We start from the raw sequence: 57,671 nt of genomic DNA, 5'->3' as shown, positions 1-57,671 counted from the left end.
AGGGTGAATATTTACCCGTAAATAAAATTCCTTAACCATGAGTAGACCGTAAAAATACGCAGAAGAAAGAACTATCTCAGACCGGCGTGACCTCAGGGTTCGTGAAGAATATTCACCCTGAGAAAGAGCGCGCGAACAATAGTCCAAAAGCCACTAAAAACACGTCATAAGTATGCGTGAGGCATGATAAACGGGTATCTTAGATTATGACTATATCCATCACGGGAGGGGCTTTTTGCGCCCACCCGTGCGGATTGCGGCGCGACTGAGAACACTCGGATGTGTCCAATCTGGTAGGTGAATACCGCCCTCGCAGAAGGGGTGGTGCGCCGTGATAATACAGGAGAAAACATTGACCGCTGACCTCGTAGTAGTCGGTTCGGGCCTCTTTGGTCTGACCATCGCAGAACAGGCTGCCACTGAGCTGGGCCTGAAGGTTGCCCTGCTGGACCGCCGTTCCCACATCGGTGGTAACGCATACAGCGAGAAGGAGAAGCAGACCGGTATTGAGGTGCACCGCTACGGTGCGCACCTGTTCCACACCTCCAACGAGCGTGTCTGGGAGTACGTGAACCGTTTCACCGAGTTCACCAACTACGTACACCGCGTGTACACCCGCCACAACGGCATCGTGTACCCCATGCCGATTAACCTGGGTACCATCAACCAGTTCTTCAACGCAGCTTACTCTCCCGCAGAGGCAAAGGCGCTCATCGCTGAGCAGGCTGGCGAGCTGGCTGGTACCGACCCGCAGAACCTGAATGATAAGGGTATCTCCCTGATTGGTCGCCCCCTGTACGAGGCGTTCATCAAGCACTACACCGCTAAGCAGTGGCAGACCCCGCCGGAAGAGCTGCCCGCATCCATCATTTCCCGCCTGCCGGTTCGCTACAACTACGACAACCGCTACTTCAACGACAAGTACGAGGGTCTGCCTGTTGACGGCTACGCAGCATGGCTGGAGCGTATGGCGGCACACCCGAACATTGAGGTCCACCTGAACACTGACTTCTTCGAGCCCGGTCACCAGTACTCTCGCGAGAACGTCCTGGGTCAGATTCCCGTGGTCTACACCGGCCCGGTTGACCGCTACTTCGACTACGCTGAGGGCGACCTGTCCTGGCGTACCATCGACCTGGAAGAAGAAGTCCTGCCGATTGAGGACTTCCAGGGTTGCTCCGTGATGAACTACCCCGATGCTGATGTTCCCTTCACTCGCATCCACGAGTTCCGTCACTTCCACCCCGAGCGTGACTACACCAAGGACGCAACCGTCATCATGCGCGAGTACTCTCGCTTCGCGAACAAGGGTGACGAGCCGTACTACCCGGTCAACACCTCCGTGGACCGTGAGAAGCTGCTGGCGTACCGCGACCTGGCTAAGGGCGAGAACAACGTGCTGTTCGGTGGCCGCCTGGGTACCTACAAGTACCTGGATATGCACATGGCTATCGGCGCTGCACTGTCCATGTTCGACAACAAGATCCGCCCGCACTTCGCTAACGGTGCGAAGCTCGAGTCCGGTGGTGTTGACGCATAACCATGGCTGATAAGACTTTGAAGAACCTGCAGCGGGTTATTTTCCCGAGCGCGGTTGAGACTGACGTCGTGCCCCTGTACGTGGACGCGAGTGTCGCAACCGGCGTTCAGCTGCCGACCCGTATTGACGGCGATGCTTCCACCTCCATTGCGGAGGCGATGAACACCTCCGGTCAGTCTGTGTCGAACGCTAGCGCGAACCGTGATGCCGCGAACAGCCTGAACAGCCGCCGCTCCATCACCGTGAACGCGGGCCAGAGCCTGTCTTTCGGTACGTACTTCAACGCGTTCCCCGCCTCGTACTGGCGCCGCTGGACTGACCTGCAGAAGGTCGTGCTGAGCGTTCAGACTCGCGGCGAGGGCATGGTCATTGTGTACAAGTCCAACGGCCGTGGCGTGATTCAGCGCGTGGATGCGAAGCTGCTCTCCGGCGAGGAGACCAACACCTTCACCCTGCCCCTGGCACCGTTCGGTGACGGCGGCTGGTACTGGTTCGACCTGGCTGGCACCGGCGACCTTGAGCTGGTTGAGGCGAACTGGCTGGGCGATATTGAGCCCCGCGCAGACGTGAAGGCCGGTCAGGCGACTGTGCAGATTACCACCATGAACAAGGTGGAGTACTGCATTAACAACATTCGTGCTCTGGGTGAGAGCCCCGAGATTTTCGATGCCGTGCACGAGTTCCTGATTGTGGACCAGGGCACCCAGAAGGTGCAGGACCACGAGGACTTCGAAGAGGTCGTTAAGCCCCTCTCCGGTAAGTTCCGTATTATCAACCAGGGCAACCTGGGTGGTTCCGGTGGCTTCTCGCGCGGTATGTTCGAGGCTGTCAACAACGGTTCCGATTACGTGCTGCTGCTCGATGATGACGTTATCGTTGAGCCCGAGTCGATTCTGCGTATGGTGACCTTCGCGAACTACTGCAAGGAACCCACCATCGTGGGTGCGCACATGTTCGACATGTTCGACCGCTCGGTCCTGCACGCGTTCGGTGAGGTTGTTGACCCGTGGCGTAACTTCTACGCTAAGCCGCACGAAGACATGGCTATGGGTCACAACCTGGGCCACCACAATCTGCGTAACACCCCGTGGCTGCACCGCCGCGTGGACGTGGACTACAACGGCTGGTGGATGTGCCTCATCCCGACCGCCGTCATCAAGGAAATCGGTCTGTCCCTGCCTCTGTTCCTGAAGTGGGATGACGCTGAGTACGGTCTGCGCGCTAAGGCCGCGGGCTTCGCTACCGTGTCCTTCCCCGGTGCGGGCGTGTGGCACGTGTCCTGGACCGATAAGGATGACTCGGTCGGCTGGCAGGCGTACTACCACGAGCGCAATCGCCTCATTACGGCGCTGCTGCACTCGCCCTTCGATAAGGGTGGCCGCGTGCTACTGGAGTCCCTGTTCTTGGACGTCAAGCACACCCTGTCCATGCAGTACTACACTGAGGCCGGCCGCCTGATGGCGCTGGAGGATTTACTCTCCGGCCCCGATCATCTGCACCCCTCGCTTTCGCAGCGTCTGCCGGTGATTCGTGCGATGGCTAAGGAGTACCCGGAGTCTCAGGTGAAGCCGAACGTGGATGACTTCCCGGCTATTCAGACGAAGAAGCCTCCGTTCCGTGGCCGCCGTTCCTTCGCGTCCCCCGGTTACAAGAAACTTGCTTCCTGGACCGCGAAGACTGTTGCTCGTCAGCTGTTCAAGCCGGTGAGCGAAGAGGCGAAGGCTCACCCGCAGATTCAGCTGAACTACGGTGAGACCAACTGGTGGACCCTGTCGAAGTTCGATTCGGCTCTGGCGACTAACGCTGAGGGTACCGGCCTGTTCTGGTACCGCCGCGACCCCGAGCAGTTGAAGTCGAAGCTGGCTCAGGCAGCTAAGCTGCACGTCCAGCTGGTGACCGGCTGGGAGCAGCTGCGTGAGCAGTACCGTTCGAAGGCTGCAGAGGTTGCGTCCTACGATGCGTGGGCTAAGACCTTTGCTGAGCATACGGATTCTGAGCTGACCCGATGAGCGATTTGAAGTCTGTTCCCCTGAAGGCGCCCGGTCGCGGCCGCGGCATTCTGGATGCGATGAAGAATCGCTACCTGCTTCGACTTCTGGTCGATAAGGAAATCCAGGTCCGCTACCGCGGCTCGGTGCTGGGTATTCTGTGGTCCTACATTAAGCCGGGTGTGCAGTTCCTGGTGTTCTACATTGCCATGGGTCTTTTCCTTGGCCTGGAACGCGGTATGCACAACTACGCTGTGTATCTTTTCTCGGGCATGATTGCTATTAACTTCTTCTCGGAGGGGTTCGGCAATGGTGCTCGCGCCATGGTGGTTAACAGCGCTCTGATTCGCAAGATTTACCTGCCGCGTGAGTTGTTCTCGCTGTCTACGGTGTGGGTGGCTCTGGTGCATTTTGTGCCGCAGATTGTGGTCATGCTCCTGGCGTGTTTTGCGGTGGGCTGGCATCCGTCCTTGTTGGCTTTTGAGTCGATTCTGGCGGGCATGCTCATCGTGATGCTGCTGTCCTATGGTCTGGGTCTGATTTTCGGTGTGGCTAACGTGTTCTTCCGAGATTCGGAGAACATCGTGGACATGCTACTGATGGTGGCTACCTGGTTCTCGCCGGTGCTGTACTCCTGGACCATGGTGCGTGACACCCTGTACCCGTGGGTGTTCAACGTGTTCATGATTAACCCGCTGACCGTTGCGGTGGAGCTGTTCCACTATGGCTTCTGGCATCCGACGCTCCGTCCTGAGGATTTAGCGCTTCCTGCTTCGCAGGTGGTTCCGCATCTCTTCAGCTTCTGGACTCCGATTGCCATTGGTATTTCTCTGCTGACCGTTTTGATTGGTGATTTGCTCTTCCGTAAGTTTGAGGGCAACTTCGCCCAGGAGCTCTGATTCTGTGGATATTAAGAAGCTTGAGTTCCCGCCGGTGAGCCCGGACGCTCCCGTGGTGATTCACGTGGAGAATTTGGTGAAGCGCTTCGTTCTGCGCCACACCCGTTCGATGAAGGAAGCTTTTGTGTGGCTGATTAAGGGCCGCAAGGGTGATCTTTCGGAGAAGTTCAATGCGCTCAACGGCGTGAGCCTGGATATTCGTCAGGGCGAGCGTGTGGCTCTTCTGGGTCTGAACGGCTCGGGTAAGTCCACGCTGCTGAAGATGATTTCTGGTGTGATGCGCGCCGATGAGGGTGAGGTTCTCACACGCGGCAATATTGCGGGTCTGATTGAGGTGGGCGCTGGTTTCCACCCGGATCTGACCGGCCGCGATAACGTGTACCTCAACGGCGCAATCTTGGGTATGACCAAGGATGAGATTGAGGCTTCCTTTGATTCGATTGTGGATTTCGCTGAGATTCACGACTTTATCGATACAGAGGTGAAGTTCTACTCTTCGGGTATGTATCTGCGTCTGGCCTTCTCGGTTGCGGTGCATACGAACCCGGATATCTTCCTGGTGGATGAGATTCTTGCGGTGGGCGATGAGCCGTTCCAGAAGAAGTGTATTGCGAAGATTCAGGAGCTGTGCTCTGCCGGTAAGACTCTTGCCGTGGTGAGCCATGACCTGGATTTGGTGTCGAAGATTTGTGACCGCGGCGTGGTGCTGGAGCACGGTAACCTGCGTTTTGACGGTCCGATTAAGGAAGCTGTGAAGGTGATTCGTGGCGGCGACTAACCGCTAGATGTATCGCTTGTGATGGGGCGTGTATTCCCGATGGGGGAGTGCACGCCCCTTTGCTGTGCCTGGGAAGGAGCGCCCGAAAGTTGCGCACGGGAAGGCGCTGCTGCTGCTGGGTAGGGTTCTTGCGTTTTAGCAGGGGAGGCTGCGGCTTTTAAGACGAAATGTTACGTGTGCACCGAGTGCAATATGGCAGTGATTAGCGGTGAGCGGTTCGAGGGGCGTACCTGCAACTGTTCTGCGAGTCACAGCTGACTAGGTGTTTTGGATTTTAGTGCACTTTAGGTAACGATATGTGCAATTCTATGCATCAAAAATACTCAAATACTATACTCGTAAATATTAAGGGGTGTTTTATTACATTTTGATAAATTTGATGCACTGAGGGTAGAGTGATGGTGGCATTGATGTATCAATGCTTCACCGTATTCCACACAACCACACCACACAGCATCGGATCACTTCAATGGAGAACACCGTACTGGATACCCGGGCGGAGCATCTAACTCTGCTCGAAGAAAATATCCGTGAGGCAATGCGCCACCGCAGCCTGGACCCGCACGAGGACCAGCATGCGGTGCGTGGGCTCATTGACGAGTACCTGACCGATTACGAACAACGGCGCACCCGCATTTCCCTGCCGGATTTGGGTGACCGTGAATCCGTGATTCAGCGCCTGCACGATGAAATCTGCGGCTTCGGCGTGATTCAGCCGTTCCTCGATGATGAGAGCGTTGAAGAAATCTGGATCAACTCTCCCGATGAAATCTTTATCGCCCGCAATGGCGAGAGCGAGCTGACCGGCCTGCACCTGAGCGCCGAGGCGATCAATAGCCTTCTGGAGCGCATGCTCAAGCCTTCGGGCCGCCGCGTAGACCTTTCCTCCCCGTTCGTTGACGCATCCCTGCCGGACGGCTCCCGACTGCACGCGGTGATTCCGGACATTACCCGCAAGCATACGAGCATCAATATCCGTAAGTTCGTGGTGCGTGCCCGCCGCCTGCCCGACCTGGTGCGCATGAACTCGCTGAGCGCCGGCGCGGCCTCCCTGCTGCACGCGGCGGTGGAGAGCGGCATGAACATCCTCGTTTCGGGTGCGACCCAGGCGGGTAAGACCACGATGCTGAACTGCCTGTCCGCATCCATTCCGCCGCGTGAGCGCGTGATTACTTGCGAAGAAATTTTTGAGCTCGCGGTTCCGCTGCGCGATGTGGTGGGTCTGCAGTGCCGCCAGCCGAACCTTGAGGGCACTGGCGCGATTGAGCTGCGCCGCCTGGTCAAGGAAGCTTTGCGTATGCGCCCGGACCGCATCCTCATTGGTGAGGTGCGTGAGGCGGAATCCCTGGATATGCTGATTGCGCTCAACGCTGGTCTGCCGGGTATGTGCACGATTCACGCGAATTCGGCGCGTGACGCGGTGACCAAGATTTGTACCCTGCCGCTGCTGGCGGGCGAGAATATCTCCTCGGCGTTCGTGGTGCCGACCGTGGCGTCCTGCTTTGACATTGTGGTGCATTGCGGTCGTGATTCGCGCGGTCAGCGTCAGGTCGAAGAGATCAGCATGCTGGGTGGCCGTGTTGAGGACGGCGTGATTGAGATGTCCCCGCTGTTCGTGCGCCGTGATGGCCGGATGGTGTGCGTGGCGTTGGAGCTGCCGAACCCGGATCGTTGGGTTCGTGCCGGTCACCGCCCGGAGCAGGTGCTGGCTGCGGCGAAGGCGGGTCAGTAATGCCTCTGTTTCTGAGCCTGATTTTGGGGTTGGGCGTCTGCCTGATTTACCTCTCCTGCTTTCCTGATAACGGCAAGCCGCCGAAGCCGAGTAATGACCCGGCGCTGGTGATTGCGTTGCGTAAGGCGGGCATGCATTCGTTGACGCCTCGCACGTTCATGTGGGTGAGCGTTGCCAGCGGTGTGACTGCCTCGGTTTTGTTGCTGATGGTCACTCAGCTGATGCCCTTGGGTCTGCTGGGCCTGATTGGTGGTTTTGTGGCGCCTCGCGTGGTTGTGAATCATCGTGCTCGCGCGGCGGATGCCCGCATTTGGCAGCTGTGGCCGGATGCGGTGGACCACCTGCGTTCGGCGATTCGTGCGGGCCTGTCCCTGCCGGAGGCGCTGATTCAGCTCTCCTACCGCGGCCCGGAAGAGCTACGCGACGCCTTCGCTCATTTCTCGCGTGATTACCGCGCGTCGGGTGAGTTTGTGCCCTCGCTGAACCGCCTGAAGGAGTACCTTTCTGACCCGGTGGCGGACACCATCATTGAGGCTTTGAAGATTGCCCGCGAGGTGGGCGGTTCTGACCTGGGTAAGTTGCTGGGCACGCTGAGCGATTTTCTGCGTGAGAATGCGCGTACCCGTTCGGAGCTTCTGGCTCGTCAGTCGTGGACTGTGAATGCGGCTCGCCTCTCCTGCGTGGCGCCGTGGTTTGTGCTGTGTCTGATGGCGACTCAGCCTGCCGCGCGCATGGTGTATAACTCGTTTGCCGGTGCGATGCTGATGATTGCCGGTGCCGCTATTTCTTTGGCGGCGTACCGCCTGATGCTGCGTATTGGTGAGTTGCCGCGTGAACGGAGGGTGTTCGGATGAACCTGCCTCTGATTTTTGGTCTGCTGTTGGCGACCGGCGTGGGTCTGATTCTTTCGTCGGTGCTGAATACTCGCAGTATTTCGTTCTCTGATCGTGTGGCATCGCAGCTGCGCGGTGAGACTTTGCGTGAGTCGCTGTTGAAGGAGCAGGAGCGCCGTGAGCCGAGCCTGTTGGAAGCGATTTCGGCGTTCTGTGCGCCGCTGCTTCGTTCGCTATCTTCGTCGTTGAGCGGTTCGTCGCTGAGTGATAGTTCGGTGCAGGAGCGTCTGCGCCGCGCGGGTTCTTCGCAGAGTGTGAGCGCGTTTCGTGCTGAGCAACTGCTGTGGGCGCTTGCCGGTGTGACCGTTATGAGTGCGCTGACCGTTATCGGTGTGGTGCAGGAGCGTTTCTCCATCCTGGTGGCTCTTGTACTGGTGCTGGTGAGCGGTTTGAGCGGCTTTCTGGCGCGTGACTGGTGGCTGGGCGAGGCAGTGACTAAGCGTGAGAAGCAGCTGGTCGCTGAGTTCCCGGCGCTGGCGGAGATGATGGCTCTGTCGGTGACGGCGGGCGAATCGGCGCTAGCGGCTTTGGAGCGTATCTGTCTGACTTCGCGTGGCGAGTTGGCTCGCGAGTTTTCTGAGATTTTGGCGCAGACCCGCACCGGCGTTTCGCTGCTGAGCGCACTGCAGGAGTTTGCAGAGCGTACTCGCGTTCCGGCGCTGAGCCGCTTCGTTGAGGGTATCGCCGTGGCGATTGAGCGCGGCACCCCTCTAGCCGATGTGTTGCGTGCGCAGGCTCAGGATGTGCGCGATAACGCTAAGCGTGAGCTGATGGAAACAGCCGGTAAGAAAGAGATTGCGATGCTCGCCCCGGTGGTGTTTTTCATTCTGCCGCTGACGGTGATTTTCGCGGTATTCCCGGGCCTGTCGCTCATGCGTTTGAACTTTTAGATTTTGCGGCGGGTACACACCGTACCGGCTGCACCGCGGTGGGCTGGGCTGATTGCCCGGCGCGCCGCACCAACCACACACTACACCCTTTGATAGAAGGAGAAAATCATGTTCCGTCGTTTCCGCACCACCCTCACCGTGCTGATTGCCCTGGCTATCGCATCCGTGCTGGCTCTGCGCCTGAAGAACAAGCAGGATGACCCCGAGCGCGGCGACGTGCCCGGCTGGGTCATGATCACCATGATGAGCGCCGTGCTGGTTGCCGCTATCTTGGCGATTGCTCAGCCCGCTCTGACCAAGATGTTCAACGACGCGATTGCTCTGGTTCACCAGTAATGCGTAAGCCCCGCATCGCTTCTGAGCTGACTGCCGCTGAGCTTTCCTCTGCGGAATATTCTGTGGAGGAGAGCGAGCGCGGTGACGCCAGCACGGAATTCGTCATGGTCGGTGCGCTGTTGGTGTTGCTGACTATGGCGATTCTGCAGGTTTCTTTCGCCCTGTATGCACGAACGATGTTGGTGGATGCTGCGGCGGCTGGGGCACGTTACGGTACGATGCGTGACCGCACTCCGCAGGAGGGCATGGAGCGTACCCGTCAGATGATTGAGGGTGTTCTTCCGTCCTCGTACGCTGAGAATATTTCGTACCGTCAGAGTAGTGATTCTACGGGTGTGCGCACTTTGGAGGTGACGGTGAAGTCTCCGTTGCCGGTGCTGGGTCCGTGGGGTTTTCCGGATTCTATTGAGGTGAAGGGGCATGCGATTTATGCGGAGCATCGTTCCGGTGATTAGTGGCTTTTCGCTTCGGCAGCGGGTGAAGGCTCGCTTGAAGAATCGTTCTGATCGGTCTCTTGCTGACCTACCTCTTTCTGAACAACACGGCTCTGAAGAGGGTAGCGCCATTGTGGAGTTCCTGGGCCTAGGTATTACGTTGCTCATCCCGGTGCTCTACGGCATTCTGACGATTTTTAGCCTGCAGTCTTCGGTGATGGCGGCTCATGCGGCGAGCGCCCAGGTGGTGCTGTATGTGCAGGAGCAGCCGCAGGACTCGTCGGTTGGCCCGGATTTGGCTCAGCGTCTGGCGGTGCATGCTGCCGCGGATTACGGGGTTGAGCCGTCCGATGTGAGCGTGTCGTTGAGCTGTGCGTCGGGTGAGTGCGTCTCGGGTACGAAGGCGTACGCCACGGTGACGGTTCAGGCGCGTCTGCCGCTTCTGCCTTCGTTTATGGGTGGCGGCGTGATTCCGGTGAGTTCTCATGCGACGAGTTGGGGGTCTGGTCATGCTGATTCCTAATGGTTCGCCGGCTCACCTGTTTCCGACTGCTCACCTGTTCTCGGCTGTACGGGAGCGCTACGCCCACGTTCGTGCCCGTGCGCAGAGCCGTGCGCTCGCCTCAGGACCGGTCGCATCAGGCCCGGAAGAAGGCAGTATTGCCCCGCTGATTGTGGGCATGCTGGCGTTGCTTCTGCTCATTGGCTCGGTGACGGTGGCGATTACCGGCGCGTATCTGCAGACTCAGCATCTGCAGGATATGGCTGATGCTCAGGCGAACTCGATTACCCGCACGATCCGCACTCCGGAGGAGGCGAGTGGTTCGGCGGCGTGGGAGTATGCGAGCGCGTACCTGGCTGAGGTTCAGCCGGGGCAGGATTTTCAGGCGTTGCGCCTGGAGAACGTGTCCGTGGATTCTGATCACAGTGTGCACGTGTACCTGTCGGCTCGTATTCGTCCGCCGCTGCTGTCGATTCTGGTGCCTGATGGTATTGAGGTGACCGCTCACGGCTCGTCGCGTTTGAAGACGAGCCAGGGCCCGTCCAACGACTAGAGGCGCTGTGAGCCCCATAGACTGCGAGGGTGCATCCGCAAGGTAGTGTAACGGCTAGCGGATGCGCCCTCGTTTTATGCCCTTTTAATGTCTTCGTTGGGCGTCTTCTGCCCTCTGCCTGCATCATCCTTCTGCGCTGTGGGCTGTTGCGGGCTGTAACGGCGGGACTTTCTGGCATTTTCGCGATAGTGTTAAAGGCTATGGCATCCTTCGACTTTTCTGCTGAGATTAAAGAGCTTCGCGCGATTTTCGCCTCTATTGCTGCTGTGAGCGATATTGAGGGGATTGAGCGCGCCATTGAGGACCTGTCTGCGCAGGCTGCCGCACCCGATTTGTGGGATGACGTGGAGAACGCGCAGAAGGTGACGAGCGCACTGTCGTATAAGCAGTCGGAGCTGAACCGTTTGCGTTCGCTATCTTCTCGCATTGATGATGTTGAGGTGATGGTGGAGCTTGCCGAGGCTGAGGACGAGGAAACCGCCGCCGAGCTGCTCGCTGATGCGGAGCGTGAGTGCGGTGAGATCCGCGCCAAGCTGGAGGAGCTTGAGGTGCTGGTGCTGCTCTCGGGTGAGTACGATCAGCGTGAGGCTGTGGTGACGATCCGTTCGGGTGCCGGCGGCGTGGATGCCGCTGATTTTGCGGAGATGCTGCTGCGCATGTACCTGCGTTGGGCGGAGAAGAATGGCTACCCGACGAAGGTTCTGGATACCTCCTACGCTGAGGAGGCGGGCCTGAAGTCGGTGACCTTTGAGGTGAACGCGCCGTACGCTTTTGGTCGCCTGTCGGTGGAGGCGGGTACTCACCGCCTGGTGCGTATTTCGCCGTTCGATAATCAGGGCCGCCGCCAGACCTCGTTCGCGGCGGTTGAGGTGATTCCTCTGATTGAGCAGACGGATGCTATTGAGATTCCCGAGTCTGAGATTAAGGTGGATGTGTTCCGCTCCTCGGGCCCGGGTGGTCAGTCGGTGAATACGACGGATTCGGCGGTGCGTATGACTCACTTGCCGACCGGTATTGTGGTGTCGATGCAGAATGAGAAGTCGCAGTTGCAGAACCGTGCGGCGGCTTTGCGTGTGCTGCAGTCTCGCCTGTTGCTGTTGCGTAAGGAGCAGGAGGACGCGAAGAAGAAGGAGCTTGCCGGTGACATTAAGGCAAGCTGGGGTGACCAGATGCGCTCCTATGTTCTGCATCCGTACCAGATGGTGAAGGATCTGCGTACCGGCTATGAGGAGGGTAATACCTCTAATGTTTTGGATGGCGGTTTGAACGCCTTTATTGATGCTGGTATTCGCTGGCGTGCTTCGGGGCGCGCGGCTGAAGAGAGCTAAGACGTATAAGGATTGAGTGATGGCTCAGAAAAAGAAGAAAGACGCGAAGAAGGACCCGAATAACGCGATTATTGCCCAGAATAAGAAGGCTCGCCACAACTACAACATTGTGGATACCTATGAGGCGGGCATTGTTCTGCTGGGTACTGAGGTGAAGTCTCTGCGTGATGGTGGGGCGTCCATTGTGGATGGTTTCTGCCAGGTGACCGATAACGAGATGTGGCTCGAGGGTATTCATATTGCGGAGTACGGTTACGGTACGTGGACGAACCATGCGGCTCGTCGTCGCCGTAAGCTGCTGCTACATCGTTCTGAGATTAATAAGTTGGCGCAGAAGCTGAAGGAGACCGGTTACACGGTGGTTCCGTTGAAGCTGTACTTCTCGAATGGTCGTGCGAAGGTTGAGATTGCCTTGGCGACCGGTAAGCGTGAGTACGATAAGCGTCAGGCTTTGCGTGAGCGTCAGGATGACCTGGAGGCGCGCCGCGCGATGCGTTACCGCAACCTCGGCTAAAGCTGAGGCAACGGCCGGGGTGCACGGTTGCTCTAGGAACTTGCCGGTAGGGGCGGGGCGCGGTTCCTCACGTATAATGGTTAAAAATTCGTGGCGTACCGCGAGCACCATTCATTCTTTGAGGAGACATATGTCTGAGAACCCGAACTACCAGCAGAACCCGGGCGAGTTCATTCCCGCACCGCAGCAGGCACCCGCATACAACATGCAGGGCGGCTACCCCGGCTACCAGCCGAAACCGGGCTCGGGGCTGGCTATCGCCTCCTTGGTCTGCGGTATTTTGGGTGTTCTGACCGGTATTTTTATCTTTAGTGGACTTTCTCTTGGCCTGGCGGGTATCGTGCTGGGTATTGTTGCGCTGGTGAAGGTGAAGAACGGTACCGCTTCCGGTAAGGGCATGGCGATTGGTGGTATTGTCACCGGCGCGCTGGGCATGATTGTTGCTGTTGTCGTGCTGATTCTGGGCATGATTGGCCTTGGCATGCTCGGCGACTGCGCTGAGCAGGCCGTGCAGGATTCGAACGGCAACTACGTGTGCACCATTCATGGTGAAACCATGACGATGAGCCCCGATGAGTACAAGCTGTACCGCCGCTAAGCCGCGTTGAGCATATAGAGACGTGAAGGGACCGAATAGTGTCGAACTATTCGGTCCCTTGCTCTTTTTCGGCGCTGATTCTGCCCGATTGGTGGACTCTGGGGGATGATTCTGGAATCTTGGACTTCATAGATGACCCCAATGACGGCTTATTTATATAATGGAACCGAACTCAGCGCGCAATGGTGCGTTGGGCGAGTATAAATTGTTCGCTGCAACTGTGAAGGAAAGAACGACGGATGTCTGAGAATAACTACGGAAACAACCAGGGGAACGCGCAGAACCCCTACGCTGCTCAGCAGCCTAATTCTTCCGCCCAGAGCTCGTACGGTCAGGATTACGGCCAGGCTCCTTCGGCACAGAACACCTACGGCCAGGATTACGGTCAGAGCGCATCCGCTCAGAACACCTACGGTCAGGCACAGCAGCAGAACGCTACTCCGCAGAACTCGACCCAGCAGAACCAGTACGGTCAGTTCGGCGCGCAGTCTTCTTCGCAGAATGCTTACGGCCAGAACGCTGCTCAGGGTACCTCTGCCCAGGGCGCTTCGGCACAGAACGCTTACGGTCAGACTCAGCAGCAGAACCAGTACGGTTACGGTCAGGACGCATCCTACCAGGCTCAGCCCGCTCAGCAGCAGTACGGCTACGGTCAGGACGCCTCGTACCAGGCGCAGCCCGCTGACTACAACTACCAGCAGAACTCTTACCAGCAGCAGCCTCAGCAGGATGCTTACGGTTACGGTCAGCCCGCGGGTTACCCGTATGCGGCTCCCGTGACGAAGAAGGCTCCCGGCATGGCGCTGGCGGCAATGATCCTCGGTATTGCGGCTGTGCTGACCGGTTTCTTCGTGTTTGGCGCTCTGCTGGGTATTGCCGCAATCATTCTGGGTGTGCTGTCCCTGAAGAAGGTCAAGGAAGCTGGTACAGGTAAGGCATTCGCGCTCACCGGTATTATCACCGGTGCGGTGTCTGTCCTGATTTCGATTTGCATGCTTTTCGTATTCATTTCTTTCTATCAGACCACTCAGAAGTGCCTTGAGGTTGGTACCGAGGACGGTCACGGTAACGTGGTCTGCCAGATTGGTGACAACCCGAACAACCGCATGACTGTTCCGGCTCACCGCTAAGTTTTAGCCGCCTAATACGGTACACGACGGGGTGGGGCTCCCAGATTTTCTGGGGTGCTTCACCCCGTTTGCTCTGCCCTGAATTTTTGCGCCCGCCGTTGGTTCGGGCGTGTGCGGGGTGGGGGACTTGCACGCCGTTAAACATCTTGGATATACTGAATCTCTACCGTGTTTGAATGGCACCACGGCGTCAAGGTATGTCGAGGAAAACTTTCAGAAGACGGTGGGCTTTTTGATAAAAGCATAGGGGGATGATCGGTTTCGACGATGTGAGTTGAGATGGGTGAAGCGTGCCGAGGATGCAGGGTTATCTCGTTAACGCCCTCTGCAAAAAATTAAGTGCAGAATCTAAGCGCACTGACTTCGCACTCGCTGCCTAAGCGCGAGTTGCCGTCTGTCGGCCTGAGCATGCCTTTGGCTCAGTTACCGGCATCGACTTAAAAGGCCACTGCTGCTAGCCCTTGTTGCGGGGGCTGGCGGGACTTTTACGTGACTAGGTTCGTCGGTATATGTGTTTATGCAAGTACCGGAGCCGAAAAGTAGCGTTCGCATAAACTGCGCACGGAGAAGCCCCGTTGACGCCACATCGGACCGGGGTTCGATTCCCCGCATCTCCACGATCTCCCAATCGTCCGCTCACCTTCACGGGTGTGCGGCGGTGATTATCGGTTCCAATCCAGAGGAAGAACCGCGGTAGGTTTCTACCACCCGGCAGGACGCTCCACGGCGTCACCTGCCGGGTATTTTTATGCCCATTTTCGGGTCCGTTCGGGGCGTGCCTGCGTGCTCGTGGGTTGGGCGTCAAAAGGTTTGGGCTAACGTCAAAAAGTATGGGCTGGCGTCGAAAGGTTTAGATGGACAACATCTTCATCCGCACCGACTCTGCCGGGAACATCAAACCCGACAAAGAAAAATCCACCGAGAATATCGACGGCGTGGTGGCCACCATCATGGGCCTCGACCGCGCGATTAGATGCGGCAGTGGACCCGCCACTGAGAGCGTGTTTGACAGAAGATGCATGTTTTTCATGTAATGTCGATTTACGCGTTACATCTGACGAGACTCTCTGATAGACTGCTGAGTAGTGATGTAATATACGTCACTATGTGACGTGGGAATGCATTCATCATAAAGCTTATGTGGGGTTAGCTGCTTCCACGATTGCAAGAGCTTTAGGGCCAGCATTCGTTGGTGGTTTTGGAAAAGCCATTGGAGGTCCGGCACTAATTGCCGTTGCGCTAGCTGTTGTAGCAGTGTCCTGCGCTCTTTAATCTGGGAGAGGTCAAATGCGTGCGAAGAATATATTTACACTAGGATTTCTTCTCACTATTGTTCCGATGTTCTGGGTGGTTATCTCAATTGCCAGAGATTGGGAGTTCTTCGAGCCAGTATCAATTCTAGGTGCAATTTTAGGGGGTCTTTTGGTCACTTTTGTAGCCAGAAGGACGCTTGAGAGTGATTCAAAGTTCCCTAAGGGACCTCCTAAGGGACCTAGCGTGTAAAACATCGCTTAGAGGTTTCTAAGAGGAAGAACCGCGGTAGGTTTCTACCACCCGGCAGGACGCCCCACGGCGTCACCTGCCGGGTATTTTTATGCCCAATTGTCGGTCTGTATTGCTGGTTCGTTCTGGGGTGTACCGGTGTGCCCCTCCGCGACAAGCCCGCGCAGCATAGCCCCGTATGTGAGCGAGTCGCGGCTCATGAGCTCGCAGTGCCCTACCCCGCCCAGATGCGCAGCTCTGCCTCAGGGAACGATGGTGGAACCGCTCGTCAGGCGCGCAGAAACGCCCGTGAATTGAGTTAACAATCGGATCCCTTAGCAGCGCGGATAGGGCCGCGAGGAGAGTGACAGATAGCACTTGTGGTACCGTCGTGGCGAGCGAAGGAGCTTGACATGGCCTTTGACTTTAAGAAGGAACACAAGGAACTCTACGCCCCCAAGAAGAGGCCGGGCATTATCGAGGTCCCGCCGGTTACCTACGTGGCGGTGTGTGGAAGTGGTGACCCTAACGAAGAAGGCGGGGCCTACCAGCAGGCAATCGCGGTCCTGTATGCCATCTCCTACACAATCAAAATGAGCAAGAAGGGTACTCGTCAGATCGAGGGCTATACCGACTTTGTCGTCCCGCCTTTGGAAGGCTTCTGGTGGCAGGACGCCGTGGAGGGGGTCGACTACGCCCACAAGGAGGCATTCAACTGGATTGCCGTTATCCGTCTACCCGACTTCGTGACACGGGAGGTCTTCGGCTGGGCGGTCGAGGAGGCGACGGCGAAAAAGAAGATTGACTGCTCGATTGCGGAGTATCTTCGGGTACGCGAGGGGCTCTGCGTCCAGTGTCTGCACGTCGGTAGCTACGACGACGAGCCTGCCACGGTCGAAGCCATGGATGCCTTCGCGCGCGAGCAAGGCTACGAGATCGACCTGTCGGAGGAGCGGCGCCACCACGAGGTTTATCTGTCGGACGCTCGCAAGGTAACACCTGACAAGTTGAAGACCATCGTGCGTCATCCGATTAAACTCGCGGGTGAAAACTGACAGTCCGAATAGCGGCAGCCTGGCGAGTGTGAAGTGTTAGGAGCTTCGTGTTCGTGCAGCCGGTGGTCTACTAGCCGTAGCGCGAGAAGACAGGTAGTGTTGTTACGTTAGCTCTCTATGATTGGAGTGAATAATGCTTGTTGTGACGACCCCGACTGTTGAGGGTGCACCCGTCAAGGAGTACATCGGTATGGTCTCCGGCGAAGCGATCTCCGGTGTCAACATGTTCAAAGACATCGGTGCGAGCCTGGCCAACTTGTTCGGTGGCCGCGCCTCCCAGTACGAGGAAGAGATTGGCGGCGCCTCCGAGACCGCCGTCAATGAAATGTGCGCCCGCGCCGAGGCGATGGGCGCCAATGCGGTCGTCGGCGTGAAGGTCGACTACTTCACCGCCGGCACCGACAACGGCATGCTCGCCGCCATCGCGACGGGCACTGCGGTCATTCTCTGACCCGCGCCTGCAGGGCGCTCGGCTCGCGCAGAACAACCCGCCAGAAGGGGCTCGCATGGGCCTGTGCTGGCGGGTTGTTGTTGCGCTCATCGGTGCTCACCCCCCCCGTTGGAGGCGAAGCGCTCGGTTGACGCGCGCATAAGCATCGAGTGCCTCGGCGCTAACTTTGACTCGATCGCCCGCGTAGACGGCCTGAAGGTGACCGCCGCGGATAGCACGGCGTAGGGTGGCAATGGATTCATAGCCCGCCTCGGAAACCTCGCGGAGCGAGTAGGGGTGCGGCGGTGATAATCGGTTCCAATCCAGAGGAAGAACCGCGGTAGGTTTCTACCACCCGGCAGGACGCCCCACGGCGTCACCTGCCGGGTATTTTTATGCCCATTTTCGGGTTGGCCCGGGGTGCGCCTGCACGCTTGGAGGACGCTCAGGTGACCGCATTGTAATGAGAACGCCATCAGAGAAGACGAAAACGCACCCTATGCCGTAGTATCGAAGGGTAGATATCGTTGTTCGGTGTTGGCTGTTCATTCAACCTCACCGGCAATGTACGAGAGCAACCCAAAAGTCGCTCATAGGTGCACCACCGCTACGATGCGGCAGCCGCTATGACGACCACTCAAGGACACACCATGGAAAACCAGATTCCCACCCCCTCCTTCCCGGAGCAGAACAACGCAAACTCCCCGCAGCCGGTACCTGCAGGCGTAGCACCCGGCGCTCCCATCGGTGCAGCACCCGGCGGCCCCGCCCTGGGCGTGGCACCCGCAAACGTGCGCGACCGCGACGACAGCTACCAGCGCATCCCGGACGTCTACCAGGTGCCGGCTGAATACCGCCGCCCCTACGGTGAGACCACCGGCGACTTCCGCGGCCCCGGCTACTTCTACTCCATTGGCGCTTTCGGCGCCTCCCTGGGCGCCCTGGCGCTGACCCTCTACGCGTGGATTCAGGTCGCGGCACTCCACTCTGAAGCAACGCTCAACTCCCGCGGTTACAGCTCCTCTGAATATAGCTCCAGCCTGAGCCTGAGCCCCAACATCATGGTGATTGCTCTGCTGCTCGTGGGTCTGATCCCGGTCGGCGTTTCCATTTGGCTTGCCATCTACTCGGCGAAGGTGAACGCCGGCCACGTCACCAAGTACACCTCGAAGATGACGACCTTCAACATTCTGGCGTACATCATCTCGGGTCTGAGCCTGCTGGGTCTGCTCGGCACCCTCACCATGCTGTCCTAAAACTGGCAACGCTTGCTCTCATAGCGATACATAGCGAGGCGGCGGCTTTCCACTTACCGGAAAGCCGCCGCCTCGCTATATTGCTACCACCATCGGGGGGAGGGGCTAGGGGTGGAGAGAGTCTAGGAACGGGGTGCGAGCGCCTCCAGCACCTGCTGCTGGACCGCCGCCGTATTACTCGCCACCAGGGACACTGGGTGCACGCCGGAGACCGAAACACCCGCGTTCTCGGGCAGATCGCCCTCCAGCGTGGAGGCGACGCCGCCAGCCTCACGAATCAGCGGCAGCAGCGCCGCCACCTCGTAGAACGACAGAGACGGATCCACGAGGGTATCCACGGCACCTTCAGCGAGCATACACGCCGCCCAGAAAGAACCGTACGCGCGGGAACGACCCACAGAGCCCAGAAGCTGTACAAGCTCGCCAGAGCGGTCTACAGCGCCTTCAGAAGCCGCCTTCCAGGAGGCGAGGTCGGTGTACGCGGCAGACAGCTGATTCAGCTGAGTCAGCGAGGACACCTCAAGACGAGTCGCTTGCGCCAAGGACTTACCCGTGTACGCGCCCGAACCGCGAGCAGCCCACCAGCGACGACCCAGCGCGGGCGCAGACACCACACCCACCACCGGCTCACCCTGATCCAGCAAAGCAATCAGAGTCGCCCACACCGGCACGCCTCGGCGAAAATTATCCAGCTCAGCAATCGGCGCAATCACCCACTGGCGCGACGCCTGACCGTTATAGCCGGCATGCTCACCGGCAATACCGTCACGAGTACGCACACGCGACAGCTGCGCACGCAGAAGCTCCTCAACCTCCTGAGCCACACCCGAAGCGTAATCGGCAGGTTCCTGCTCCTGTACTTCCGGTTCTGCGGGCTGCTGAGTAGCCTGCTGCCACGGAGCCAACGGTGCCGCGGCGGGTGCCGCTTCGGCGGGTTCTAGGACCTCGGATGCGGGGGAGAAGACCGGGCGGTCACGAAAACGCATGGCGCTCACACGATCGACGCTATCGGCAAGAATATGCGCAAGACGCAAATCGTCGGTGTACTGCTGGGGACGGCTCATAGTAATGCTCTTCTTCAGTATCGGTGATGTAGTCAGCAAAAATGTGTGTGCGGGAGGGGCAGAAAACCCTGCATAGAACCCTAAACGAGAGCGCCCAGTTCCTTCTCCGAATCGCCCTCTTCAGGAGTCAGCAACAGCAGCTTACGCAGCGACTCCAGGCGGGCGGGGCCGCTCTCACCGGCGTGACCGGCGGCAACGTACGCCTCTATGCCGCACTCGGGAGCCTGCGCCGCGTGAGTACACGCCTTCGGGCAATCCGCCGCGCCGGGTGCCAGATCCACGAACGCCTCTACCACGGTCTCCGGGGGCACATGCGCCAGACCGAACGAACGAATACCCGGAGTATCAATAATCCAGGTGCCCGGCTCCATCGGCTCCCCATTCGCATTCACCGGACGCAACGCCAACGCCGACGAGGACGTGTGGCGGCCACGGCCCGTCACCGCGTTCACATGACCGGTCGCACGCTCCGAGCCGGTCAGCGCATTCACCAGGGTCGACTTACCCACACCCGAGTGGCCCAGAAGCACCGACACCTGACCCAGCAGCTCCTGTAGAAGCTCCTGAACCGGTGCAGACTCCAGACCCTTCGCGCCCTCCTGGCTCGGCGCAAGACCATCAGAAGACGAAGAGAGCACAATCTTCAAACCGCTTGCCGCATAGTAATCCAGCAGGTTCTGCGGGTAGCGCACATCGGTCTTGGTAATGCACAGAATCGGCTCGATACCGGCATCAAACGCCGCCACCACGGCACGGTCAATGAAGCCGGTACGCGGCTCAGGGTTCGCTGCAGCAACCACAATCACCAGCTGCTGAGCATTTGCCACGACCACGCGCTCCGACGGGTCGGTGTCATCGGCGCTACGGCGCAGAATGGAGGTACGCTCACCCAGACGCACAATGCGCGCCAGGGTATCCTTCGCGCCGGAGGTGTCACCCACCAGGTCCACAAAGTCGCCGGTCACAATCGCGGTGCGGCGCAGCTCCTTAGCGCGCGCCGCAACGAGGGTGCGCTCCTTCTCGGTACCCTCATCAACGACGACCGACCAGCGGCCGCGGTCCACCGTAATGACCCTGCCACGAATCGCTTCTTTGAAGGTCGGGCGGTCCTTCGTGCGGGGGCGGGAACCCTTCTTGTTCGGGCGCACGCGCACATCTGACTCATCCCATTCGGAGAAATCGCGCACGTTCATGCGGGAAGAACCCATTTAGAAGACCTCCTGGTCGGCGGTAGCATCAGCGGTGGAGGCGCCGGTCTGCCACTGCGCCAGCATGTCCTCCCACATTGCGGTAAATTCGGGCATGGTCTTCGCGACGGTGGCTACGTTCTGCACCACCACGTTACCGCGGCGCAGACCAATAATCGCCGCGAAGGTCGCCATGCGGTGATCGTCGTAGGTGCGCGCCAGAACCTGCTCAGCCTCAGCGTCAGCGGGGATGGGCGCCTCAATCACCAGCGAATCGGCGGTGTCGTGGGCGCTGCCTCCCAGACGGTTAATCTCGGCGGCGAGCGCGGCGAGGCGGTCCGTCTCATGACCGCGCAGATGCGCAATACCGGTCAGCTCAACGCGGCCCTTCACGAAGGCGCAGGCAGCTGCCATGGTCGGCGCCAACTCGCCACCGGCAGACAAATCAAAGGAGAAATCGCCCTCGGGAAGCTGGGCGGGGCCGGTCACGGTCAGACGGCCCTCAGCGTAGCTCACCTGGGCGCCCAGCGCGGGCAGAAGCTCACGCCACATATCGCCCACCTGGGTCGTGCCCGCCGAAGAATCAGCCGCGGGGGCGGGCCAATGGGGAATAGACACCGACTCGCCGGTGACCACTGCGGCGGCAAGGAACGGACCGGCATTTGAAAGGTCCGGCTCAATGGTCATCTCAAAGCCGGGGAAGGAACCGGGGTGAACCGTCCAGCGGTACTCGCCACCCCCTGCTTCGTTGCCTTGAGTCGGGTAGTGCTCCTGCACCCGAATACCCATCTGGCGCAGCGCCTCCACGGTCATCTGAATGTGCGGGATGGACGGCACCGAAGAGCCCTCATGCACCAGCACCATGCCCTGCGGCAGGCGAGGCTCCATCAGCAGCAGAGCCGAAACGAACTGGGACGACGTAGACGCATCAATACGCACCACGGGCGCCTCAGAAACGCCCTCCGCGCTCGCCAGACCGGGGGAGCGCAGCACAAACGGCAGAGCGTTCTCGCCCTGCTCACAATCCACCTGCACACCCAGCTGACGCAGACCCTCCAGAACCGGGCCCATCGGACGCTGACGGGCGTGCGGGTCACCATCAAAAGCGAACTCACCCGGCAGAAGCGCCGCCAGGGCGGGGACAAAACGCATCACGGTACCGGCAAGACCGCACTCAATCGACACGGTGCGCGGCTGAGCCCGTGTGGAATGTGCTTCCACAAAGCTCAGGGGAGTGACCTTTACATCCGGGCCGAACGGCGAATCGGTCGGCACCAGCTCAACGCCCGCACCCAGCTGGCGCAGCGCCTCAATCATCAGCGCCGAATCGCGCGAATGCAGGGGCGCACGCAAATACGAGGGGGAATCAGCTAGAGCGGCAAGCAACAGATAGCGGTTCGTGAGCGACTTAGAACCCGGAATATGCACCAGCGCGTTCTTGCCAGCGGCTTCGCTGGAGGCGGGTGCCAGGGGAGCGGGCCAATCACCGGGGGAAAGCTGCACTGCTGCGTCGCTCATACATCCTCTTCTGGTTCAAATCATGGGGAGGGCGCAGACTCAGAGACGCTGCGCCGGTTGACGTCTACCCCTATTCTACCGGTTGAGGGTTTGCGAGCCGCTGAGGGCTCTAGCGGTGAGATAGGCAATGCACACCAGGTAGTGCTAGCCAACGCAACATGCAGAAAGGCGGCGCACCGTCATTGGTGCACCGCCTTCATGCGTACAGGAGCATTATGAGTTCGCGTTACTTAGAGGTTAGCCTCGGCGCAGAACTTCTGCACATCCTGCAGCAGACGCGCCTTTAGCTGCTCGGGCGCCTGCTGAGCGCACGAAGAACGCATCTTCTCACGCACCATCAGTTCAAAGTCCTTCACATCCGCGCATTCGGGGCAGGCATTCAGATGCGCCTGAATCGTGCGCAGCTGCTCGGGGCTCAGCTCCCTATCGAGGAACTCGTAGAGGTGCTTGAGTGTCGACGAGCAGGGCTGACCGCCGCAATCCTCCAACGGCTCGGAAGCCGCAGGAGATTCGGGGATGGAAGAATTCTTGTCTGTGGTTGACATCGGGGTTCCTTTCACACGGAAGGTATAAAGCGTTAGGGGAGTGTAGCCTCAGGCTCTGGGGCTAACTCACGTGTAGAAGAGCGAAGCTAAGAAGCCGCAGGCGCCTCGGAACGAGAGCCCGCCGGAGGGGACTTTACGCCCTTGGCTGTCTTAGCGCCCTTGGTAGCCTTTGCCAGCTGCGCCTTAGCGCTCGCCTTCGCTGCAGCTTTCTCCTCAGCCTTCGCCTCTACCTTCGCGATGGTTGAAGGGCGCAGACCGTTCTCACGCGCATAATCGAGCAGCTTCTCACGCAGAATACGGCGGCCACGATGCAGACGAGACATCACCGTGCCCAGCGGGATATCCAGAATCTCCGCAATATCCTTGTACGCGAAACCCTCCACATCGGAGTAGTACACCACCATGCGGAAATCCTCAGACAGCTCATTCAGAGCCTCACGAACCTCCGTGCTCGGCAGGGCGCTCAGCGCCTCGGCCTCAGCAGAACGCAGACCCACCGCATCATGCTCACCAGCCTGAGCCAGCTGCCAATCCTCCACCGTTTCACCCTGAGACTGCTGCGGCTCACGCTGACGCTTACGGTACAGATTGATGTACGTATTCGTCAGGATGCGGTACAGCCACGCCTTCAGGTTCGTACCCTCGGTGAACTGGTGGTATGAGGCGAAAGCCTTCATATAGGTTTCCTGAACCAGGTCTTCAGCATCGGCAGAGTTGCGGCTCATCCGCAGGGCGGCAGCGTAGAGCTGATCCACGTACTGCATAGCGTCCGCGGTAAAGCGTTCGCGCAGCTCGCGGGTATCCGCCGCGGTGTTGGTTTCAGCCATGTTCTCTCCTCTACAGGAACGCGCCAGGCGTTCACTGTCATAACGTAGAATTCTTCTCTTTATTCCGCAGAATGTGCACAAACATCTGCGGGTAAAGCAAAACCCCGGGTCCGAATAATATCCGAAACGCCGGGGTTTTAAAGTGTATGCAAGATACCTTATGCGTTGGGGCGCTTACCGTGGTTTGCGCCGCCCTTACGACGGTCCTTGCGCTTACGACCGCGCTTGCTCATCAGAGCCTCCTTATAGTGTTCATGGATGCACGCCCCACCTTCGCGGTGCGTGCCCCTATTACCTGCCCTATCAGAGGCGGTCACCGAAAACCGGTGCTCCACGCTATAAGGGCAACGCCGTCTATTTTTTCATAGAAACGGCATGATTGCATCTTGGAACCGGGATATGAGCGAAAAAACACGAACTTTCTTCGCGCCTTTTCGCTCTTCCGACCAGGTCCGACTAGGGGAGCGGGCTCTTAGCCGTGCTCAGGAATGTTCAGCCAGTTGTACCAGCCGCGGTGCAGAACCAGCCACGCCATCAGACCGTAACCGGACTGACCCGGGCGACCGTCATTAGCGGCAAGGTCGTTGCGCCACTGCTCGTGGTGCAGCAGCGGGTTGAAGGTATCCACGTACACGTGGTTGCGGCGGGTCACCACATCCGCATACGCTGCCGACAGGTCAGCGATACGGCGGTTACGCTCAGCGTCCAGGGTCGGCGGGGGGCCAACGACCAGAACCTTAATGTTGTTCTGCGACGCCATGTCCACAATGTTCGCCAGGTTCAAACGCGAACGTGCGCTGGTCAGACCCAGATCAATGTCAAAGGTCGACGGAGCAATAATGAGGCGGTTATCAGCACCGGGAACGAAGCGGCGGCGCGCCTCCTCGAACCAGCGTGCGTTCAGCTGCTCGCTACCTTCATTGGGTGCGGCAAGGTTATATGCCGCGATGGATGCGGTGGTCTGCGGGGTGCGCGCCATAACACGGCCAAACCAGCCGAGAGTACGGGGATCCCCAACACCGGCGAGCAGGTCATCGCCGACTGCCACAATTCGAATATTGCGTTGCTCCACGGAATTCTTTCTTCTGCAGTATGCGCCCGCCGTGAGAGGCGGCAAGGCACGTGAGTAATAGTCTTTATATCTAGGATAAGCGCTCTTGAGCCTCTTTTCGAACTTAATACCCTCTCCGGTAAGCATCCGAGACTAAAAAACTGTCTCCCCGCCAGAAACACCTGACGGGGAGACAGTTTTTGAACAGCTACATCCTTAGCCGGTTAGCTGTAGAAGACCTTAGCCTTCGAAGACCTGCTTGAGCAGAGCCTCAGCCTCAGCTGCGTGCAGCTTACCGGTACCGGCAGCCGGGGAAGCAGCTGCGGGGCGGGAAGCAAGACGCATACGGCGGTCGATCAGCGGCTGCAGGTTCAGAGCCATGAACGGCCACTGACCCTGGTTAGCAGGCTCGTCCTGAGCCCACACAACGTCGGTAGCGTTCGAGTACAGAGCCAGCTGCTCCTTGATCTCGCTCTCGGGCAGCGGGTACAGCTGCTCCACCGAGACAATAGCGGTCTTGGTGTCGCCGCGGCGCTCGCGCTCAGCTTCCAGATCGTAGTAGAGACGACCGGATACGAAGACCACACGCTCAACCTGAGCCGGGTTAATACCCGAACGGTCACCAATCACCGGCTGGAACGAACCCTCGGTGAAGTCCTCGATGGAGGACGCAGCAGCCTTCAGACGCAGCAGCTGCTTGGGGCTGATCACCACGAGCGGCTTGTACGGACGGTGCTGAGAGTGGCGACGCAGCAGGTGGAAGTGCGAAGCCGGGGTCGAGGGGCAAGCCACAGTCATGTTGTTCTCAGCGCAGAGCTGCAGGTAACGCTCAACACGAGCCGAGGAGTGGTCAGGACCCTGACCCTCGTAGCCGTGAGGAAGCAGCATAACCAGCGAGGAGCGCTGGCCCCACTTCTGCTCGGAGGAGGACACGAACTCGTCAATGATGGTCTGAGCGCCGTTCGCGAAGTCACCGAACTGAGCCTCCCACACCACGAGCGAGTCGGGGCGCTCCACCGAGTAGCCGTACTCGAAGCCGAGAACGCCGTACTCAGAGAGGAAGGAGTTGTAGATACGGAACTTGCCCTGATCCTCAGAGAGGTGCTCCAGCGGCGACCACTCTTCATCAGTGATGTGGTCGTGCAGAACAGCGTGACGCTGAACGAAGGTACCGCGCTGAACATCCTGACCGCTCATACGAACGTCGGTGCCCTCCATCAGCAGCGAACCGAAGGCGAGCAGTTCACCCATGCCCCAGTTCACGTTGCCGGTGCGGCCCATCTCAACACGCTGATCCATGAGCTTCTTCAGCTTCTTGTGGATGGTGAAGCCCTCGGGAGCCTTGCCGAACGCGTCAGCGATGTGCTGCAGAGTCTCGCGGGAGATTGCGGTCTTGCCAGCGTGAACGACCTCGGTGTTCTGCTGAGCAGCCGGCAACTCCAGACCGGAAACGTGCGGAGCGGACGGAGCCGGTGCCGAAGACTGAGTCTCGACGAAGATAGCGTCCAGCTTCGAGTGGTAGGAGTCCAGAACCTCGTCTGCCTCTTCCTGAGAGACATCGCCACGACCGACCAGGTCCTGTGCGTACAGGGTGCGGGTCGAAGGCAGAGCGTCGATGTCCTGGTACATCTTCGGCTGGGTCATCGACGGATCGTCAGCCTCGTTGTGACCGCGGCGGCGGTAGCAAATCAGGTCAATGACAACGTCGCGACCGAAGCGCTCACGGTACTCGAATGCCAGGCGTGCTGCGCGAACCACTGCGTCCGGGTCATCAGCGTTGACGTGGAAGACCGGAGCCTTAGTCATACGCGCAATGTCGGTAGCGTGGGTTGCGGTGCGGCCGTCGTTGGGCAGGGTGGTGAAGCCAATCTGGTTGTTCACCACAACGTGCACGGTGCCGCCGGTGGTGTACGCCTTCAGGTCAGCCATCTGCAGGGTCTCCATGACGATACCCTGGCCAGCGAACGCTGCGTCACCGTGAATCAAGATCGGCAGGACCGGGTGGCCCTCAACGCCCTGCTCGCGGTAGACATCCTGCTTAGCGCGGACAATACCCTCGAGCACGGTGTTTGCAGCCTCAAGGTGCGAGGGGTTAGCAGCCACGTACACCTGGGTCTGCTTACCGGAATCGGAGGTGAAGACACCCTCGGTACCGAGGTGGTACTTCACGTCACCGGAGCCACCCTCGTAGGGTGCTGCGGTGCCGGAGAACTCACGGAAAATCTGAGCGTAGGACTTACCAGCAATGTTGGTCAGCACGTTCAGGCGGCCGCGGTGTGCCATACCGATGGCAACGCCCTTCAGGTCGTTGTTAGCGGCCTTGTCCAGAACAGCGTCCAGCAGCGGAATCAGGGACTCGCCGCCCTCCAGGGAGAAGCGCTTCTGACCCAGGTACTTGGTCTGCAGGAAGTTCTCGAATGCCTCAGCCTCAACCAGCTTAGAGAGAACACGCAGCTGCTCCTCGCGGGTCGGCTTAGCAACGCCGCGCTCCAGGCGCTCCTGGAACCATGCGCGAACCTCGGGGTCCTCAGAGTACATGTACTCAACAGACAGAGAGCCGGAGTATGCCTCGTGCAGGCGCTCCAGGATGGTGCGCAGCGGCAGACGCTCGGCACCGCCGAAGCCACCGGTCGGGTAGACGCGGTCCAGATCCCACAGGGTCAGGCCGTAGTTCTCCAGCTTCAGATCCGGGTGCGAACGCATCTTGTAGCCAACGGGGTTGGTTGCTGCGGTCAGGTGGCCGTGCACGCGGTACGCGTGAATCAGCTGCTGAATACGTGCAACCTTGGAAATCTCGTGAGCGTCATCGACGTGGTTGTCGCGTGCCCAGCGGACCGGCTCGAAGGGAACCTTCAGATCGCGGAAGATAGCGTCGTAGAAGTCGTCGCCACCGAGCAGGTAGTGCTCAACCAGCTTCAGGAACTCACCGGAACCTGCACCCTGAATGACGCGGTGGTCGTAGGTGCTGGTCAGGGTGATGATCTTGGACAGGCCCTGCTGGGTGATGAGCTTCTCGGACAGGCCGCGGAACTCAGCCGGGTACTCCAGAGCACCCACACCGATGATGGCTGCCTGGCCCTTAGAAAGGCGGGGCACCGAGTGGACGGTACCGATACCACCGGGGTTGGTCAGCGAAACAGTGGTGCCGCGGAAGTCCTCAATGGTCAGCGCGCCGTTACGGCCACGCTTAACGATGTCGTTGTACGCATCCCAGAACTCGCGGAAGCTCAGCTGCTCAGCACCCTTGAGGTTCGGAACAACCAGGTTGCGGGAACCATCGGGGCGGGGCAGGTCAATAGCCAGACCAAAGTTCACGTGCGCGTTGTGGATTGCAACGGGCTTACCCTTCTCGTCCACGCCGTAGGTCACGTTCATCGAGGGCATCGCTGCCACTGCGCGAATCACAGCGTAACCAATGATGTGGGTGAAGGAAACCTTGCCGCCGCGGGTGCTTGCCAGGTACTTGTTGATAGCTGCGCGGTTCTCAATGAGCAGCTTTGCGGGGACCGCACGAACGGTGGTTGCGGTGGGGACAGTCAGCGACTCTTCCATGGTCGTGACGACTGCCTTAGCAGGGCCGCGGAGGGGGACAATCTTGTCTTCAGCAGGTTCCACAGTTTCAGCCTTCTTGGTAGCAGCGGGAGGGGTGGGGTTAGCAGGCGCAGCCGCAGGCTTCGGTGCCGCGGGAGCGGGAGTTGCAGCAGGTGCGGCAGGTGCAGCCGGTGCGGCGGGTGCCGCAGCAGGAGCTGCACTAGCGGTACCGGCGCCTCCCAGCGCCTTGTCGATGGTCTCAAAAATGGGCCACCATGAAGGGTCCACGAGGTTCTTGTCCTTCTGGTAACGCTCGTACTGTTCTTCAACGAACCATTCGTTACCGGCAAATTCCTCAGGCACCAGATGTTCTGGCAGATTTGGCACGTTAAACGCCTCTTCCAATTAGTGTGAATTTATCCGTCGCGTCCGGGACTCTCCCCGGCATAGACGACCCGCGTCTTCGAGGGGCGAATCATCACGCTGAGCATGTGCGCATCGCCTATGGTGGTGGCCGTATGTGCGGGGTGTGCACCGTACAAACCTGCCTAGCGTGCCGTGAACGTCGGAGTTCATCCGCTTGCATGGCGGCACACTCATGCTCCTATGTATAAGTGTAAAGAGAATCACGGTGAACTTTCCAGCTCATCGCGCCATATCCGCAATGCAATTTTTCACTGTACGCGGTTCAAAGGGTGTTGAGGGTGCGCTCGGCCTACGCGTGTGCCTGTGAGAGGGCACCCTAAGACGGGGGATAAGGGCGAAACCTTCGCTAAAATATTGGGTATGGATGACCCTTTGAGTAAGACCCTGAATACTAGTCAGCGCGGAATACTGCCCGAATACTCGGCACTCCGTACCGTGATGTTCCGTGCAGCTACCCGTGAAAACACCCCGCTTTCGAGTGCCCAGCATCTGGACACCTCCCGCGCGGTGGTGCTTCACCAGAACCGAGTCGCCGCACACCAGTCGATGGAGGCGGTGGCTGAGTGGATCTAATCCTCCTGCTCATCGGCCTACTCCTCATCCTGGGAACGGGCTTCTTCGTTGCCGTAGAGTTCTCCCTCGTGGCGCTCGAAACCGCCACCGTACAGCAGGCAAAGGACTCCGGCGATAAAGCCGCCGATGCTGTCCTGCGCTGCCTCAAGACGCTCTCCACTCAGCTCTCCAGCTGCCAGATTGGCATCACCATCACCACGCTGCTGACCGGTTACACCCTCGATGCCGCCATCAAGGCGCTCACCACCGGTGCTATCAACAGCCTGGGGCTGCCCACCAGTGTGACCGACGTGCTCACCCTGGTGCTCGCGATGCTCATCGCAACCCTGCTCTCCATGGTCGTCGGCGAACTGCTCCCCAAGGGCCTCGCCATTGCCGAACCCTACGACGTGGCACGCCGAGTCGCCCCCGCGCAGCTCGCCTTCACCCGCGTCATGTCCCCGCTTGTGCGCGTCATGAACGGCTCCGCCAACTGGATTCTCGGCAGGTTCGGCATGGAAGCCAAGGAAGAACTCTCCGCAGCACGCACCCCCGAGGAGCTCTCCTCCATGGTGCGCCGCTCCGCAGAAGAAGGCACCCTCGACTCCGATGCGGCACGCTTCGTGGACCGCACCCTGCGATTCTCCGAGCTGACCGCCTCCGAAGTCATGACCCCGCGCGGCCAGGTCGCCATGCTCGAAGACACCGCGCCCGTTGCCGAAGTCATCAAGCTGGCACGCTCCACCGGTCACTCCCGATTCCCGCTCTACAGGGGCGACCATGACAACATCGTGGGCGTCGTGCACGTGAAGAAGGCAGTCGGCGTACCCCCGGAAGTTCGAGAAACCCTCGAAGCCGGAGCCCTCGCAGAAGACGTGCTGCAGGTCCCCGAAACCCTGCACCTGGACGCGCTGCTCACCCAGCTACGCCAGGGTGCTCTGCAGCTTGCCGTGGTCCTCGACGAATACGGCGGAACCGCCGGCATCGCAACCCTCGAAGACCTCGTCGAAGAAATCGTCGGTGAAGTCTCCGACGAACACGACCGCGGCCGCACCGAACGCCCCCTGCGCTACGGCAATGGCGACTGGGTGTTCTCCGGCCTGCGCCGCCCCGACGAAATCAACGCCCTCATCCCCGGACTCGAGGTTGAGGAAAGCCCCGAATACGAAACCGTCGGCGGCTTCATGATGGAACGACTCGGCCGCATCCCCGAAGTTGGCGACAGCGTCCCCGTGCCCGGCGGTACCCTGCGCGTCGACACCCTCGAAGGCCGCCGCGTCGACCGCATTCGATTCACCCCCGCCCCTAGCGCACAGGAACAGACCGAGAAGGGAGGCAACGCATGAACGACTGGGTAGCCATCGCACTGCTCGTCATCCTGCTCGCCGGTAACGCCTTCTTCGTCGCCGGTGAATTCGCCATCATGTCCACCCGACGAGCACAAATCGAACCGCTCGCCGAAGACGGCAACAAGCGAGCGCAGACCGTCATCTACGCCCTAGAGAACGTCTCGCTCATGCTCGCCACCTGCCAGCTGGGCATCACCATCTGCTCCCTGCTGATTCTGAACGTCTCAGAGCCGGCGCTGCACCACCTGCTGGAAGTGCCCCTGCACCTGGTTGGCCTGCCCCACGCCATCGTGGACGTCATCGCCTTCGGTGTCACTCTGATTCTGGTCACCTACCTGCACGTAATCTTTGGCGAGATGGTTCCCAAGAACGCCGCAGTGACCCTCGCAGCTCGCGGTGTGGCTCTCTGGATTGTGCCGACTCTGGTGACCTTCTCCAAGATCTTCGCCCCCGTGGTCGCCCTGCTGAACAACCTGTCCAATAAGCTGCTGGCACTCATGAAGGTCGAAGCCAAGGACGAAGTCGCCTCCACCTTCACCCTGGGGGAGCTGCAGACCATCGTGGCAACCTCAACCGCGGAAGGCACCGTGGAAGACGACGCCGGCGTGATTGAAAGCGCCCTCGAATTCACCGAGAAAGACGTCTACGAAATCATGGTGCCCGGCGATAAGCTCGTCACCCTGCCCTTCGGTTGCACCCCCGCCGAACTGGAACGTGCCGTGGCACGTAGCGGCTACTCCCGCTTTGTCGTCACCGACAACGACGGAACCTACATGGGCTACCTGCACGTGAAGGACGCCCTCGCCATCGCCCCCGAACGGTTCGAGGAGCCCTTCCCCTGGTACAAGCTGCGTTCCCTGGACACGCTTACCCCGACTACCGATATTGATGATGCGCTCGCCTCCATGCAACGCAGCCGAACCCATATCGCGCAGGTTATGGATGAGCACGGCACCACCCTCGGTGTGGTCTTCCTCGAAGACGTGCTGGAGGAGCTGGTCGGCGAAATCAACGACACCACCCAGGATGCGGTGCGTGAGCGTGTACGCCGCCAGCAGGCGCGCGAAGCGCAGTAATAAGCCCAGTAACCGCATCGTGAGATACCCCGGGTGAAATGGGGAAATCTTGAACACACAGCCCGCCCCGCGCTCTCGTAAAAGAGAACGCGGGGCGGGCTGTTTGGCGGTCAAAAACAGCTTATGGATGCCCCCAAAGGGCAGTCTCAGACGGCGGGATGAAGCGGCAGTATAAAGTAGCGGTGGGGGAGCGCCGTAGGCTGAGCTAACTATCCCTGTTGCATAAGCTACTGACAGGGAAAAGGGTTGCCTAACAGCACCCAAATGACACCAATAAAGAGTTGTTTATACGGGTGTGCGCATGATGTAGTTAAGGAACCTACAGACTAGAACGAAACCGAAAGAGAGCCCTCATGTCGCACCCGAAGATCACCCGCAAGCACTTCCTCACCGCAATGGGCTCACTCGCCGCGTCCTCCCTGCTGCTGGCAGGCTGCGCAACCGAGAACAAGACCTCCGGTTCGTCCTCCTCGGCTGGCTCCAACGGCAAGGTGAAGGTCGTCGCCTCCACCGACGTCTACGCAGACATCGCCAAGCAGGTCGGCGGCGACTACGTTGAGGTGACCGCACTGATTGCCTCCACCAGCACCGACCCCCACTCCTACGAAGCCACCAGCGCCGACCGCCTCAAGGCGAAGGACGCATCCCTGATCGTCATCAACGGCGCAGGCTACGACCTGTTCCTCGAAGACCTCGCGGGCAAGGACAACACCTCCCAGAAGATCGTGAACGCGGTCAAGGTCAGCGGCAAGCTCACCGACGCCGAATACACCCACCTGGTCGAGGACCACCGCGGCGGCGAACACCACGAAGACGGCGGCGACCACGCCCACGCACACGAGTTCAACGAGCACCTCTGGTACGACTTCGAAACCATGAAGAAGGTCGCCCAGCAGATTGCTGAAGAGCTTGCAGGCATCGACTCCGCACACACTGAAGCATTCCGCACCAACGCATCCACCTTCTCCAAGGAACTGGACGCACTGGACACCACCGCCAAGGCAATCGCTGGCGAGGGCAAGAAGTACCTGTCCACCGAGCCCGTGCCGGACTACCTGATTTCCTCTACCGGTGCAGAGAACGCAACCCCCAGCGAATTCGCTGAGGCAGCCGAAGCCGGCAACGACGTTCCCGCCCTCGTCCTGAAGGAAACCAAGGACATGGTCACCGAGAAGAAGGTCCAGCTGCTCGCCTACAACGAGCAGACCTCCACCTCCCAGACCAACGAGGTGCTGCAGGCAGCTAAGGACGCCTCGGTGAACTACGTATCCTTCACCGAAACCCTGCCGGAAAACACCAACTACCTGGCATGGATGAAGACCAACGTCAGCAACCTCGAAAAGGCGCTCTCCTAAGTGACTGACAACAATAACGGTGCCACCCCCGCGATTTCCATTCGCGGGGGTAGCCTCGCTTTCGGGGCCCGCACCCTCTGGAAAGATCTAACCCTCGACATCGGCGCTGGCGAGTACTTCGCCGTGCTCGGCCCCAACGGCTCCGGCAAGTCCACCTTCCTCAAAGTCGTTCTCGGCCTGACCGGACTCAACGCCGGAGAAATCTCCGTGCTCGGCAAGCCCGCACGCCTGGGCAACGCCGGCGTCGGCTACGTACCGCAGCAGAAGTCCATCCCCACCTCCACCCCGATGCGCGCCCGCGACCTCGTGGGTCTAGGCGTGGACGGGCACCGCTGGGGCATCCGCCTGCACGGCAGAAAGTACCGCGCCAAGGTCGATGAACTCCTCGAAGCCGTCGGCGCGACCGAGTATGCGAACGTGCCCGTGGGCCTGCTCTCCGGCGGTGAGCAGCAGCGCCTGCGTATCGCCCAGGCGCTCGCGAACGACCCGAAGATTCTGCTGGCTGACGAGGCGCTACTCTCCCTGGACCTCAACCACCAGTACGCGGTGGCTGAGCTGATTCACCGCTTCAACCGTGAACGCGGCGTGGCGGTGGTGTTCGTGACCCACGAAATCAACCCCATCATCGAGCATGTGGATCGTGTGCTCTACCTGGCGAACGGCCGTTTCACGGTCGGCTCGGTCGAAGAGGTCATGACCAGCGAGACCCTCACCTCCCTGTACGGAACCCCGGTGAGCGTGCTCAAGTCCAATGGTCGTTACGTGGTGGTGGGCGAGACCCACGCGAGCGATCACTGCCATATTGAGGGCACCGACCAGAACGTTCACGGATCCCACCTGAAGTCTGGCCCGTCCGAGACGCAGCGCACCCTACACCTTCCGGGAGGAACCACTCGATGACCATTCTTGCTTCCCTTCCCGCCCTGGCTCCGGTTGCCGCCGCGCAGAATGATTTGCTTTCCCGCATTTTCGTTTTTGACCGCTACGGCGAGCTGCTGCACATGTTGCAGAACTCCATTTTTGCTGGCGCCGTGCTGGGCCTTATCGGCGGTTTCGTTGGTATTTTCGTGATGATGCGCGACCACGCCTTCGCGGTGCACGGTATCTCTGAAATGTCCTTCGCGGGTGCCGCCCTGGCGTTGTTGCTCGGCTATGACGTGGTGACCGGCTCCATGGTCGGTTCGATTGCCTCGGCTCTGCTGATTGCTTTTCTGGGCTCTAAGGCGAGTAACTCAAACTCGGTGATTGGTGCACTCATGCCCTTCGGTCTGGGCCTGGGTATTCTCTTCCTGTCCCTGTACCAGGGTCGTAGCGCGAATAAGTTCGGTCTGCTGACCGGTCAGATTGTGTCCGTGGATGCCGACCAGCTGCACACCATGATTATGGGTGCGGTGGTTATTATTTCCCTGCTGGTCATCGTGTGGCGTCCGCTGAGCTTCGCCTCCCTGGACCCGGAGGTCGCCCGCGCTAAGGGCGTGCCGATGCGCTTCCTATCCCTGGTATTCATGGTGATTCTGGGTATTGCTGTGGCGCTGTCCGTGCAGGTGGTCGGTTCGCTGCTGGTGCTGGCTCTGCTGATTACTCCGGCGGCTGCGGCAATGCAGGTGACTGCTTCTCCGGTACGCACCCTGATCCTGTCGGTGCTGTTCGCGGAGGCGTCCATTGTGGGCGGTATTCTTCTGGCGCTTGCCGGTTCGTTGCCGATTAGCCCCTACGTGACCAGCATTTCCTTCCTGATTTACGTGGTGTGCCGTGTGATTGGTGGCGTGAAGCGCCGCCACAGCGCGTCGGGTCGCCAGCTGGCGGAGAAGGCATAAACCCGTCTAGAAGGCTGTAGCCTCTGCTGACGGCAGTCCATAAAGTAAAGAGCCCCACCTCGTTCCCGAGGTGGGGCTCTTTACTGTCGTGCTGTGTTCGCGCTACGGATTATGCACCCGGTGCGCGAGGCGGGCTCAACCTGTTCGGCAATGTGTCGCCTTGTCCAGATGCCCTGTGTGTCGTGCTGCGGTGGCGTCAAAGATCTTTGAAGACGCCACCTCTCTTTTTCCTCCAGAGAAGAATCTTCTCCGGTGAAGGAAAGCCGCTCAGCAGGTGAGGGGTGCGGCTTAGCCTGCAACGTTAGCGTGCAGTGTCGCCCTGCGATTCTTCCTCGCGACGTGCCAAAGTGCAGTCCGGGCAGTAACCGGTCACTTCAACCACGTGCTCCAGCTCCGAGAAGCCGTGCTGCTTGCCCATGGCCAGTGCCCAGTCCTCGAGGGCGGGCGCTTCCAGCTCGATGGCGGTGCCGCATCGGCGGCAGAGCAGGTGGTGGTGATGGTCCTTTACCTGGCAGTGGCGGTACAGGGTCTCACCCTCAACGCCCTTGACCGAGTCCAGCTCACCGGCGTTAGCCAGCGACTGCAACACGCGGTAGGTGGTTGCGAGAGAGACCTGTTCCTTGCGGTTCGCGAGGGTCAGGTGCAGATCCTGTGCTGAGATGAAATCGCCGAGCTCTTCCATGGTCGCCTTGATGATGCGACGCTGGCGGGTATTTCGGGCTTCGGCGGGCTTCGTAATTCTCCGTACGGGAATATGAGTGTCCATTGCTGAACCTTTCGGGGCGGAGGGCCGCCCCATTGTGTGGTCGATCTTGTCTTACGACTTTACACTAGAGGCGTTCAAAAGGTGGTTGATTTGCGGCTTATCTCAAAAATTGAAGCCGCCGCCGGGCGGGTGCTGGGGTTCGCGGTAGACTGAAACTATGAAGATGACGAAGTACACCCACTCATGTATCCGCCTTGAGAATGAGGGGCGCACCCTCGTTCTTGACCCCGGCAATTTTGCCGCTGAAGGCGAGCATGCCACCGCGCTGGAAGGCGCCGATTACCTGTTCGTGACCCACGCGCATCCGGACCATTTTGATGGCCCGTCGGTGTTGCCGCTGATTGCTGAGCGCGCCGAGTCGCAGAACCCCCTGAAGATTTGGGCTCCCGAGGCTGTCGCCCAGGTTATCAAGGAGGCTGTGCCCGCCGCTGAGGTTACCGTTGTTTCCTCCGATTCTGAGTTCAGCGTCCCCGGTTTTGAGGTGAAGACCTACGGCGGTCAGCACGCCCTGATTCACCCGCTGATTCAGACCATCGCAAATATTGGTTACCTGATTAACGGTGCCGTGTACCACCCCGGTGACTCCCTTGTGGTGCCTCACCGTGTGCGTGCAAATACCGTGCTGGTGCCGATTCACGCGCCCTGGTCTAAGGTTCAGGAAGTCATTGATTTTGTGATTGCGACCGGCGCGCAGCGTGTGGTTCCGATTCACAACGGCATGATTAACCAGAACGGTACCGGCATTATTGAGGGCCTGGTGACGAACTTCGGTGCGAAGTACGGCACCGAGCTGAAGCACCTGAACCCCGGCGAGAGCATTGAGGTTGAGGCGTAGGGCCTGAACGTTGAGCTTCAAACGCGCCGATGACGGCGCATGAAGGAGATTATTGTGAGCACGATTTTTACCAAGATTATTGACGGCGAGATTCCCGGCCGCTTCGTCTGGAAGGATGACCAGTGCGTCGCCTTCCTGGACATTATGCCGCTGTCGGAAGGTCACCTGCTGCTCGTTCCCCGCGCCGAGATTGACCGCTGGCCCGACCTACCGGCTGAGCTGGCGGCACACCTGTTCGCTGTGGCGCACAAGATTTCTGGTGCGCTGGATCAGGCGTTCGACAAGGACCGTGTGGCTCTGATGATTGCGGGCTTCGATGTTCCGCACACCCACATCCACCTGTTCCCGGCTGACGGCATGGCTGACTACGATCCCGCTAACGCCAAGAAGGACGCCACCGCCGAAGAGCTGGATGCGGCAGCTGAGAAGGTGCGTGCCGCTCTGCGCGAGCGTGGCCACGGCGAGTTCGTGCCCGAGGCATAAGCGCCGTTTACAGCGCGTATAAACACGAAGGAGCCGCCCTCTACAGAATAGTAGAGGGCGGCTCCTTCGTTGTTATACCCAAACGGGGGGAGAAATTAGTGCTTCTCAGCCTTGGAGATCTGGTCAGCCAGGTCCTCGGGGGAGAGGTTAGCGGAGGAGAACTCGGGGGTCAGCGGCAGGTGCAGCTGCAGGCCGGTACCGGGGCAAATCTCGACCTTTGCGGAGCGCAGCTTGAAGTCGACCACGTGGCCGCCCTGAACGCGCTTATCGTCGATGAAGTGGGCGTGGCAGCCGGGCACCGAAATGCCCTGCTCGTAGATGGGGGTGCGGAAGCCAACGATCGTGCCGGTTACGTTATCGAACTGGACGATGTCCTCGTTCTCGGTGGCGGCGACCATCTTCGGGTAGGGCTTCTCCTGCTTGATGACGGTGCGGGTGCGGACCCACTCGAAGTCGCCGTAAATCTTGACGGCGTACATGTAGTTCTTGGAGACGGTGAAGTCATCCAGAATCTGGGAAGCAGACTTACGGAGCAGGTTCTGCGGTAGTTCACGCTTAATCATGGGCACGAAGTTGGTGACCACGGCGTAGGGGGTCTGCTGGCGCAGGTCCGGCAGGGATACGGAGCCGTCGTGACGCACCTGGTAGCAGACGCCGTCGAGGACGACCATTTCGCCGTCGAGGCCGTTGAAGGTACCCACACCGAAGTTGCCGTGGCTCAGGAGCTCACCGATGGTCATCTCGCCATCGTAAATGCCGTCCAGCAGCTGGGACATGAGGCCGGTCTGAAAAACTTCGTTACGGAAAACAGTTTCACCGTTTAGGATGGTCGGCTGATATGCCATGAGATTTCTCCTCGTTACAGTGGATGCGGCGTCAGACGGGTCGGTCGGTCATCGGCGATACTCGCCCCAGCAGATGCTGAAAAGGTGAGGGGCGGTGGGGAGAACACGGCTTCGTGACGTCGTTTCTCGCGGAATTCGTAGGTGCCGCCGGCCGGGCGCACGTACTTTCATTGTACGCCCGTGCAGGAAGAACCCCGGGATTAGCGGGTACAACATCTTATGATGTGGCCCGCGACCTGCTCCTACAAGGGAAGAGGGGGTAGGGCCCGTTAAAGCTCCAGAAGCATCTCTACGTGCTCAATTCCAACCTCAAGATACGGCTCTCCCATCTGCACGAACCCCGCTGCACCGTAGTAGCTGTCCTTCAGGTAGGACTGGGCGCTAATCACCAGCTGACGAGCTTCCGTATTTTCACGGACCCAGCTAATCGCCTCATGCAGTAGGGCACGCCCCAGGCCGGTGCCCCGCGCCTCCTCACGGACAGCTACTCGACCGACGGTCCAAGCACCTTCGATAGGGCGGTGGTAGCCATCATCTACTGTCATAAGATCAAAGATCCGCAAGTAGGCTAAGACCCGCCCAGACTCATCCGCGTGGAAGAAGTGAACAGACTCGAAGTCTGCTTCGTCTGGCTCCTGCGCAAGGATCTGCTGACCCACCGTAAAGACAAGAGAACGGGTGATATGAATCTGCTGAAGCTCACGGAGAGTCAGCTCGTCGAAATGCTTAGCCTGAAAACGAGGGGAAGTAGAAGACTGGGGAAGCAAAAGAGGCTCATCCTTTCGTCATGGGTAGGGAATGAGCGTACCCCAATAAATGAAGTTGCATGGAGGAATAGAGCTAAAAAGCCGCTCTGTGAAATTCAGCAGTGGACAGCCTGCAGGTTCTTCGTGGCATTGGTACGCCTACGAGCAACGCCCGATATGGGCAACAAAAGCATAAAAAGACTGGCATTCCCTCCGGTTGCACGACAAAAAGGGAGGGAACGCCAGCACCAACAGCTTAGACCTTAGAGCCGCTCTAAGCGCAACTAAGGCGCGCAAGACCCATCGAGGCATAAAAATATTGGACACGACCCGTCATCAAACGCACTGCAGCAGGGTAACACCCCGCAGAGATACCCCAGCAGACACAACAACGGCCTATACGCTCCCAAGCGGGAACATATAGGCCGTTGCCTGCTATTCAGACCTCACATCTAGAAGCCCGGAATTAGATGCCAGCGGATTAGACGCCGTAGTACAGCTGGTACTCAAGCGGGTGCGGAACCAGCGAAAGCGGCTCCAGCTCGTTCTTACGCTTGTAGTCAATCCATGCCTGAATCAGGTCCTCGGTGAACACACCGCCCTCGAGCAGGAAGTCGTGGTCAGCCTCCAGAGCAGCCAGAGCCTCCTCCAGGTTAGCGGGAGCCTTCTTGATGTCCTTAGCCTCTTCGGCGGGCAGCTCGTACAGGTCCTTGTCGATGGGGGCCGGCGGCTCAATGCGGTTGCGGATACCGTCCAGACCAGCCATCAGCTGAGCAGCGAATGCGAAGTAGGGGTTAGCGGAGGGGTCCGGTGCACGGAACTCCAGACGCTTAGCCTTCGGGTTGGTACCGGTAATCGGGATGCGGATACCGGCGGAACGGTTACCCTGCGAGTACACCATGTTGATGGGAGCCTCGTAGCCGGGAACCAGACGCTTGTAAGAGTTCACGGTCGGGTTGGTGAACGCCAGAACAGCGGAGGAGTGCTCAATCAGACCGCCAATGTACCAGCGTGCGGTGTCAGAGAGGTTAGCGTAGCCGCGCTCGTCGTAGAACAGGGGCTCACCGTTCTGCCACAGCGACTGGTGGCAGTGCATACCGGAGCCGTTGTCGCCGAAGACGGGCTTGGGCATGAAGGTCACGGACTTGCCCCATGCGTCTGCGGTGCCCTTGATGACGTACTTGAACTTCAGCAGGTCGTCAGCAGCCTTGGTGAGGGTGTCGAACTTGTAGTTGATCTCTGCCTGGCCGGCTGCGCCCACCTCGTGGTGGCTACGCTCAACCTCGAGGCCAACCTCGTCCATTGCTACGCACATTGCGTCACGCAGGTCAGCCTGCTTGTCGACGGGGGAGACGGGGAAGTAGCCGCCCTTGACGGGGGTCTTGTTACCCAGGTTGCCGCCCTCTTCCTTGCGGCCGGTGTTCCAGGGAGCCTCGTCAGAGTCGATCTTGTAGAACACGGAGTTCGGCTCGACCTGGTAGCGGACGTCCTCGAAGACGAAGAACTCAGCCTCGGATGCGAAGAACGCGGTGTCTGCAATGCCGGTGGACTGCAGGTACGCCTCGGCACGCTCAGCAACGCCGCGGGGGTCACGGTGGTAGGGCTCGCCGGTGCGGGGGTTCACGATGGAGCAGATGATGACCAGGGTCTTCTCAATGCGGAAGGGGTCAACGTATGCGGACTGAACGTCGGGGATCAGCTGCATGTCGGACTCAGCGATGCCCTGGAAGCCGCGAATGGAGGAGCCATCAAAAAGCTGGCCGTTGACGAAGAAATCGTCATCAATTGCCTTAGCGGGCAGGTTGAAGTGCTGCTGCACACCGGGCATGTCGGTGAATCGGATATCAACGAAGACTACTTCTTCGTTCTTGATAAAGTCGAGAACTTCCTGGGGGCTGGTAAACATGAGGACTGCTCCTTGTTCGACTGACGGTGCAGGAGGGTATCTTCCCTCATCACATTCAGTCTTTGGTTTAGTTTTTGGCCGCGGGCAAAACCCTGTGACATATCAAGCATAGTGGTTATTTTTTGCGCGTGCGTGACTATCGTGTTTCGGTAATGTTACAAATCCTGGAAAGGAGTTACATCTATGTTGCTTCACGAAACACAACAGTGCTGCTAACGCCCTGTATCAAGGGCAGTAGCAGAGCCCGCAGCAACGCCAGTAGCAGTGCAATAATCGGGCGTAACAAAAGGCTCCGGCCCTCCCTAAAGTGGGAAGAGCCGGAGCCTTCAAAATCAATATCAGCTACCCGTTTAGCGGCCGCGCATCGCACGACGATCGGGGCGAGCACGCATCGGGTCAACACCCTTCGGCAGACCGTTCATCGGGTTACGCATAGTGTTCAGGGTGCTCAAACGACCCGAAACAGCCTGCATCTCTTGCTGAGTCAGAGCCTTCGGAAGCTTGTTCATGGTCTTCACAACGTCCTTGAGCTCAACCTGACCCTCTTCGTGGCCGGTCTCAATCACGTGAACCGGCACGCCGGGAGCCACACGAGCCAGGTGCTTCTTCTCAGTGTTCACCAGCGAGTTCACACGGCTGTGAGGGCCCTCGGTCACCAGCACAATACCGGGACGGCCCAGCGCACGGAACACCAGATCCTGGTGGCGGTTCGCCGCAACAGGCTGCTCCTCAACAATCCAGCCGCGGCGCACCGAGTTCATCGCCGCACCACTACGACCGGGCTGGTTCTCAATCTGAGCAAAAGCCGCAGTCTGCGCGCGGCGACCCAGCAGAAGCATCGCCACAATAGCGGCAACGCCCAGACCCAGAATCAGGAAAGTAATCCAGTTATTCAGGGCAATACCGATGAGGAGGAAAACCAAAAGGGTACCCAGAGCCGACAGACTCAGAATCCAACCGATATTCGGGTCGGACTTCTTGGTCATCTGGTAGACCTGCTTCATCTGGGCGAAAGTGCCCGGAGTGCGTTCCTTCTTCTTTTTCTTCTCTTCGCGCTTATCTGCCACGATTCTTCCTCGGCTGGTTCTTCCGCGGCCCCGAAGCGCCTCAAACGCTCACGGAACCATAGTGACGTAACGATGCAGTGTATGCCTGCAATTTTTCTAGTTTACCCTACCCACACAAGGGACGGGGCATAAGGGGAGGCTCCCCGAACACCGGACGAAACCGGGTTCGAGGAGCCTCAACGCTCTCAGAAAGATTCTGAAAAGGCTTAGTAGCCTGCAGCCACCAGAGAGGAGGCTTCCTGCAGAGCAGCGCCCTCACCCTCAATGTGAGCCAGGTTCTCGGGGATCGGGTAACCGTTCTTACGCATTGCACGAGCCCACAGGCGACCTGCACGGTACGAAGAACGAACCATCGGGCCCGCCATAACGCCAGCGAAACCAATCTCCTCAGCCATGTTCGCAAAATCCACGAACTGCTGCGGCTTCACCCAACGCTCAATGGGGTGGAAGAGCGGGCCGGGGCGCAGGTACTGGGTGAGGGTAATGATGTCACAGCCAGCATCATGCAGATCGCACAGCGCCTCGTAAATCTCGTCGTCGGTCTCGCCCATACCCAGAATCAGGTTGGACTTGGTGACCATGCCGCCTTCCTTAGCCTGGGTAATAACATCCAGGGAACGCTCGTAACGGAACGCCGGGCGAATCTGACGGAAGATACGGGGGACGGTCTCCAGGTTGTGCGCGAACACCTCAGGCTTAGCGTCAATGACCTTCTGAACATGCTCGGGAACACCCTTGAAGTCGGGCACGAGCATCTCAACGCCGGTGTTCGGGCACATCTTGTGGATCTGGCGGGTGGTCTCTGCGTACAGCCACGCGCCGCCGTCTTCCAGGTCATCACGAGCAACACCGGTCACGGTGGCGTAACGCAGACCCATGACCTTCACGTTCTTCGCAACCTTGAACGGCTCAGCGTAATCCACAGCAACGGGCTTACCGGTCGCAATATTGCAGAAGTCGCAGCGACGGGTGCACTCGGAGCCACCAATCAGGTAGGTTGCCTCACGGTCTTCCCAGCACTCATAAATATTGGGGCAGCCAGCCTCTTCACACACGGTGTGCAGACCCTGACCACGAGCCAGCTCGCGCATCTCGTTGTATTCGGGGCCAACAATAGCCTTGGTCTTAATCCAGTGAGGCTTCTTCTCAATGGGAACCTCAGCGTTGCGGGCCTCCACACGCAGTAGCTTGCGTCCTTCAGGTGCGGTGCTCAAAAGTCTTCTCCTTGGTCTCGGTGTGCCCTCTGTGCAGGTGGGCCACCTTCTATTTTACGCCCGCTCAGGCGTAGGTGAAACTGATTTTCGTATATGACGAACGAACCCGGATGCGCGGTGCGCGGCTCGTTCAGCGTCTAGCTCTGCGCTCTAGCCCTGCGGCTGGTCCTGTACTTAGTCCTGCGCCTTATCCTGTGCGGTGACGGGCTCGAAGGACTCCGCCAGGCGGTCCTGGTACTTCACCAGCTCCGCCTCCAACGGCTCCAAAATATCGGCGGGGGTCACGGTGCGACCCAGCTGCTCCGAAATGGAGGTGACACCCGCATCGCTAATACCGCAGGGAATGAACTGTGCGAAAGGCGCCAGGTCGTTGCAACAGTTAATCGCGAAGCCGTGCATGGTGGTGTTACGCGAAACACGCATGCCCAGTGCGGCGATCTTCTTGTCCTGGGTGACACCGTCGCCCAGAATCCACACGCCGCTACGGCCCTCAACACGCTCACCCTTAATGCCCAGACCAGCCAGGACGTTGATGATAATCTCCTCAACGATGCGCACATACGCCACCACGTCAATGGGCTCGGGCAGACGCAGAATCGGGTATGCAGTCAGCTGGCCGGGGCCGTGCCAGGTCAGCTTGCCGCCGCGGTCAATCTTGACGACGGGGGTGGACTTGTCTGTGGGGTATTCGTGGTCTTCGGTGCGTTTACCCGCGGTAATCACTGCCTCATGCTCAAGCAGAAGAATCGTATTCTGGCGGGTGCGGTTAGCCACCTCATCGTGGATGCGGTACTGCTCGTCCAGGCACTCAATATAGTTCACATAGTTCGGGGCGAAGCCCACGCGTTCAATCGTCACAGACATACTTTCTACCTTAGTACTGCTAGTGGAGGGAAGAAAATTAGGGCGCCCTGAATCACGTGATGAGCGAACATGTAGGAATGTTACGGGCGGGTGTGGTGGATAGTGAGGGGTGAATATTCCAGGTGTTGATTTTAGGGTTGCATGGTTTATTTATAGTGTTTTATTGAGTCTAAACATATTATTTGGTGTTATTTGATAACATAATGGTATGAGAAGCAAAGAAGCACACGTTCTGGAAAGCATCGCCAACTCGGCCCTGCCCACCCTGCAGATTGTCGAGTACCGGGGCGGAACCGCCGAGAGCGCACCCTCTGTAACTCCCGTATCCCCGGTAACCTCCGCGCGCCCCGGACGCTACACCCTGCGCACCATTGCTGCACCCGAGAGCTCCGCTCCCTCCGCGCCCACTCTGCGCGCGGCAGCCAACGGGTACGGATTCGAAGAAAGCACGGATGCATCCGCTCACGCCCAGACCCCGCAGGTAGCCGCCGCCCTGCGGAACGCACCCGGAGTCGCCAAACTCCACGCCGTCACCAGCGAGGAGTACGACAGCAAGCTGTGCCTCTGGTACGAGCCCCTCGACGCGGGCACCCTCGACAAGCTCCTGCGTGCTCGCACCCTGAACCCCGCCGAGCTCATGACCCTGGCACGCACGCTACACCGGGCACTCGGCAGCCTCAAAAAGGTGGGGGAGGGACGCGCCGAGCTGAGTGCCGAATACATTGCGCTGAGCGCCGCCGGAGTACCCAAACTCCTTCTACCAGATGCCGTCTATCGTGAAGCGGAATCTCTCGACGCTGAACAGCTCACAGTCGCTTACGGTGACTACGCGCGTTCCGCCGCCGCCCTGCTCTGGCAAGCCGCCTGCGGCCACAAGCCGGAACCCTCCGCCGCCCGCGTACCCCTCTCACTGCGCATGGGCGCTACCGGCGCAACAGCTAATGGCGCGCCCAGCAACGAGTGGGTCGAACGCCTCGGCCGTGCCCTCGAATACCTTCTAGACGCACCCGCCCAGGAGGCGGCGGCCGCCGGACTGAGCTCCGTGGTAGCGCTCGCGGAGGAGGTGCCGCCTCGCCCGCTCAACGTGTACCTGAGCTGTTCCGAACGCGCCCGCGCGCTGATTCCCGTTGCGGTAGATCCCGCGCCGGTGCAGAAGCCCTCAAAGCTCCAGAAGACGCAACGTTACTTGTCAGAACGTATGCCCCGCGTGAAGAAGCCAGCAGCTGCCACAGGCTCTAAGCCGTTGAGTCCCGCAAAGAGTGCACCAACCCCGAAGAGCGCAGAAGCGACGGATGCATCCCGACTGGCGGCGCTACGCGGTGCGCTGAGCCGCCCCTCCGTACGTCTGGGCGTAGCCGCGCTGGCTCTGGGGGCTATCGCCCTGCCGCTCGGGTTCACCGCCTACGGGCAGAACGCCCCGGCAACGGCACAGCCCGTGTCCGCGCAAGCCGCGAACGTAGCGGGGGAGCAAGCATCCGGCGGAACGGAAGAACAGAGTCAGACTGTGCAGGGTGAGCAGATTCTACGTGCCCTCATCGACCAGCGGAACCAAGAACGCCGTGCCCGAGGTGGTGCAGAGCTCACCGTCGACACCACCGAAGAGCTCAGCCGAGACGGCGAGAACATCCGCGTCATGGCGGTAGTCTCCGCACCCGGCTACCGCGCCGACAAAACCGAACAGGAAGCCCGCAAACTCAGCGAAGAAAACGGCATCACCCGCCAGAAAGTCATCTTTGACCTGCACCGCGGGGAGAAAGGCTGGGAGATAGCCCGAGCCGAACCCGTCCCGGCATAACCGCGGTACACGCTCCGCACCATGGAGCATTCAACGGGCATAACAAAAGCGGCGGTCCCACCCACCGAAGTGGATGGAGCCGCCGCCTTTATGCTCACTGCCCGGGAAAACCCGGAAAGCTACGCTCGGTTACCCGTCAGGGTATCGCCACAAGGAAACTTCCTTGAGCCTGTGCAGGTCTTAGAGACCCAGCTCGGACTCGAAGTTTGCCTCCTCCAGGCGGGTCTTGACGGTGCGCAGGAAGCGACCAGCGTCCGCACCGTCGACCACGCGGTGGTCGTAGGTGAGGGACAGGTAGCACATGGAGCGGATAGCGATAACGTCGTTACCGTCTGCATCCTGGATAACCATGGGGCGCTTCACGATGGAACCGGTACCGAGGATTGCAACGTTCGGCTGGTTGATGATCGGGGTGTCGAACAGTGCACCGAAGGAACCAATGTTGGTGATGGTGAAGGTCGAACCCGACAGCTCCTCGGGGGAGATGTCGCCGGTACGTGCGCGGCCACCCAGGTCGCCAATAGCCTTTGCCAGGCCAGCAATGCCCAGGTCCGAAGCGTTCTTGATGACGGGAACCAGCAGACCCTTGGGGGTGTCCACAGCAATAGCGATGTTCTCGGAGCCGTGGTAAGTGATCTGCTTGTAGTCCTCGGTCATGGACGCGTTCAGAGCGGGGTGCTGCTGCAGAGCCTCAGCGGTTGCCTGGACGAAGAAGGGCAGGAAGGTCAGCTTTGCGCCCTCGCGAGCAGCGAAGCCGTCCTTAGCCTTTGCACGCAGCTGAACGATGCGGGTCACGTCAACCTCGGTGACCTGGGTCAGCTGAGTGGAGATGTCCAGGGACTCACGCATACGCTTTGCAATAACCTGGCGGATACGTGCGGTCTTCTCGACGGTGCCACGCTTGGGGGAAACCTCGAAGGTGTGCGGTGCCTTTGCGGAACCAGCAGCCGCAGCGGGTGCAGCAGCGGCGGGAGCAGCGGAACCCTTAGCAGCGATAGCAGCCTGAACATCCTGCTTGCGGATGCGGCCACCAACACCGGTGCCCTTGACGGTGGACAGGTCGATGCCGTTGTCCTTAGCGAGCTTACGGACCAGCGGGGTCACGTATGCTTCGCCCTCAGCAGCTGCCGGAGCGGCAGGTGCAGCGGGAGCAGCAGGAGCTGCGGGTGCTGCCGGAGCGGCAGGAGCCTCAGCAACCGGAGCGGGTGCAGCGGGAGCAGCCGGTGCAGCAGCAGCGGAAGCGTCGCCGATGATAGCCAGAACCTGGCCAACCTCTGCGTCCTCATCCTCGGGGATGCGGATCTCGAGCAGGGTACCTGCTACGGGGGAGGGAACCTCGGTGTCAACCTTGTCGGTGGAAACCTCAACCAGGGGCTCGTCAACCTCAACCTGCTCGCCAACTTCCTTCAGCCAGCGGGTAACGGTGCCCTCGGTGACGGACTCCCCCAGTGCGGGCAGTACGACCTCGATGCCTGCAGCAGCAGCTGCGGGAGCAGCAGGAGCCTCAGCAACCGGAGCGGGAGCTGCGGGAGCCTCAGCAGCTGCGGGAGCAGCCGGAGCAGCAGCGCCGGAACCGTCGCCAATGATAGCCAGAGCAGCGCCGACCTCGACGTCCTCGTCCTCGGGGACGAGAATCTGCTCAACAACGCCTGCTACGGGGGAGGGAACCTCGGTGTCAACCTTGTCGGTGGAAACCTCAACCAGGGGTGCGTCAACCTCAATGGTGTCGCCGACCTCAACGAGCCAGCGGGTAACGGTACCCTCGGTCACGGACTCGCCCAGTGCGGGCAGTACTACGGTGTGGGACATAATCTTTCCCGTTCTCCTTGTGAATGCTTGAACTAGAAAAATGTGAGCGGTGACCCGGATGCGCGCCGCATGCATCGAAGCACGTCGACGCGCATCCGGATAGGGGCGTTGTTCAGCGGATACGCCCGGCAACCGCTAACGACCAACGGTCGTCAATACTAAGCTGACGCGCTAACGCCAGTCAGCAAAATTTATGCGCTGTGCAGCGGGGTGCCGTTCAGGACCATTGCAGCCTCACCCAGGGACTCGTTCTGAGTCGGGTGTGCGTGGATGAACTTAGCGACGTCCTCGGGGAATGCTTCCCAAGCAACCCACATCTGAGCCTCACCAATCTGCTCACCCATGCGCTTACCAATAGCGTGAACACCAACGATGGGGCCGTCCTTCTGGCGGACAACCTTCACGATACCGGTAGCACCGAGGATAGCGGACTTGCCGTTACCAGCCAGGTTGTACTCAGCGGTCTCAACGTTCTCAGCGCCGAACTTCTCCTTAGCCTTGGGCTCGGAGTAACCAACGGAAGCGATCTCCGGGTCACAGAAGGTGACCTTGGGGATGTTGATGTCCTCAACAACGGTGGGGTTCAGGCCAGCGATTTCCTCAGCAACGAAGATACCCTGCTGGTAACCGCGGTGAGCCAGCTGAACGCCGGGGACGATGTCGCCAACAGCGTAGATGTTGCCAACGCCGGTGTGCAGACGCTCGTTAGCCAGGACGAAGCCGCGGTCCATGGGGATGCCCTGCTCCTCGTAGCCCATGTTTGCAGTGTTGGGGCCACGACCAACAGCGACCAGAACGATCTCTGCCTCGAAGACCTTGCCGTCAGCCAGGGTGACCTTAGCACCGTTAGCGTCCTGCTCAACCTTCTCGAAGAGGGTGCCGGTGTTGAACTTGATGCCGCGCTTCTTGAACGCACGCTCCAGGACCTTGATGATAGCCGGGTCCTCGTTGGGGACCAGGTTCGGCAGGCCCTCGATGATGGTGACGTCAACGCCCATAGCGTTCCACATGGATGCGAACTCGCAACCAATCACGCCGCCACCGAGCACGATAGCGCTCTTGGGCAGGTAGTCCATCTCCAGTGCCTCAGTGGAGGTCAGAACGCGACCCTCGATGGGCAGACCGAAGGTCTTGGAGACCGAGCCGGATGCCAGGATAATGTTCTTACCCTTGTACTCAACACCACCGACGGTGATGGTGTCCTGAGCGGTCAGCTTACCCTCGCCGGGGATAACCTCTACGCCCTTCATCTTCAGCAGGCCTGCAAGACCCTTGAACTTACCGGAGACGATGTTGTCCTTGTAATCGCGAACCTTGCCCATCTCGATGGACTGCAGCACAGCGTTAACGCCAACCTTGGACGCCTCGCGTGCCTCTTCAGCCAGCTCAGCAGCGTGCAGGTACGCCTTGGTGGGGATACAGCCGGTGTGCAGGCAGGTGCCGCCGACCTTTTCCTTCTCGATCAGGCCGACGGTGAAGCCTAGCTGGCGTGCGCGAATAGCTGCGGAGTAGCCAGCGGAACCGCCGCCGAGGATGAGGATGTCGAATTCTTGAGCCACGATATTGCTCCCTTGCATAGTTGTGGGGGCTAAAGACCCCTGCAATGAGTTCTTTACCAATTTATTGGTAGGTTTCCCAGCATGTGCGAAAGGCCCGCGACTCACAAAAATCGCGCGCCCCTCCGCGTACGCAGAAAAACACTTAATACAACAATACCCCCGTTGAGGGTCGTTTAAGTTCACTCAGGGCGGTTTTAGCCGATTAATCGCCCAAACACCGCAAATTTTTCACCACGCAAGAAAAGCGGCGCGTCATAGAACAGCCCGATGACAGCACCGGCACAGCGGACTCACAGACCTCGCCAAGAACAACGTAAAAGGAGGGCTCCCCGGCACAAAACACCGGAAAGCCCTCCTCAAAGAACCTTCTACCACGAGCGGTTATACGCCACCCGCAAGGTCACAAACTACTTAGCGTAGGACTGGATGAAGTTCACCAGGGTAGCGGTACCGAAGCCGGTACCCTCCTTCGGAGTGAAGCCGTAGGGAGCCTCCTCATTGAACGCGGGGCCCGCAATGTCCAGGTGAGCCCAGGGGATGCCCTCGCCCACGAACTCCTTCAGGAACAGACCAGCGGTCAGCGCACCACCGTAGCGGGAACCAATGTTCTTCAGATCAGCAACGGGGGACTCCAGGCTCTTGCGCAGGTAGGACTCCAGCGGCATCGGCCAGTACGCCTCACCCGCAGCAGCGCCGGCTGCAATCACGCGGTCACGAATCTCCTCGTCACCGAGCAGAGCCGCAGTGCGCAGACCCAGAGCAGCCATAGCGGCACCGGTCAGGGTAGCGATATCCAGGATGACGTCCGGGTTCGACTCAGACGCCAGAGCAATACCATCAGCCATGACCAGACGGCCCTCAGCGTCAGTGTTCAGAACCTCAACGGTACGACCGTCACGCATGGTGATGACGTCCTCCGGGCGCAGAGCGTGACCGCCGGGCATGTTCTCAGCCAGGCACAGGTAACCGGTCACAGCAACCGGAACGTCCAGCTCAGCAGAAGCAAGCACAGCGTTCAGAACGGATGCAGCACCCGCCATATCGCACTTCATGGTCATCATCGAAGCGGCAGGCTTCAGCGAGTTACCACCGGTGTCGAAAGTAATGCCCTTACCCACCAGAGCCACGTGAGCCTTCGGGTTCTCCGGAATGTACTTCACAACGGCAAGAACCGGCTTGCGGGGCGAACCCTGACCAACACCGGAAATACCGCCGAAGCCCTCCTCAGCTAGGCGGTCGTGATGGAACAGCTCAATCTCAACGTTCGAGTAATCCTCAGCAACCTCAGCCACGAACTCAGCGAAAGTCTCCGGGTACAGGTGCGACGGGGGCAGGTTCACCAGACGGCGAGCATCCTTAGCGGTCTCACCCAGAACCAGGGCGTGAACCAGCGCCTCCTCAGCCTCTTCCTGGTCAATCGACGAAACAATCAGAATGGACTCAATCTCTTCCTTGACCGAATCCTGAGTCTTGCCGCGCAGACCCTCCTCAACGAAGTTACCCAGCACAGCGCCGTGAGCAATCGCCTCAATCTCAGCCACCGAAGAAACACCGAAATCGAACGCAATCTCCTCAGCAGAACCAATCAGCTGACGAGCCGCAGAACCGGCAGCGTAACGCAGAGCATCCAGACGCTCCTGACCCTCAGCAGCATCAGAGCCCAGACCCGCCAGGGCAACAATGCCGGTGCCAACATCCTCAAGGCCGGGCAGGCGCAGCAGCTGATCGGGTGCGCCCGAGGCACCCAGCGCCTCCAGCAGCTCGTTAATACCCTCAACAGACTCCTCAGACAGGGAGCTCGGCGCCAGGTAGGCGCCGTCATCACCCTTCAGAACGCCCAGAACCAGAACGTCAGCTTCGAGCGCTTCAAGGTCGGTGCTGTGAATAGACAGAGACAGAGACATCGTTACTCCTTTGCGTATGTCTTCTCGAAATAGCCGGGGCACATCCTCGCGCCCGAAAAACTCAACTGTAGGCCCTCGAAGAGTGAGGATGAATACCGCCGCGCAAAGCCGCGCGGACTACTGCTTCTACTCTACACGGATATGTAGGAGCGCGTGAGGTTCAGCTCTCACCCGCCGGGGCGCAGAAGCCGGAGGCACGCGGAACCCTGTACGGCGTAAAGCGTAGAAAGAATCGGGGCAGGAAAGGCAGGAGCATCACCGCGAACCTGTAGACGACGCACCCCGCGAGGTCACCCAAAGCGAGTTCACCCACTGCGAGAAAAGCCCGCACACTGTCGAACCCGGGAACAGGTGGCATAAAATGAAAGACTACGGAAAGCGTCAGATAACAGAAGACGCCCCTTCGCCCCACCACCTCGGGTACCGGCATGAAACGCTAAGCCCACCCGAACGCGGCGCGAACCAGACAAAAGTGAGGAGGCACGATGCTCAACCCCGAAGATCTCTACTTAGCCAACACCAAAATATTGGACGACCCCCGGATGCACGGGCTAACCCTCGTCATCGCCCTCTCCAGCCCGCAGGACGCGGGATCCACCGCAGGCCAGCTCGGACAGGTGCTGCTCAGCGAACTCAAAAACATTGAAATCGTCGAGTTCGACAGCGACCAGCTGCACGACTACCGCGCCCGCCGTCCCTTCATCCGCTACGAAAAAGACCACTTCGAAAAGCCGCAATACCCGCAGCTGAAGCTCTACGCCGTAGAAGACAGCCTCAACAAGCCGTTCCTGCTGCTCACCGGTGCTGAACCGGACCTGCAGTGGCAGCGCTTCGAAAAGGCGGTGCTGACCATCGCCCAGCGGGTCAAGCCCTCCCTGGTCGTGCTGGTCTCCGCATTCCCCATGCCGGTGCCGCACACCCGCCCCTTCCCGATTACCGCGCACGGATCCCGCAAGGATCTGATTCGCGGTATCTCCCCGTGGAAGCCCAGCGCGGACGTGCACGCGACCGTCACCAACCTGCTGGAAGTGCTCTTCACCGAAAACGGAATCGATACCGTCGGCTTCGGCGTGAACATTCCCCAGTACATTTCGGAGGCGGACCTGCCGCAGGGCACCCTCACCGCCCTCGAACATGTGGGCATGGCGGCGCACCTCTCGCTACCCACCGAGAACCTGCGCGAAGCCGCACGTCACGTGCACAGCCAGATCAACGATCAGGTCAAGCAGAACCCCGAAATTGGTCGCATGATTACGACCATGGAAGAGAACTACGACGAGAACTTCCGCACCTCCGACATTGCGGTTCCCCTCTCGCGACGCGACGCGCACAACGTGCCCAGCCGCGACGAGATTGGTGCGCTCTTCGAGCGGTTCCTCGACGAACAATAGGGTGTGCGCAGTAAAGCGCGCACAGTAAAGTGCGCACAGCAGGGGAAAGTGCTCGGAGTGCCCTTACTCTGGGGGCGCCCTTACTCTGCATGACGGATTATGACGAGGCACCCCGCGCCGCTGTGGACAAACCCCCTCGCACAAACGAACAATACGAATAAATCTGTGGAATCTTCGGACCTATGAACCGAAGTATCCACAGATTTATTTGTTTAACCTCGCACCCGCCCAAACCGTGCCACCGTGAAGGCATGAACGCAAACAATATCTCCAACGGCAACACCCCCAACAGCAACCGCCTCAACAGTGACCACCTCAACAGCGGCGGCTACGACACGCCCCCGCCCATCCGCAACGAATACGACGTGCTCAGCAGCGCCCTCCACCAGCACGGCTACTGGCCCGACCACTCACTCATCATCCTCACCGCAACCGACAACACCCTCGGCCCCAGCCTGCGCGTCAACCTACCCGACGAACCCTGCACCCTGCCCGAACGCGCTGACTTCCTCCACGAAACCTTCGCCAAACTACCCACCTGCCACAACGGCGAAACCCTCACCCGCTTCTACGCCGTCATCGTCGACGGCGACAACACCGTACGCCAACGCCAACTCAGCCCCGACACCACACAACTCGCCGCCATCGAAGAAATCCAAGAGGACGTCGACACCCAAATCAACATCAACACTTGGCTGCACCTGCTCCACGACCCGCGCATCGTCAGCGAACTACGCTGCGAAGACATCATCTACGCAGGATGCGCCAGCATCTGGGCGCTAGACCCCAAACAGCAAGCGCTCACCCTCCTCGCACCCATCGAAGAAATCCACCACAGCGGCTACTACACCTGGCTCACCCGCCACGGCGACACCATCGCCCCCAACGCCCACCACAACTACGCCCACAGCCCCTGGGACACCGACCCCACCGGCAACCCCGAAACCCGCCATGATTGGGAAAACGCCGTAGAACTCTGGGACCACACCCGCACCAACACCGCACGACGCGACGACGCCCGCCGCACCAACGTCCACGCCATCTACCACCAAGCTCAAATCGACCTCTGCTACTGGGACGCCGCCATCAACGCCGCCGCCCACCTGCTCACCACCCACCAGATCGACGACGTTAACGCGCCCACCATCGGTGATGCGCTGCGCGACCTCATCCCCGCCGAAGTCGCCGGGCACCTACGCGCCTCCATCGCACCGATGGCACTCAACCCCATCACCCCCGAAATGCTCACCTACCTCGCCGGATACGGGCTCAACCACGCCCAAAAAGCGCTCGCTCACATGCACTACGCCGCCCAACACACCAACTACGCCCTCGGCGGCCCCCGACCTGTCGCCCTCCCAGACATCGACCCGCTCGAACCGCCCCACTACGGCACCCGCATCACCCGAAAAACCTACATGCCCGAAAGCTTCACCCACGTGCTCAGTACCCCACCCGGCACCGATCAGACACACGTGCGCGCCGTGCCCGAAAAATGCGTGCAATGGCAAGACTGGGTCCGCCGCACCCACCGCGCTATTCAGCAAAACCGCAGCGTCCAACAAAACCGCAGCATCCAACAAAACCGCGGTATTCAACAGGTCAACCTCGACCACTGGACACTCCAAGAACTCAGCCCCGCCGACCTCGCAGTCACCACCGAACTCAACACCATCAACCGCGAAGTGCTCCCGCGCCTGCTCAAACAAAGAGATTCCAACGACCACACCGCCGCACGCAAACTCGAAGAGATTAGCCAGCGAATCGACGACGCCTACACCAACAGCGAATACCTCGCCAACCCCAACCACCAAGCCGTCTACACCCACTACCTCGACGCCCTCAAAGGAGAACTAGGCAGCCCCCACTGGGAGCGCCTCAACGGGCTTGAACTACTCACCAGCCTGCTCACGCCCCACAGCACCGACGGCGAATACGCAACGCTGCGCAACACCCAAGCCTGGGCCAACTGGTACAAGGGCTACAGCACCTACGCCCGCCTGCTCCGCCAAGAAGCCCACCGCCACACCACAGGAGAAGACCTCAACATCCTCGACGTACACCTCAACGCCGGAGGCCTACCCGCCTGGATCAAACACACCATCTGCGGCGAACCCGGCGCAAACCGCCAACCCATCAGCACCCTCAAACCCCGCAAACCCGGTGTCTAAAAACCGGTGCCTAAAAACCGGTGCCTAAAAGCGAGGCGCAAAACAGGGGAGGGGCGCGCCACCACCCGGCACGCCCCTCCCACACACCTCTCACACACAGCCGCACCCACCCAAAACCAAGCCCACAACCCCCCAAACAGCGCGTCAAGTTGAAAGCAACCAAAAATCTGCAATACTTATATATTGACCCCGTACAGTCAATGCGCTACAACGCGCCCTCAAACAGCTCAACACAACGAGCAACAGACACTGCACAACCGGCCAACGCACGCGGAATAAAACCCGCCACCACAGCGTTAAACCCGACAAACGCAGCAAACACCCGACCGAGGACGCCAGCACAGACTTGACAGGGTCTTAGGTGTTTTGCAAACAAAACACCCCACCACAAGCCAGAAAGGGTTCTAGTGGCACCTGCAACCAGCAAGAAGACCGCGACCGGCGACGCAACCGAAGAAACCGTCGCAAAAACCACCACCAAGACCACCCGCACCAAGAAGGCAACCACCAAGGCCGCAGCGGCAACCGAAGACACCACTGGCGCAACCGCCGAAACCAGCGCAGAAACCACTGCCGAAACTGAGGCAGAAAAGCCCAAGCGCACCCGCAAAACCACCACCAAAACCGCAACCAAGCGCAAAACCGGTGGCCGCCGCAAAAAGAGCGACGACGACGAATTCGACCTCGGACTCGACGAAGAACTCGAAACCACCGACGGCGAAGACGAACCCGACGAAGAAGACGAAGAAACCGTAGCCAAAAAAGAAGAAAAGAAGGCCGCAGAAGCAGTAGCAGCCAAGGGCTCCGGCTTCGTCCTCACCGCAAACGACGACGACGACGCACCCGCACAGCGCGTCGTCACCCCCGGCGCAACCGCCGACCCCGTCAAGGACTACCTCAAGCAGATTGGCAAAGTCTCCCTGCTCAACGCACAGCAGGAAGTCGACCTCGCCATGCGCATCGAAGCAGGCCTCTACGCCGAACACAAGCTCGCCGAAAACCCCGACATGGACAAAGACCTCAAAAAAGCCCTGCGCTGGGTCATCCACGACGGCAAGCGAGCCAAGAACCACCTGCTCGAAGCCAACCTGCGACTCGTCGTCTCCCTCGCCAAGCGCTACACCGGCCGCGGCATGCTCTTCCTCGACCTCATCCAGGAAGGCAACCTCGGCCTCATCCGCGCCGTCGAAAAGTTCGACTACTCCAAGGGCTTCAAGTTCTCCACCTACGCAACCTGGTGGATCCGCCAGGCCATCACCCGCGCAATGGCAGACCAGGCCCGCACCATCCGCATCCCCGTGCACATGGTCGAAGTCATCAACAAGCTTGCCCGCGTGCAGCGCCAGATGCTCCAGGACCTCGGACGCGAACCCACCCCCGAAGAGCTCGGCAAGGAACTCGACATGACCCCCGAAAAGGTCATCGAAGTCCAGAAGTACGGCCGCGAGCCCATCTCCCTGCACACCCCGCTCGGTGAAGACGGCGACTCCGAATTCGGTGACCTCATCGAAGACTCCGAGGCAGTCGTCCCCGCAGACGCAGTGTCCTTCACCCTTCTGCAGGAACAGCTCCACTCCGTCCTCGACACCCTCTCCGAGCGTGAAGCCGGCGTGGTCGCAATGCGCTTCGGCATGACCGACGGCCAGCCCAAGACCCTCGACGAAATCGGTAAGGTCTACGGCGTGACCCGTGAACGAATCCGCCAGATCGAGTCGAAGACCATGTCTAAGCTCCGCCACCCTTCGCGTTCGCAGGTACTGCGCGACTACCTGGACTAGGAAACATCACCTAGATTGAGCGGACGTTGCCGGTTCCCGCTCGCGGTACCGCTCTGTACAGCTGGCACGCAGACGATGCTCGCGGGGGAGTGCCCCCTCTTCAGCGCCTGGAGGCGCTTCGAGGACGGAGCCCCCGCTCCGCATCGCCGCTATGCCGTCTAGGTTTAGGTTCGCTAGTTCTAGCACATACAGAAAAGGCTCTCCGAGATACCGGAGAGCCTTTTCTGCTACTTATATGCGGTTGGAGCGACGGCTTGCGGTACCGTTCCGCATGACCGGCACGCGGACGATACTCGCGGCACAGTTCCGTACAGTCGGCACGCGGACGATGCTCGCGGGGGAGTGCCCCCTCTGCGGCGCCGGGGCGCCTTGAGGACGGAGCCCCCGCTACGCATGTCCGCTATGCCGTTAAAGTTCAGCGCCGTTGAGGTTCAGCACCGTTACAGGCCCAGCTGGCGCAGATAGCGGTCCGCCACCGCCTCCACCTGATCCAGGCCGCGCACACGAGCCAGCGCCTGCGACCAAGCATCAGATTCCTGCTCCGCGCCCACCGGGAAGCCAGCCGCCGCCCACAACGCCGCCGTCATCGCACCCACCGAATCCGAATCCGAATCAACCGATACCGCACGGCCCAACCCCTCAAACAAGGACGCACGCACCGTCGCCTCATCGGCATCAGCAGGCAGGCTCTTCACAGCATCCGCCGCGCACCACAGCGTCGTGCCCAGCAGCTCCGGGGCGGTCCACCCCGTACCAAAATGCTCAGCCACATTCTGCGGCACCGGCACCACACCACGCTCCAGCAACTCAACAGCACGACTCAGCGCCGCCGCCGTACGCGCAGCATCACCCGGAATCGAATCATCCGCGCCCACCGTGCCGCACCACGACACCACACGACGCGCCGCCTCCAGCAACGCGTCAAACGAGCCGGACGGGGATGCCAACAAATCGCGGATGAGCAGCGCGTACGCCGCCGCCGAAGCCAACGCCTCCGGATGCCCATGCGTCAACGCTGCCGCACGCACCGCCAACAAAACCACCGTACGCTCCTGCGCCACCGGCAATACACCCAACGCCGCCGAACGCACCAGTGCGCCGCTACCCAACGCCTCGGGAGTCACCGACTTCGACACCAGCTGCATCTCACCGGTACCCAACGCCCGCAACGTCGCCGCACCCGGACCGCGACGCGCCGTCAACTCCGCCGAACCATCAATCTCACGATCCAACGAAAACGGCGCAGACTCCGGCAGGCTCTCACCAATACCGCGGAACCACCGCAAATACGCCAGCCACAGGCACGCCAGCTCATCCGCCGCCGCGCCCTCATTATTCCACTCCAAAACCTCCGTCAGGCCGTCTAGGGTGTAGCAGGTCAGCTGCGTATCATCACTGATTAGCAGCTCACCAAACGCCGAATCCCACGGCTTAGGATCGAGCCCCGCAATCTGCTCAGCAGACAACAGCTCCAACGGGTAACCCAGGGCATCACCCAGCGCAGACGCACGCAACAGGCCGCGCACCCGGCCCGCAAACTCAGCCGAAACCTCGGGTGCGCGCGTGAACTCAGAAAAACTCATAGGGCGATTATCCCACGGGCGGCTAGAGCATAAGCGGCTTCGTGCTCAGGATGCGCGGGGTTGGGGTATACCAAGCGGCTTCGTGCTCATGCTCGCGGGGGAGTGCCCCCTCTTCAGCGCCTGGGGGCGCTTCGAGGACGGAGCCCCCGCTCCGCATGAGCACCTATGCCGCGGAGGGGTGCCTACTCCGAGGATGGGGATGCGCTAGGCGGCTTTGCACTCACGCTCGCGGGGGAGTGCCCCCTCATCGGTGCCTGAGGCACCTCGAGGACGGAGCCCCCGCTCCGCATGAGCACCTATGCCGCGGAGGGGTGCCTAC

General features: G+C 59.9%; 50 protein-coding genes and 1 other RNA gene. 32 read left to right on the top strand and 19 right to left on the bottom strand.

What is annotated here, in order from left to right:
* Positions 1-352 precede the first annotated feature (352 nt).
* From glf to RWL87_RS00160, 20 genes are all read left to right on the top strand, one after another.
* On the top strand, positions 353-1,540 hold the full coding sequence (gene glf / locus RWL87_RS00255; protein WP_060824553.1) for a UDP-galactopyranose mutase: 1,188 nt from the start codon (positions 353-355) through the stop codon (positions 1,538-1,540).
* A gap of 2 nt (positions 1,541-1,542) precedes the next feature.
* The gene (locus RWL87_RS00250) at positions 1,543-3,549 is read left to right on the top strand and encodes a glycosyltransferase (protein WP_060824554.1); all 2,007 of its coding nucleotides are present in this window, start codon (positions 1,543-1,545) and stop codon (positions 3,547-3,549) included.
* Positions 3,546-4,427, top strand: coding sequence for an ABC transporter permease (locus RWL87_RS00245; protein WP_005505397.1), 882 nt, complete (start codon positions 3,546-3,548; stop codon positions 4,425-4,427). The genes RWL87_RS00250 and RWL87_RS00245 overlap by 4 nt, the downstream gene beginning before the upstream one ends.
* A 4-nt stretch (positions 4,428-4,431) precedes the next feature.
* Positions 4,432-5,205: an ABC transporter ATP-binding protein gene (locus RWL87_RS00240; RefSeq protein ID WP_005505398.1), complete on the top strand. Its 774-nt coding sequence runs from the start codon at positions 4,432-4,434 to the stop codon at positions 5,203-5,205.
* 469 nt (positions 5,206-5,674) lie between these two features.
* The gene (locus RWL87_RS00235) at positions 5,675-6,937 is read left to right on the top strand and encodes an ATPase, T2SS/T4P/T4SS family (RefSeq protein ID WP_313968514.1); all 1,263 of its coding nucleotides are present in this window, start codon (positions 5,675-5,677) and stop codon (positions 6,935-6,937) included.
* Positions 6,937-7,791, top strand: a complete 855-nt coding sequence (locus tag RWL87_RS00230; protein WP_313968513.1) for a type II secretion system F family protein — start codon at positions 6,937-6,939, stop codon at positions 7,789-7,791. The genes RWL87_RS00235 and RWL87_RS00230 overlap by 1 nt, the downstream gene beginning before the upstream one ends.
* Positions 7,788-8,720 carry a type II secretion system F family protein gene (locus RWL87_RS00225; protein WP_049345773.1) on the top strand — a complete coding sequence of 311 codons (933 nt, stop codon included), beginning with the start codon at positions 7,788-7,790 and terminating at the stop codon, positions 8,718-8,720. The genes RWL87_RS00230 and RWL87_RS00225 overlap by 4 nt, the downstream gene beginning before the upstream one ends.
* Positions 8,721-8,828: 108 nt before the next feature.
* On the top strand, positions 8,829-9,056 hold the full coding sequence (locus RWL87_RS00220) for a hypothetical protein (protein ID WP_005505403.1): 228 nt from the start codon (positions 8,829-8,831) through the stop codon (positions 9,054-9,056).
* Positions 9,056-9,511 (top strand): TadE family protein, encoded by a 456-nt coding sequence (locus tag RWL87_RS00215; protein WP_049344011.1) that lies wholly within the window; start codon positions 9,056-9,058, stop codon positions 9,509-9,511. The genes RWL87_RS00220 and RWL87_RS00215 overlap by 1 nt, the downstream gene beginning before the upstream one ends.
* A 34-nt stretch (positions 9,512-9,545) precedes the next feature.
* The gene (locus RWL87_RS00210; protein WP_313968512.1) at positions 9,546-10,013 is read left to right on the top strand and encodes a pilus assembly protein TadE; all 468 of its coding nucleotides are present in this window, start codon (positions 9,546-9,548) and stop codon (positions 10,011-10,013) included.
* Positions 9,976-10,545 (top strand): pilus assembly protein TadG-related protein, encoded by a 570-nt coding sequence (locus RWL87_RS00205; protein ID WP_313968511.1) that lies wholly within the window; start codon positions 9,976-9,978, stop codon positions 10,543-10,545. The genes RWL87_RS00210 and RWL87_RS00205 overlap by 38 nt, the downstream gene beginning before the upstream one ends.
* A gap of 200 nt (positions 10,546-10,745) precedes the next feature.
* On the top strand, positions 10,746-11,873 hold the full coding sequence (gene prfB, locus RWL87_RS00200) for a peptide chain release factor 2 (RefSeq protein ID WP_303974854.1): 1,128 nt from the start codon (positions 10,746-10,748) through the stop codon (positions 11,871-11,873).
* A gap of 19 nt (positions 11,874-11,892) precedes the next feature.
* Positions 11,893-12,387, top strand: coding sequence for an SsrA-binding protein SmpB (smpB, locus tag RWL87_RS00195; protein ID WP_005505423.1), 495 nt, complete (start codon positions 11,893-11,895; stop codon positions 12,385-12,387).
* A 130-nt stretch (positions 12,388-12,517) separates the two neighbouring features.
* Complete coding sequence (locus tag RWL87_RS00190) at positions 12,518-12,985, top strand: DUF4190 domain-containing protein (protein WP_313968510.1); 468 nt, start codon at positions 12,518-12,520, stop codon at positions 12,983-12,985.
* A gap of 239 nt (positions 12,986-13,224) precedes the next feature.
* On the top strand, positions 13,225-14,115 hold the full coding sequence (locus RWL87_RS00185) for a DUF4190 domain-containing protein (RefSeq protein WP_313968509.1): 891 nt from the start codon (positions 13,225-13,227) through the stop codon (positions 14,113-14,115).
* Between the two features lie 247 nt (positions 14,116-14,362).
* Positions 14,363-14,735, top strand: a transfer-messenger RNA (tmRNA) gene (gene ssrA / locus RWL87_RS00180).
* Positions 14,736-14,969: 234 nt separating this feature from the next.
* Positions 14,970-15,149, top strand: coding sequence for a hypothetical protein (locus RWL87_RS00175; RefSeq protein ID WP_313968508.1), 180 nt, complete (start codon positions 14,970-14,972; stop codon positions 15,147-15,149).
* 861 nt (positions 15,150-16,010) lie between these two features.
* A complete protein-coding gene (locus RWL87_RS00170) occupies positions 16,011-16,652 on the top strand; it encodes a GyrI-like domain-containing protein (RefSeq protein ID WP_313968507.1) in 642 nt (213 codons plus the stop codon).
* 133 nt (positions 16,653-16,785) lie between these two features.
* Positions 16,786-17,103, top strand: coding sequence for a heavy metal-binding domain-containing protein (locus RWL87_RS00165; RefSeq protein WP_049333301.1), 318 nt, complete (start codon positions 16,786-16,788; stop codon positions 17,101-17,103).
* Positions 17,104-17,732: 629 nt separating this feature from the next.
* Positions 17,733-18,338 (top strand): hypothetical protein, encoded by a 606-nt coding sequence (locus tag RWL87_RS00160; RefSeq protein WP_313968506.1) that lies wholly within the window; start codon positions 17,733-17,735, stop codon positions 18,336-18,338.
* A gap of 122 nt (positions 18,339-18,460) precedes the next feature.
* Here RWL87_RS00160 and RWL87_RS00155 read toward each other — a convergent pair whose 3' ends face one another.
* The 8 genes from RWL87_RS00155 to RWL87_RS00120 all read right to left on the bottom strand — a co-directional run bounded on the left by RWL87_RS00155 (position 18,461) and on the right by RWL87_RS00120 (position 28,448).
* Positions 18,461-19,402, bottom strand: a complete 942-nt coding sequence (locus tag RWL87_RS00155) for an inositol monophosphatase family protein (protein ID WP_313968505.1) — start codon at positions 19,400-19,402, stop codon at positions 18,461-18,463.
* 80 nt (positions 19,403-19,482) lie between these two features.
* A complete protein-coding gene (gene rsgA, locus RWL87_RS00150; RefSeq protein ID WP_313968504.1) occupies positions 19,483-20,610 on the bottom strand; it encodes a ribosome small subunit-dependent GTPase A in 1,128 nt (375 codons plus the stop codon).
* Entirely contained in the window at positions 20,611-22,107 is a 1,497-nt protein-coding gene (aroA, locus tag RWL87_RS00145) for a 3-phosphoshikimate 1-carboxyvinyltransferase (protein WP_313968503.1), read from the bottom strand.
* 230 nt (positions 22,108-22,337) lie between these two features.
* Positions 22,338-22,652 (bottom strand): mycothiol system anti-sigma-R factor, encoded by a 315-nt coding sequence (gene rsrA / locus RWL87_RS00140; RefSeq protein WP_313968502.1) that lies wholly within the window; start codon positions 22,650-22,652, stop codon positions 22,338-22,340.
* 86 nt (positions 22,653-22,738) lie between these two features.
* Positions 22,739-23,479 (bottom strand): sigma-70 family RNA polymerase sigma factor, encoded by a 741-nt coding sequence (locus tag RWL87_RS00135; protein ID WP_313968501.1) that lies wholly within the window; start codon positions 23,477-23,479, stop codon positions 22,739-22,741.
* Positions 23,480-23,637: 158 nt separating this feature from the next.
* Positions 23,638-23,712 carry a 50S ribosomal protein bL37 gene (locus RWL87_RS08900; protein WP_095343185.1) on the bottom strand — a complete coding sequence of 25 codons (75 nt, stop codon included), beginning with the start codon at positions 23,710-23,712 and terminating at the stop codon, positions 23,638-23,640.
* A 239-nt stretch (positions 23,713-23,951) separates the two neighbouring features.
* A complete protein-coding gene (locus RWL87_RS00125) occupies positions 23,952-24,551 on the bottom strand; it encodes a GDSL-type esterase/lipase family protein (protein ID WP_005505446.1) in 600 nt (199 codons plus the stop codon).
* Positions 24,552-24,770: 219 nt separating this feature from the next.
* Complete coding sequence (locus tag RWL87_RS00120) at positions 24,771-28,448, bottom strand: multifunctional oxoglutarate decarboxylase/oxoglutarate dehydrogenase thiamine pyrophosphate-binding subunit/dihydrolipoyllysine-residue succinyltransferase subunit (protein WP_313968499.1); 3,678 nt, start codon at positions 28,446-28,448, stop codon at positions 24,771-24,773.
* 411 nt (positions 28,449-28,859) lie between these two features.
* Between RWL87_RS00120 and RWL87_RS00115 the strand changes: the two genes are divergently transcribed.
* The 6 genes from RWL87_RS00115 (at position 28,860) to RWL87_RS00090 (ending at position 34,636) form a co-directional block, all read left to right on the top strand.
* Positions 28,860-29,060 (top strand): hypothetical protein, encoded by a 201-nt coding sequence (locus tag RWL87_RS00115; protein WP_313968498.1) that lies wholly within the window; start codon positions 28,860-28,862, stop codon positions 29,058-29,060.
* A complete protein-coding gene (locus tag RWL87_RS00110; protein ID WP_313968497.1) occupies positions 29,051-30,385 on the top strand; it encodes a hemolysin family protein in 1,335 nt (444 codons plus the stop codon). The genes RWL87_RS00115 and RWL87_RS00110 overlap by 10 nt, the downstream gene beginning before the upstream one ends.
* Positions 30,382-31,464, top strand: coding sequence for a hemolysin family protein (locus RWL87_RS00105; RefSeq protein WP_313968496.1), 1,083 nt, complete (start codon positions 30,382-30,384; stop codon positions 31,462-31,464). The genes RWL87_RS00110 and RWL87_RS00105 overlap by 4 nt, the downstream gene beginning before the upstream one ends.
* Before the next feature lie 353 nt (positions 31,465-31,817).
* On the top strand, positions 31,818-32,819 hold the full coding sequence (locus tag RWL87_RS00100; protein ID WP_313968495.1) for a metal ABC transporter solute-binding protein, Zn/Mn family: 1,002 nt from the start codon (positions 31,818-31,820) through the stop codon (positions 32,817-32,819).
* Entirely contained in the window at positions 32,820-33,719 is a 900-nt protein-coding gene (locus RWL87_RS00095) for a metal ABC transporter ATP-binding protein (RefSeq protein ID WP_311450468.1), read from the top strand.
* A complete protein-coding gene (locus RWL87_RS00090; protein ID WP_313968494.1) occupies positions 33,716-34,636 on the top strand; it encodes a metal ABC transporter permease in 921 nt (306 codons plus the stop codon). The genes RWL87_RS00095 and RWL87_RS00090 overlap by 4 nt, the downstream gene beginning before the upstream one ends.
* A gap of 301 nt (positions 34,637-34,937) precedes the next feature.
* Here RWL87_RS00090 and RWL87_RS00085 read toward each other — a convergent pair whose 3' ends face one another.
* Positions 34,938-35,402, bottom strand: coding sequence for a transcriptional repressor (locus tag RWL87_RS00085; RefSeq protein ID WP_313968493.1), 465 nt, complete (start codon positions 35,400-35,402; stop codon positions 34,938-34,940).
* Positions 35,403-35,559: 157 nt separating this feature from the next.
* On the opposite strand from RWL87_RS00085, the gene RWL87_RS00080 reads away from it, so the two are divergent.
* Both RWL87_RS00080 and RWL87_RS00075 read left to right on the top strand, forming a co-directional pair.
* The gene (locus RWL87_RS00080; protein WP_313968492.1) at positions 35,560-36,237 is read left to right on the top strand and encodes an MBL fold metallo-hydrolase; all 678 of its coding nucleotides are present in this window, start codon (positions 35,560-35,562) and stop codon (positions 36,235-36,237) included.
* A gap of 54 nt (positions 36,238-36,291) precedes the next feature.
* A complete protein-coding gene (locus RWL87_RS00075; protein WP_313968491.1) occupies positions 36,292-36,720 on the top strand; it encodes an HIT family protein in 429 nt (142 codons plus the stop codon).
* Positions 36,721-36,815: 95 nt separating this feature from the next.
* On the opposite strand, the gene budA is transcribed toward RWL87_RS00075, so the two are convergent.
* The 6 genes from budA to lipB form a co-directional block, all read right to left on the bottom strand.
* On the bottom strand, positions 36,816-37,565 hold the full coding sequence (gene budA / locus RWL87_RS00070; protein ID WP_070831366.1) for an acetolactate decarboxylase: 750 nt from the start codon (positions 37,563-37,565) through the stop codon (positions 36,816-36,818).
* Between the two features lie 269 nt (positions 37,566-37,834).
* The gene (locus RWL87_RS00065) at positions 37,835-38,332 is read right to left on the bottom strand and encodes a GNAT family N-acetyltransferase (protein ID WP_313968490.1); all 498 of its coding nucleotides are present in this window, start codon (positions 38,330-38,332) and stop codon (positions 37,835-37,837) included.
* 460 nt (positions 38,333-38,792) lie between these two features.
* Positions 38,793-40,217, bottom strand: coding sequence for a type I glutamate--ammonia ligase (gene glnA, locus RWL87_RS00060; protein WP_070831363.1), 1,425 nt, complete (start codon positions 40,215-40,217; stop codon positions 38,793-38,795).
* 350 nt (positions 40,218-40,567) lie between these two features.
* Positions 40,568-41,284 carry a DUF4191 domain-containing protein gene (locus RWL87_RS00055; protein ID WP_313968489.1) on the bottom strand — a complete coding sequence of 239 codons (717 nt, stop codon included), beginning with the start codon at positions 41,282-41,284 and terminating at the stop codon, positions 40,568-40,570.
* Between the two features lie 206 nt (positions 41,285-41,490).
* A complete protein-coding gene (gene lipA, locus RWL87_RS00050) occupies positions 41,491-42,498 on the bottom strand; it encodes a lipoyl synthase (protein ID WP_005505472.1) in 1,008 nt (335 codons plus the stop codon).
* A gap of 174 nt (positions 42,499-42,672) precedes the next feature.
* Positions 42,673-43,479: a lipoyl(octanoyl) transferase LipB gene (lipB, locus tag RWL87_RS00045; protein ID WP_258164961.1), complete on the bottom strand. Its 807-nt coding sequence runs from the start codon at positions 43,477-43,479 to the stop codon at positions 42,673-42,675.
* Positions 43,480-43,570: 91 nt separating this feature from the next.
* Here lipB and RWL87_RS00040 point away from each other — a divergent pair, with 91 nt between their 5' ends.
* On the top strand, positions 43,571-45,157 hold the full coding sequence (locus tag RWL87_RS00040) for a peptidase (RefSeq protein ID WP_313968488.1): 1,587 nt from the start codon (positions 43,571-43,573) through the stop codon (positions 45,155-45,157).
* A 180-nt stretch (positions 45,158-45,337) separates the two neighbouring features.
* On the opposite strand, the gene sucB is transcribed toward RWL87_RS00040, so the two are convergent.
* From sucB to RWL87_RS00025, 3 genes are all read right to left on the bottom strand, one after another.
* Positions 45,338-46,966: a 2-oxoglutarate dehydrogenase, E2 component, dihydrolipoamide succinyltransferase gene (gene sucB, locus RWL87_RS00035; RefSeq protein WP_313968487.1), complete on the bottom strand. Its 1,629-nt coding sequence runs from the start codon at positions 46,964-46,966 to the stop codon at positions 45,338-45,340.
* Positions 46,967-47,157: 191 nt separating this feature from the next.
* A complete protein-coding gene (lpdA, locus tag RWL87_RS00030; protein WP_070831340.1) occupies positions 47,158-48,543 on the bottom strand; it encodes a dihydrolipoyl dehydrogenase in 1,386 nt (461 codons plus the stop codon).
* Between the two features lie 389 nt (positions 48,544-48,932).
* Entirely contained in the window at positions 48,933-50,429 is a 1,497-nt protein-coding gene (locus tag RWL87_RS00025) for a leucyl aminopeptidase (RefSeq protein ID WP_313968486.1), read from the bottom strand.
* A gap of 485 nt (positions 50,430-50,914) precedes the next feature.
* Here RWL87_RS00025 and RWL87_RS00020 point away from each other — a divergent pair, with 485 nt between their 5' ends.
* From RWL87_RS00020 to RWL87_RS00010, 3 genes are all read left to right on the top strand, one after another.
* Positions 50,915-51,820 (top strand): PAC2 family protein, encoded by a 906-nt coding sequence (locus tag RWL87_RS00020; RefSeq protein WP_294642127.1) that lies wholly within the window; start codon positions 50,915-50,917, stop codon positions 51,818-51,820.
* 251 nt (positions 51,821-52,071) lie between these two features.
* Positions 52,072-53,991 carry a metal-dependent hydrolase gene (locus tag RWL87_RS00015; protein WP_313968485.1) on the top strand — a complete coding sequence of 640 codons (1,920 nt, stop codon included), beginning with the start codon at positions 52,072-52,074 and terminating at the stop codon, positions 53,989-53,991.
* 407 nt (positions 53,992-54,398) lie between these two features.
* The gene (locus tag RWL87_RS00010) at positions 54,399-55,769 is read left to right on the top strand and encodes an RNA polymerase sigma factor (protein ID WP_313968484.1); all 1,371 of its coding nucleotides are present in this window, start codon (positions 54,399-54,401) and stop codon (positions 55,767-55,769) included.
* A 440-nt stretch (positions 55,770-56,209) separates the two neighbouring features.
* Here the strand turns inward: RWL87_RS00010 and RWL87_RS00005 are convergent, their stop codons facing one another.
* Complete coding sequence (locus RWL87_RS00005) at positions 56,210-57,352, bottom strand: ADP-ribosylglycohydrolase family protein (RefSeq protein WP_313968483.1); 1,143 nt, start codon at positions 57,350-57,352, stop codon at positions 56,210-56,212.
* Positions 57,353-57,671 lie beyond the last annotated feature (319 nt).

The organism is uncultured Rothia sp. (assembly GCF_963555405.1).
Classification (GTDB): domain Bacteria; phylum Actinomycetota; class Actinomycetes; order Actinomycetales; family Micrococcaceae; genus Rothia.
The sequence above is the reverse complement of the archived record's forward strand: the minus strand, read 5'-3'. Positions and strand labels throughout refer to the sequence as shown.

What these genes read in the sequence shown, in the direction of transcription:
- RWL87_RS00230 (WP_313968513.1), top strand. Translation starts at nt 6,937, where the DNA reads ATGCCTCTGTTTCTGAGCCTGATTTTGGGGTTGGGCGTCTGCCTGATT.
- rsgA (WP_313968504.1), bottom strand. Translation starts at nt 20,610, where the DNA reads ATGGGTTCTTCCCGCATGAACGTGCGCGATTTCTCCGAATGGGATGAG.
- RWL87_RS00220 (WP_005505403.1), top strand. Translation starts at nt 8,829, where the DNA reads ATGTTCCGTCGTTTCCGCACCACCCTCACCGTGCTGATTGCCCTGGCT.
- RWL87_RS00175 (WP_313968508.1), top strand. Translation starts at nt 14,970, where the DNA reads ATGGACAACATCTTCATCCGCACCGACTCTGCCGGGAACATCAAACCC.
- RWL87_RS00155 (WP_313968505.1), bottom strand. Translation starts at nt 19,402, where the DNA reads ATGAGCCGTCCCCAGCAGTACACCGACGATTTGCGTCTTGCGCATATT.
- RWL87_RS00185 (WP_313968509.1), top strand. Translation starts at nt 13,225, where the DNA reads ATGTCTGAGAATAACTACGGAAACAACCAGGGGAACGCGCAGAACCCC.
- RWL87_RS00040 (WP_313968488.1), top strand. Translation starts at nt 43,571, where the DNA reads ATGAGAAGCAAAGAAGCACACGTTCTGGAAAGCATCGCCAACTCGGCC.
- lpdA (WP_070831340.1), bottom strand. Translation starts at nt 48,543, where the DNA reads ATGCAAGGGAGCAATATCGTGGCTCAAGAATTCGACATCCTCATCCTC.
- glnA (WP_070831363.1), bottom strand. Translation starts at nt 40,217, where the DNA reads ATGTTTACCAGCCCCCAGGAAGTTCTCGACTTTATCAAGAACGAAGAA.
- RWL87_RS00190 (WP_313968510.1), top strand. Translation starts at nt 12,518, where the DNA reads ATGTCTGAGAACCCGAACTACCAGCAGAACCCGGGCGAGTTCATTCCC.
- RWL87_RS00225 (WP_049345773.1), top strand. Translation starts at nt 7,788, where the DNA reads ATGAACCTGCCTCTGATTTTTGGTCTGCTGTTGGCGACCGGCGTGGGT.
- RWL87_RS00080 (WP_313968492.1), top strand. Translation starts at nt 35,560, where the DNA reads ATGAAGATGACGAAGTACACCCACTCATGTATCCGCCTTGAGAATGAG.
- RWL87_RS00020 (WP_294642127.1), top strand. Translation starts at nt 50,915, where the DNA reads ATGCTCAACCCCGAAGATCTCTACTTAGCCAACACCAAAATATTGGAC.
- RWL87_RS00160 (WP_313968506.1), top strand. Translation starts at nt 17,733, where the DNA reads ATGGAAAACCAGATTCCCACCCCCTCCTTCCCGGAGCAGAACAACGCA.
- RWL87_RS00025 (WP_313968486.1), bottom strand. Translation starts at nt 50,429, where the DNA reads ATGTCTCTGTCTCTGTCTATTCACAGCACCGACCTTGAAGCGCTCGAA.
- prfB (WP_303974854.1), top strand. Translation starts at nt 10,746, where the DNA reads ATGGCATCCTTCGACTTTTCTGCTGAGATTAAAGAGCTTCGCGCGATT.
- RWL87_RS00005 (WP_313968483.1), bottom strand. Translation starts at nt 57,352, where the DNA reads ATGAGTTTTTCTGAGTTCACGCGCGCACCCGAGGTTTCGGCTGAGTTT.
- RWL87_RS00165 (WP_049333301.1), top strand. Translation starts at nt 16,786, where the DNA reads ATGCTTGTTGTGACGACCCCGACTGTTGAGGGTGCACCCGTCAAGGAG.
- aroA (WP_313968503.1), bottom strand. Translation starts at nt 22,107, where the DNA reads ATGAGCGACGCAGCAGTGCAGCTTTCCCCCGGTGATTGGCCCGCTCCC.
- RWL87_RS00105 (WP_313968496.1), top strand. Translation starts at nt 30,382, where the DNA reads ATGAACGACTGGGTAGCCATCGCACTGCTCGTCATCCTGCTCGCCGGT.
- RWL87_RS00100 (WP_313968495.1), top strand. Translation starts at nt 31,818, where the DNA reads ATGTCGCACCCGAAGATCACCCGCAAGCACTTCCTCACCGCAATGGGC.
- RWL87_RS00085 (WP_313968493.1), bottom strand. Translation starts at nt 35,402, where the DNA reads ATGGACACTCATATTCCCGTACGGAGAATTACGAAGCCCGCCGAAGCC.
- sucB (WP_313968487.1), bottom strand. Translation starts at nt 46,966, where the DNA reads ATGTCCCACACCGTAGTACTGCCCGCACTGGGCGAGTCCGTGACCGAG.
- rsrA (WP_313968502.1), bottom strand. Translation starts at nt 22,652, where the DNA reads ATGTCAACCACAGACAAGAATTCTTCCATCCCCGAATCTCCTGCGGCT.
- RWL87_RS00015 (WP_313968485.1), top strand. Translation starts at nt 52,072, where the DNA reads ATGAACGCAAACAATATCTCCAACGGCAACACCCCCAACAGCAACCGC.
- RWL87_RS00170 (WP_313968507.1), top strand. Translation starts at nt 16,011, where the DNA reads ATGGCCTTTGACTTTAAGAAGGAACACAAGGAACTCTACGCCCCCAAG.
- budA (WP_070831366.1), bottom strand. Translation starts at nt 37,565, where the DNA reads ATGGCATATCAGCCGACCATCCTAAACGGTGAAACTGTTTTCCGTAAC.
- RWL87_RS00215 (WP_049344011.1), top strand. Translation starts at nt 9,056, where the DNA reads ATGCGTAAGCCCCGCATCGCTTCTGAGCTGACTGCCGCTGAGCTTTCC.
- RWL87_RS00135 (WP_313968501.1), bottom strand. Translation starts at nt 23,479, where the DNA reads ATGGCTGAAACCAACACCGCGGCGGATACCCGCGAGCTGCGCGAACGC.
- RWL87_RS00235 (WP_313968514.1), top strand. Translation starts at nt 5,675, where the DNA reads ATGGAGAACACCGTACTGGATACCCGGGCGGAGCATCTAACTCTGCTC.
- RWL87_RS00090 (WP_313968494.1), top strand. Translation starts at nt 33,716, where the DNA reads ATGACCATTCTTGCTTCCCTTCCCGCCCTGGCTCCGGTTGCCGCCGCG.
- RWL87_RS00205 (WP_313968511.1), top strand. Translation starts at nt 9,976, where the DNA reads ATGCGACGAGTTGGGGGTCTGGTCATGCTGATTCCTAATGGTTCGCCG.
- RWL87_RS00250 (WP_060824554.1), top strand. Translation starts at nt 1,543, where the DNA reads ATGGCTGATAAGACTTTGAAGAACCTGCAGCGGGTTATTTTCCCGAGC.
- smpB (WP_005505423.1), top strand. Translation starts at nt 11,893, where the DNA reads ATGGCTCAGAAAAAGAAGAAAGACGCGAAGAAGGACCCGAATAACGCG.
- RWL87_RS00245 (WP_005505397.1), top strand. Translation starts at nt 3,546, where the DNA reads ATGAGCGATTTGAAGTCTGTTCCCCTGAAGGCGCCCGGTCGCGGCCGC.